The sequence below is a fragment of the Micromonospora sp. C51 genome (assembly GCF_018070435.1).
Taxonomy (GTDB): Bacteria; Actinomycetota; Actinomycetes; order Mycobacteriales; family Micromonosporaceae; genus Micromonospora; species Micromonospora sediminimaris.
In genome coordinates this window covers 1-50,500 of sequence record NZ_JAGPXQ010000041.1, presented here as the reverse complement: position 1 = coordinate 50,500, position 50,500 = coordinate 1, and the positions used below count along the sequence as shown (strand labels likewise).

Sequence of the window (50,500 nt, the reverse complement as noted above, 5' to 3'; positions counted from 1 at the left end):
CATCACCGGCCGGGTCTACGGTTGGGCCAAGGCCCTCAACGCCCTGATCCTCGCCTACGGCGACCGGATCATCATCTAACAGCATCGATCACACCACAGGCCCAAACACGGAAATCGACACACTCCCGAGGACCCATCGCGAGGAGGCGCTCGTCGTCGAGTTGCGGCACGGGTGTAGCGACGTCGATGAGCTGGTGCTTGAACACCTCGTACTCGTTGACGATGTTGTGGATGAGCCGCATGTCCGCTAGGTGCCGTGCAGCGAGGTCAACGAGTTCCTTGGAGATCGAGTGCCCACGCTCTCGCAGGAGCTTATGCATGTGGTCGCGGGCATTCTTGTGGGTGATGAACGGCACGACGGGTACTACAAGGTCGAAGAACTTTGTCCGGTTGGCCCGGACAAGTTCCGCCTTGGCTTCGTCGGTGATTCCCGTGCTTTCGTCGCGACCGAGCTTCTCGAAGATGCTGTCGCGTAGGGCGTAGATGAACTTGATCCTACGGCCCTTGAGCTGTTTGGCGGTGTTCAGCAGGTTGTTGAGTGACCGTAGTGTCTCGAAGATGAGCGGGTCGTCGAATCGGTCGAGGTCCTCCAGAATAACGATGTCGCGCTGGTTGGTCTCGAAGAGGTAGACAATTTCGTCGAGGTATTCGTCGAAGTAGCTAGTCGAGCGGGGCGGGAGCGTGATGCTGGCAGGCCCTGCCGTGACCTGCTCAATCCTCAGCCTGTCGTGCAGCAGAAGGCGCATCAAGTAGACGGTCACGGTGAGGGTGACTACGAGTGCGAGGTAGACAAGCGGGGTGCGTAGCCAGTCGGGCCGACTGACAGGGTCGGTCCCCGTGAACGCGATCAAGGGCCGGTCCAACCCTGTCGCCACCATGAGGACAACGAGGAGCAGACCAACACCGAGAGCGAGCAAGAACTCACGCCAGCGGGGAAATCGACTGATGCGCCGGAAGCGTGACTCGGGGGCATCTGCGGGCATCTGCTGATAGAGCAGCTGCTTGACGATTTCCTTTTGGATAAGGTTCGTCTTTGTCATCGCGGCAGGGTTGCCCTCGTCGCCGAGTTCGTCGGGCGCCGGCTGCACGCCCAACGTCGACAAGGACACCTCGATGACCCTTTTGGGGTAGGTCTTCGCGACAGTACGCAGGATGCTGCTCTTCCCGGTGCCGTAGGTGCCGGTCAGCGCGATGTTGCGTACATCGGTCTGTTCGTCGATAGCCCGCTTGAGCACCGAGACGTAGACGTCATGTTCTTCCTTGTCAACCTTGGGTGCCAAACTATCTAGCTTGGGAGCGTGATCCGTAGTTGCTCTCGCTGCGGCCCTTCGACGGCTCATGGCCGTCACCCCCGCCCGGTCAGTAGCGGGAGGCTGGCCATCCCGAACTGGTGGAGGATGTCCTCGGTGATTGACCGAGCGGTCTTCATCAGGTCGTCGGGACCTGCTGGTGCCGGTATTTCGGTAAGGATCGGGGTGACCTTGCGGACGGTTCGGGTACCGCGGATCTGTCCGACGGCCTCCGCGGCGAATGCTCCGTGACGTTCACGGCCGATCAAGACGAAAGGCCTGCTGCTGTCGGGTCTGATGAGCTCGGCACGAAGTGCGGAGGGCAGTTGCGCGCCCAAATGGCGTCCGTAGGTGTTGCTGAGTGTGACGAGGTCGGCTGCGAAGCTCTCGATCAAGGTGTGCGGAACGTGGTGGCGGTTGGGGAACAAGGGGTCGTACCAGCCTTCGAGTGCGACGGCGAAGCCGACTGCCCCGTCGTGGTGAAGCTGGACGTGAACAAAGTGGCAGCGATCGTCAGGGCTGGCCGACGGCAGGGTTTGGGGGATCCACCGACGCAGGCCAACTCGTGGGTTGAGTGCTGCCTGGTCGAGTTCGCGCAGCAGCATGTAGCGGTCGAACGCACTCGGGGGTAGGAGTTCGTTGCTCCTGTTCAGGGCCTGCTCCAGGACCACGGCAATGTCACCGCGGGTCGGTACGGTGCTGATGGCAGGCCGTGGCGCGCGGGGATGTACGGCGGCGACGATCCAGGCGCGGTCGGGCTCAAGCTGTTCGACCATCTCCTCGACCATCTCGGCGAGCCGCGCGTGCTCGTCCGCTCGACGGCTGAACCGGTTGGCGTAGGCGCGCTCGAGGTCCCCCTCTTGCATCCAGTGCGTCTCGGGGCCCGACCGGTAGGGCACTCCAAGGCGGTTGCCGCGGCCGATGAGGTGCGGCGCGTCCGGGCTGCGTGGGATCGAGAGGGCGAGCAGGCTTGTTTGCCCGTCGTCGCTGGTGAGGGGAACGAGGTCCAGTCCCAGGACCGGTGGGTGGATACGGTTGGCGGCCAGCGCACGCAGCCTTCGCCGACTGCCCTCCGAAATGTCGACGTTCTGCATGGACTTGGCGCGGCCAGTTCCGCGGTCCTCAGCGACGCCGTATGCGATGAGGCCGCCGGCGGTGTTGGCCATGGCGGCAACGTCCTTGGCGAACTCATCCAGTTGGGTGTCGTCCTTACCCGGTAGCGTCGCTTTCCAGTCGAGGTCCTCCGCTTCCGGCATCTGCTCCGTCACCGCGGAGGCGAGAAGCTGGTAGGTAAGCTCGCCGGAAACCTCACCAAGCTGGGCATGAATCCGAGACCACCTCATCGACACCACGACACCGTAGTACCTGCCTGCGACAAGGTCCCTGACCATCGCTCAGCATGCGGCGAGGGCGCTGCGCTCGCCCGGCCCACCCCGATGGTCAACCCGACCAGCGCTACGTAGTACGTGTGACTGAGGCTCAACCAGCAACAACCGGGGTCAGTTACTCGTCGGGTCCGGGAGCGCCGAGCTGCCCTGTTGCGCAGGCCCGAAGATACCGACGGTGGAAGAGTTCAATGAAGTCGGATAGCTTCTCGACACGGGAGAGATCCTTGGTTGTTATCACAATCATTTTTATCCCGCGAGGGGCCGCTCCCAACCCGAGAGCGTGAGCGTGATGACCTTTAGTCAGGTCTCCGGTGACCCCGTTCGCGGCGATGAGGACGCCCAGTTCGAGTGATCGACTCGCGAGGATGTTGAAGAAGTACCCAACCGCCTGGCTGTCGACGGGTTCGTCCCAGTTCTTGCACTCCACCAAGAAGACAGGGGGAAGCAGGCGCAATCCACCGACTTCGTGAATGTTGCCGACTGCGAGGTCGATCTGCTCGGTTCCGAACACGTTGGTGATGTCGCGGTCGACGATACAGCCTGGCACGGATTCGAAAAGGTAAGTGACCAGGTCCTCATACGCCTTGCCTTTTCCTTGGCTGTGTGGCGCTTCTGCCGCCGCCTCCAGCAGACTCTTGATCGATCGTGGATCCACCTCTCACGCCCCGTGGACGACGCGGTTGCGCGCCTCGCGGAGCAGTCGCTCCAGCCCGGTTGTTCGCAATGCCTCACTAAAGTCTTTGAGCGAATAGACCAGGATGTTCGCTGGGGCCTGACGCACGAGCGCTCCTGCAGGGGACTTGTCTGTGATCAGGAGGCCGAGGTCAGCCCCAGTTTCCTCGATGTGCCGGGAGAGTTGCTGAATAGCCGACGTCGGTGCCGAGTGGCCCCAGAATGACTTCACCTCCACGACGACCGTCGTGGGGACGCCGCGGACGTCGACAGCGAATGCCAGGTCAACCCCGGGGCGATCACCATCTACGGCGGCATCGAGTAGCGCCCCGGAACTGCTAAGTAGATCTTCGACACTTGACTGGAGTTTGTTTCCGGCATAGCCCCATGAGTCGGATGTTCCGACACGGGACGTCACCTTTGCGGTGTGGCGCGTGGTGCGACTTCCGACCGCTAGGGGCACCTGCCGGACGGCACGTAGGAACATCCCGATGTGGAGGCGCAATGAGTCTAGGTCGTCGAGCCCGGCCCGCACATGCCGCACTGGCGCGAGCGCCGGAGGCAACTTTTCGCCCGGATCTACGATTAGCAGCAGAGGGATCGCCATTCCCAGGCAGATGCCCACCTCAACCATCAGCGCTGACCATCCCGGATGGTCGGCGGAGCGCCTGGGCAGAATAGCGATTGCAGCACGGGTCTCCGGCTCGATGCTTGCCGCCAGGTAGGCACCCGCCCCTAGAGCGCCGGTCGCGACGAGTTCAACGTTCTCGCGGGCCGCGATGTCAACAACGTGCCGTAGCTCATCGCTGTCGACCTCGGTCAAAGTAGTGATAAGCAAGGCTTGCATGGTCGGAGTGTAGTACGTGGAACTACTCGCGGTCATCGATCGCGTCCTCCTAGGTCAACAGTGCCGCAACGTTCAGACAGCGGGTCTCGTTAACAGTCAGCCTGATCAAGCCGCTGCCGATTGGGGGATCCGGTCTTATCGGTCGCGGTGTCGGCGGCGCAGCTCGATCTGTGCAGCTAGTTATTCAAGACCGGCGACTGAGCGCAGCGCTTCGCTATCTCTTACGACGATCTCGCGGTAGCCTGTGGCGACGATACCGTCCGTGCGGAGTCCTCCCAGTGCCTTTTGCAGGCTGATCTCTGCAGCACCGCAGAGCGTAGCTAACTCGTTTTGGGTTAAGCGAATGTCGACAATTATGCCACCAGGGCCTCGTTGTCCGTAGGCGACTGCAAGTTCCCACAACACTCGCGCTAGACGCACTCGCACTGGATAGGAGGTGAAGTCAATTCGGCGCCGGTTTGCCCAACGGAGACGGTCTGCGACGATCCCAGCAACCTCCAGAGCGGCCTCAGGGTTATCGCGGAGGAAGGATCGGAATGCGTTCCGGTGAACGATGCGGATGGTCGACGGACGGCAGGCAGTGACCGTCGCCGTCCTGGGGGTTCCATTTAGTGCGGAGATCTCTCCTACGACGTCGCCGGAGACGCGGATCGCCAGCAGGGCGTCTCGGCCGTCCGACAGGGAAACTGTGACCTTGACGAGTGCGTCATCGAGCAGGATCACGTGGGACTCCAGCGCGCCCTCGCGGAGGAGCACTTGGGCCTCTTTCACCGAGCGCCGGACTCCTATCGACAACAGCCGCTGCCGGGTCGATGGCTGGAGTCGGCCAAGCAGCGTCCCGGGTGGCCAGTGCGCTTCCTCCATATGCACCTCCTTCCCCCGATCTAGAGATCATCCTTCACGTTCGGCTTCAAGATCGCTACACTTCGCAGTGGTGATCAGTTAGCTGCACCCGCTACAGCTTCAAGGACCGCCAGGCCACCGGCGAAGCCCAGCGACATCAGGAACCAGGGCAGGCACCGCCGGATCCGCAGATGCTTCGTCATCGCGATGCGAGCGAGTGTCACTACGAAGTCCCACGCCTCGTCTCTGTGCCGTCGTGCCGTGGCGATCGATGGCCGCTTGCCAAACTCGACGAGATCCGGAAACCCGAATCGGTTCGCACCGCCAGCACCTGTCAAGCGGGGCCGAAGCGACAGCGCGAGCTGCCAGGTAGCCACTGTCATGGCTATCACCATGGCGGCCGTGAGGAGCACCGCGAAGCTGACAACGATCGGGACGCTGTGCAGCGTCGTAGGCAGGACCTGTTCTGCAACGGTTGCGGCCACCGCGCCCTCGGCCGTCAGCAACCCCAGCGCCTTCGCGTCTGCGTGCCTGATCGAGGCTTGCAGTGAGGCCGCCGCGGCAAGGCCGACATGGAGATCACGCAGCGTGTCGTCGTCGCCGATGCTGCTCATCGTCCGGCTTCGTCTCATGGTTTGAGTCAACGCTCGACCGGGATGAGGTGAGGGGTAGAAGTACTGGTTGTCGCTGACTCGACTGTGGAGGCACTTCCTGTATTTGTATGGAGTCTCCGAAACGGCCGGCCGGTAGAGATAAGCCTCGAACGACTCATCGCCCTAGTGAGGAATCGAAAGCATGGCTTACGTAACGGACCCGGACCGGCGTGTCCTGGTCGCCGTGGACATGGAGTCCTACAGCGGTCGGGACAACGTCCTGCAGCACCGAGCGCAGCTGGCCTTCCAGGAGGTCATGACGACGGCATGCGAGGAGTTGGGCTTTGATCGCACCGCCTGGGTGATTCAACAAGGCGGTGACGGTGAACTGGCCATCCTCCCGCCGGGGACCAGCGAACGGGCGGTCGTCACGCGCCTGACTCCGGTCCTCGATCGGCTGTTGCGTGAGCACAACCGTGGACTCAGTAGTGAGGCGCGTATCCGTCTTCGCGTGGGCGTGCACGAAGGTCCGGTTCATCTCGACGGGGCGAACGGCTACCCGAGCGAGGCCGTCGTGACAGTCTGCCGACTGGTTGACTCCCCCCAACTTAAGGCCGCGTTACGGCAGTTTCCGGGCGCCGCAGTCGTGTTGATCGTGTCGGATCGGCTCTACCACGACATCGTCCGCCAGTACCAGGATCTTCGGCCTGAGCACTTCCGCCAAGTGACGGCGCGGCTGCCTGAGAAGAACTTCGAAGCTGTCGCCTGGATCTATGTTCCGGGCGAGAGCATTCCCGCACCCGATGCGCGTCCCGCCCCTCCGGGCCTAGTCCGAGATCATCCGGACGACGGCAGCGATCCGGAAAGTATCGATCGTAAGGGCCCCGGGCCTCGCCCCCAGCCGACTGGGAGTGGGCAGGTGTTCCAGGACATCCGATCGAGGGGAATTGGCGCGTTCGGCAACGGCAATTCGATCTCCGTGTCAGGTCGCCCCGAGGACCTCGACCCGTGGGGGTCGCCTCGATGACCGCCGCGAGTCCGGAAGAAGATTCCTCGCCGCCCAGTACATCCTCCGGGGAGGGTGGACTCGACGACGCGACGCAGTTGAAACCGCGAGCAGAACAGCCGGTCGGTCAAGAGGATGAGGCCGCACCAGAGCCGGACATCGATCCGCAGGAGCACATCACCCCGGGCTCCTTGCGGATGGACCCGCAGGTAGGTGAGGAGCTGTACGGCACGCAGCTCTCAGCCGCCTACTCGCGGATCAATGCCCGCGGAGTCAACGCTCTCGGCAACAACAACACGATTCACGTCGTGAACAACGCCGGTGAACCGATGGCAAAACCCGTCATCAGGAACCTGGTGGGAGTACCCGACCTGCTCGCGGTCTACGCCGAGACGGCCGCAGACGGAGAACTCGGGGACAAGCTCGACCACCGGTCTACGGCTTGTCTGGCAGGCAGGCCGCACACCGGGCGTTTCAGCACCGCCTGCGTAGCGCTGGCTCGCCGCCACGGCCCGGATCGGGTGCACGAGATCCTGCTTCCGGGAGATGTCGCGCCGGAAGTGCTGAGTCGAGCGGGCGACAGCATCGAGGAGGATCACGGGTACGTGCTTCGGCTGCCTGGAAACAGGCACAGCCACGTGATGCGCCTGCTGGCAGATCTCTTTCGACGACGGTCGGCGAGCCTGCTGCTGATCAGGCATGACGACTCGCGTGCGGGTGTTCGGCACAGCGCCGAGGTGCAGCACCAACGCCCCGAGCCCTTGGCTGTGTTCCGCGCTCATCTTGGCCATCACCTGCGCGACAGGCTGACGTTGACTGCCGAGGAAAGCGCCGAACTCATCCGCGGGTATCTCCGCCACAGCGGTCTCGTCCAGGCCCTCACGAGTTCCTACGGACCTCGCGAGGTGGTGCCGATCGCCGAGGCCGTCGGACAAGGTCATCCGGCCGACGAGGACACGCTGGCCGAGATCATCCAGAGCTCGCAGCCGCGGCGCAGGGCTCGCGCTGCGGAGATTTTGGACTCGGACGCCGGCGGTGCCACAGCGAGCCGGCGACCGCGCCGAGCCGATCAGCACGAGCGGACCTTCCGGATCGCATACGCCGTCTTCGCCCGGCAGCCACTACATTACGTTTTCGAAGCGGCCGCCCTCCTGCTCGAGGAAATCGACGGGCAGGCTAAGCGGCTCGACTGGGGTCGGCTGGCACTGCAGTACCCGGTGTCGGAGCTGCTCGGACCGCTCAAGGTGGACTGGCAGGAGGGCCGCGAAGCCACGCGGTTACGGGGCGGGTCGTCACGGTCGGCCTGGCTGCATGACGGCGCTATGCGCGGCGTCATCATCGATGAGGCATGGCATGAGTTCGACAGCACCCGGCCAGCCCTGCTCAAGTGGCTGAACCGCCTCGTACTGGAGGATGAAGAGCCGATGCAGCAAGCCGCCGCCGAGGCGGCCGGTCTGCTAGCGCACCACGATTTCGCGCGCGTCTGCGCCGACCTCATAGACGACTGGGCAGCTTCTCCGAGACCTCGGCTCCGGCAGGCTGCGGCTTGGGCCATGGTCGCGGCGGACATGGGTGGTCAGGTGGGCCATCTTGTCCGTCGGCAGATTCGGGAGTGGGCTGGCGGACATCGGAACTTTCAGAGAGATGCAGCCGCTCGGGTGTACGCCAGTGGGCTGCAACAACCGGACCTCAGTTGGAGCCTGTCCGACCTACGCCGCATCGCCCAAGACCCGATGCAGCAACACATGTACACCGTTGCCGAGGGCGTATACCAGCTCTACGCCCCACACAGGGCGGCCCAAATCATCGTCGAACTCTCACAGTGGTCGGAGGACCCACAGCTACAGCTGCATGCCGGCGGCGCGCTGCTGAGTCTGGCCACGATACCGGTCGACAACTCCCCTACCGGAGTCCCTGAGCTCTTGGTGAGAGCCGCAGCGCATGAGGTCGACAGCGGCGATCTCGTACGCCTCTGGCAGGTGGCCCTGCTGACAGCCAGCCTGTCCCGAAGAGCGTGGATCACATTCGAACATTGGCTGACCAAGGCTGACGCTGACGAGACCGTGCGTAAGGCGACCGCCGCGTTGGTCACCGACCTGGCCGCCCTACCGCCCCTGCGTCGGCGGACGACATTCCACCTCGTCCGGATGCCGCAGTTCGAGAACGGGCTACCGGAGTGGCTCGATGCTGCGATGAGGAAGTGACGACATGACAGATACCGTCAACACGACCGACTCTCCCGGTGCCTGGCGCCGGTTCGGATCGTGGCTGCTGATGCTCTGGCACCGCCTCGCCGCGGCGTTACGCGGGCCGGAGCCCGTCCCCACGCCACCACCGCCACCACCACCGGGCCGACTGAGCGAGCGGCGGGACGCCCAGACACCGATCATCGTGCCCGCGCGCGGCTACGTGTTCACCTTCCACGTCCATGCAACGTTCGTCTGGTCCTCTGAAGGGATACAAAGGGAGGCTCTCAGCGGATCCGCACAATACTTCATGCCGTACGCCATCCGCGCGCTGACACGTCTCGCCACCGCCCGAGCTCGCAACATCGTCGCGCACCGGGCGAGGGAACTTGAGGTAGAGCTGCAGAGAGACCTCGCCAACGGCGGGGCATGGCGGTACGAGCGAAACGGAGTGCGGGTGACCTGCCAGCCCTACGTCTGGGTGGAACTCGACGACGGGGTGAAGAAGGCAGTCAAGCCGTACTGGGAGCAGTTGATCAAACTCGACTGCGAGTACGACGTGGACGCTAAACGCGCGCAGTACGTCGATCGCCTGAGCCGGCAATGGCTGGAGATCCTCGAGAAGATGGTCGACAACCCTGTTGCCGGCGGCGCGGCAAAGATGGTCAATGAAAGTCTGGCCGCCGTCGTACGTGACCTCATCGCCGAGCAGACCGCCACCGCCCAACGATTGGAAGACCTCCTCGGAGAGCAGCTGCGCAACGGCGACGCCTACGAGCGTGCCGCCTCATTCGACATTCTCGCCGAGCGGCTGAACGCACACTCACCAAGATCCGCAGAAACGCCGACTTCACGCATGAATGGCTCATCCTCGGGGTGACATCTACGTGACCGCTGCCGTAGCGAGGGGTGCCGGCTCGGAGCCGATGCGCACGGGAGGTGGTTGGAAGCTCGTCGGCCCGATGCGAGGTCGGGCGAGTTACGTCGACCCGACCGGCCGCCCGCTGATCCGGCGACGGTGGCCCGGGCGGACGATGGCCGGCGCGGATGCCGACGGGCATCATCTTGGTGTGGCGGCGGTGGAAGCCTGGTTCCTCGGCGGACCGGTCGACGGACGATTGATGCTGGTGGAGACGACCGCAGCGGGCCTCCTCCCGGCGGTGGTGAGGATGCCGCAGGCTGGCATGTACGTCGGTGCATCCGAGTCCGCAGCGCCGGTGGTGGGGCATCTGTACGCCCAGAGCGACCGCTGGGATGGCGTCCAGGTGTACTCGTACCAGGGAATCGACGAGGCATAGCCGATGGGATCCGACGAACTCCTCGACGCGGAGCAAGTAACCCTTATGTGGCTGAGGCGGGCTCTCGGCGACTTGTACGTGCACGACTGGGCCCCTGCTTCGTCACCGAGTCGGCGAGCGAGCGCTGACCGCTCGCCTCGCCCATCACCTTGTGTCGCACGTGGATCCGTTGTGGCATGTGGACGCCGAGTACGACCGACAGGGCAGGGATGGGGCCATGAAGGTTCGGGACAGGGCCAGGAGGACGCGTATGCAGCCGGACCTTGTCGTCCACCGACGAGGTCTGCGGGGTAGAGAGAACAACCGGCTGTTCGTTGAGGTGAAGCGCCGGTGGCAGCAGCCGGCTGGGGATGCCGGTGACATCGACAAGGTGCGTAAGGCCGTGATCGAACATCGATATCAGGGAGCGGCAGCTGTCGGTATAAGCACGACGGGTAGAGGGTTTTCGCCGGTCTGGACCGTGTACGTCCCCTCGCGGAGGCCGCGAAGCGGTACCCGCCGGAAGGCTACGTTGGTGACGTGGACGGAGGCGGTATTCGATGAGGCGGAGTTCGTAGCTCTCGAGGTAGCCGCCCGGCGAGCCGGAGCGGATTAGGTATCTGTGGGATCGGCCTGGGGGGGTTACTCATCGCCAGGTTCGCTGCGTGCCTCACTGATGCCGACGCCGGACGCGCGTCAGCAGGTACCAGGCTGGGTCCGGTCCTGACGGAGAGGTCGCTCAGGGCCGGAAGGGCATCATGCTCAACCCTGCGGCGGGACAGTGTCAGCCGGGAGGCTTACTGCATCGCTTGGCGCCAGACTTGTCGGATGTATGGGCCGGCGAGGAAAAACGCCCGCTCCACGTCGTCTGGCCGGCGGTGTAGCCGGGCCGCCCATGCGTGGCAGTGGTGCACGTACTCGGCATAGGTGTGCGGCGACGATCGGATGTCCCACATTCCCGCGAAGGCCCAGAACGCCCACGCTGTCCATCGGTCCGCGATCAACGGACCATCGCCGCGCTCGTTGTTGTAGCTGGCAAAGTAGGCAAGCTTTGTGCCGAAGGCAGGGCCCAGTCCGCGTAGACCCTGCGGGCCCATCAGCAGGTGCCACGTCTGCGCCGGGCGGTCCGCGTTTCCGCGGAGCGCGTCCACGAGCGCGGGTAGGCGTTGTTGTCCGTCCTGGTCGAGGATCCGGCGTGTGCGGTGCCATCCGTACGCCTGCTCGCCGAATCCCCATGCCATCGTTGCCACGAAGAGGTCGAGTGGACGTTCCGCGTGGGAGCGCACGGGGCTTGACCCCTGATCCTGGACACGGGGTTTATGCGGCTGGGGCCAGCGTAGCTGGCGTCGGGCGGGTGTTCTTCTCGTAGGTGATCGGTGATTGCTGTCCGAGGCGGGAGTGGCGTCGGACGGTGTTGTAGCGGTGTAGCCAGCGGAACGTGGTCAGGCGTGCTTCGCGTTCGTCGGTGAAGGCGCGGCGGCCTTGCAGGGTCTCGCGTTTGAAGGTGGCGTTGAACGACTCCGCGGCGGCGTTGTCGGCGGAGCTACCGACAGCGCTCATCGACTGTCGGACCCCTGCCGCCGTGCAGGCCTCGGCGAAGGCCCTCGAGGTGTACTGGGCTCCGTGGTCCGTATGCATGATCGCCCCGTGCAGGCTGCCCCGGGTGCGCTGGGCGGCGTTGAGGGCGTCGATGACCAGGTCGGTGCGCATGTGATCGGCGATCGCCCAGCCCGCGAGGCGCCGGGAGTGCAGGTCCAGGACGGTGGCCAGGTAGAGGAACCCACGGTCACCGACCGGTAGGTAGGTGATGTCGCCGACGTAGCGCTGATTCGGCCGCCCGGCGGTGAAGTCCCGGCCGATTAGGTCCGCAGCCTTCGCCGCGGCCGGGTCCGGCACCGTCGTACGAGTTCGTCGGCGCAGTCGCAGTCCTTGCACGCCGAAGCGGCGCATCACCCGGGCGACCCGTTTACGGTTGATCGCCAGCCCGGCGTCGCGGAGTTCGGCGGTGACCCGTGGTGCCCCGTAGGTGCCGTCGTGCGCGGTGTGCACCGCCCGGATCCGGTCCACGAGAGCGACGTCCGCGGCCTGGCGGGCGGCCCGCGCTTCGGCGGCCGAGCGCCAGTAGTAGAAGCTCGAACGGGACACCCCGATAGCCGTGCACAACCGCTTCACGCCGTAGCGTGCCTGGTGGTCCGCGACGAACTGGAAGCGGTTCACCAGCGCGTCTCCCCGGCGAAATACCGGGCCGCCTTCCGCAGAATGTCCCGTTCCTCCTCCAACTCGCGGACCCTGCGTCGCAACGCCGCGTTCTCGTCCTCCACCGAGCCGACCGCCGGCGCCGCCGGCCCCGCCGTAACGCCCCGACGCTGATCATCGGCACGGACCCAACTGCGCAACGTCTCTCGATTGACCCCGAGATCATCAGCGACCTGCGCGATTGTCGCCCCCGGCCGAGACCGGTACAACGCGACCGCGTCGGCCTTGAACTCGGCGGGGTAGTGCTTCATCACCATCTGTCAGGGACTCCTGATCTCCCCGGACCATCACGATCCAAGGCTCAAGTGTCCAGGACCAGGGGGCAACTCCCCACCTGCTGACGACTGATGGTGGCGCTTGTGTCGGTGTGAATGAGGACGCGCGCGACCCGTTCGACGGCGTCGGCTACGGTCGGGTCCACCGGTTGGCGCCGCCAGGCGGCGAGCTTCCATCGCACGGCGTGCGCAGGTGTGGGTTCGGGGAACGACTCGATGATTCGTTCCGTAATCGCCAAGGCAGTGATCTCGTCAGGCGCCTCACCGGCTGCCCGGCTGCGCACGAACTCGGCGAGAGCCGCTGTCCACTCGACCTCTGTCACGGCGGACATTGTCCTTACCTGCACCGATGGCTGCGGTCATACGACAGGACACGATTGGAGCGCTTGTCGGGTCACATCGCTCTCAGTCGGCGGAGCAGTCGCATCAAGGTCGTGGTCGCCCTCTTCCGCGAAGGGTGGGGCGGGGTTGTACGTGAGAAATGCATTTTGCCTGGATTGGGTTCCCGTCAGCTGCCCTCCGGAGATCTATTTGATGCGGGCCATCTCCTCGTCTTCGCAGATTGGCTACTCCGAGTCGGGCGTCGTCGGCGATGGCCGGACGACATGTATCGCGTGAGAGGTGCTCGCTGGCCGCAAGGCTGCTCGGCGGCGTCGGTGGAAGTTCCACGGTCGGCGTTCCGGTGCTGCTCCGCCGTGTCGTGCCCACATCGCAGGGCCGGCCTTTCGTAGTGTCTAGCGGCAAGAAGTCCTGTTGGTGGGACCATCGCGACCGGGCAACGGTGGGCTCGCGTACGTATTGCTGTTGGTACGTGAAGGAGAGACCGAATGAAGCAGGGCGCCCCAGAGAGACGCCCCGCCAGTGGTGTCAACTAGCCGACAGTCCCAGGGCTGACACAGAACTGGGCTTGGGGACGCCGATCAAGTGAGTCACGTCGGCTCTGAATCTCGCGAAGATCGCGGGTTCGCGAAAGTGAGGAGGAAGGCCCTCCATGTGCTGTCGGGAAATGACAGTGCGGTGCCGGGGTCGGTGGAGTCGAAGATGTCTACACCGCGATCATGGCGCGAGACGGTGACGCAGTGGTCGTTGGCGCACTTGGAGCTGCGTCGTGTCCACAAGGGCGCCGAGTACTCGTTCTTCTCCATTCTTCCTCCTGAATTTTCTGACTCGTGCTGGGGGTCGTAGTTATGGGTGGTTGTGCGAATCGGACGAAATCATCTGTCGTTTTCGTGGCTCGTCGGCGTGGAGGATGCCCGCCAGTCGAGCAACCACCCTCACGTTGCGTCTTGCAGGCGATTGCTCTTTGTAAGCAAAGTAGCAGGGCAGTGCCGGGTTCGGCTACGAATGTCATGGTCCATTGGCCCACGTGGGGCTGGATGGGATGGTCTGCTAGCTTATTGCCACTAGCCATAGCCGGACAGGCGAAAGCAAACTGCTACAGGCAAGTTTCCGCGTTCCTTTTGCCTGTTGCAATTATCGGCGGAAAGGCGTGGACGTGAGGACGGGCGGGCAGGGGCCGACGACTAATCGCAGACGCCTGCGTATGGCGCTGCGCAGCATGAGGCTTCGTCGCAATTACTCGCTTGAGGACGTCCGCAGCCAGATGGAATGGTCGCTGTCCAAGGTCGTACGCATCGAGAGCGGCACGGTGAGCATCTCGGTCAACGATCTCCGGGTGCTGCTGTCCCTTTACGGCGTCAGCGACCCTGACGAGGTCACCCAGATGATCGACTTGGCGCGGTTGGCGCGCCGACGTCACTGGGCGGCGGAGTACCGGGAGTACGTGTCGGCCTCCTACATGGACTTCCTGGGCTATGAGGACGATGCCACACAGATCAGCCAGTACCACCCTTTCCTGATCCCTGGGCTTCTGCAGACCGAGGATTACGCACGGTTGGTGGTCACCGCCGGTCCGCATTACCGCAACGACAGTCAGGCCGCCGAAGCGAGGGTGCGGCTCCGTATGGCTCGGCAGGCTCGGGTGTTTGCGGCCGGTCGGCAGTGCAGAGTGCGTGTCGTGTTGGATGAACGCGCGCTCAAGCCCGTCCACCGCCCAGACGTGATGCGAAATCAGATCAAAAAGATCCTGGATCTGCTACCTCGCCTCGATCTGGTCATCCTCGAGCAAGATACCGCCGCCGAAACCGGCTTCGTCGGTCCGTTTTCCTTTCACGAGTTCGACTCCGACCTTGATCCCGACGTGGTCTACCTCGACAACCAGCCCGACGACGTGGCCCTCGTCGAGGACGCCGACATGGTGGACGGCTACAAGGCCTCGTTCCGCGCGTTGTACGGACAGGCCGTCCCCGGCGACTCCGACACTGCTCGGAAGACCCTCGACCGCTACCGGCATCACTGACCATCTCGGTCACCGCCCCGCGCATGACGGGGCTTGGGCACAGGGATCACATCCGCCTCACGCCTGACCGCCCTCGGTTCCCTCCCGCCTCCGTCGAAGTCGTCGAGGTGCCACCGGCCGCACACCGGCTGCAGGACGACCTTCACCGACTCACGTCCGGTCGGGTAGGCCAACGCGATCAGCAGCACACCTGCCAGGACTGCCATCCCCATGTCACCCACGGCCGCTCCCGCAGACAACGCCACCGCGGCCAGCACAGCCCGGCTCACGACTTCACTCCGGACCGTCAGGGCCGCCCGCAACGGGCCGGCCATCGGGGTCGTCGGCGGCGTCACCGCCACCGATAGCCGCATGGACGACACGTCGACGTCGGACACCGGGTCCGTCGTCACACCGCCACCGGTCACCATCATCGAGAACCTCCATCTACCCTCGCGGTCACCCTCAGACTTGCAGAACGCAAATTCCGATCCGCCTAAGGCAAGTTGCTTATGGCAGGTTATCCGACGAAGGTGGCTCCGGTTGCGCGCCACGCGGGATGGCGTGTCGTGTCGGCCACCCCGCGCTCCTCCGGGCCGGCGGCGCCAGACCGGTCGCATCGGGGTAACGGTTGGTGGCCAGAAGCAATCCACGACGGTCGAGGAGTGCGGTGGAGGCGGCGAGCCGCGAGAGCGGGGTTCGCCTCGGAGAGTCCGCGTTCAGATGCCCGTGCGGGCGTGGATGACTCGCCGCTCGTAGGAGGCCAGGACCACACGGGGGTCGGTCATGAGGGCGGTGAACCGGTCGATGTCGGCGGAGGTGACACCGGTCAGGGTGGGCTGACGGTGTGCGGCGATGTCGGCGAGGAGGCGGCATCCGGGGCCGTTACCGGTCCAGGTCTCGGTGGTGGTGTGCACGCAGTGCTGCACCATCCCGTGGTCCACAAGCAGGGTCTCGATGTCGCTGGTCCACGTTGGCGTCCCGTGGTGGCCGGTGAGTGCGCGGTGGATCTGGTGCAGCATGCGGTCGATCAGGCTCGTGTCCTCATCTGCGGGTGTCCGGTAGATCCGCGGTGGGGTGGCAGTGATGTCGGCCAGGAGGAGCCAGCCGTCGGGCCGTAGCCGGGCGATCATCTGTTCGAGCACGTCGACCGGGTCGCGGAGGGGGCCGTGCGGCCAGCGGGCGACGATGTGGTCATAGCTGTCCGTCGTGCCGGGCAGGAGGTCTCGGTCGAGGTCGCGCTGCTGGACGTCGATGACGCTGGTCGAGGTGAGGCGGCTGGTGTCGTGGTCGACGGCGGTGATCGACCCGAAACAGCCGACGAGCTGCGCCAGCCCGGCGGTGATCTCACCGGGGCTGGCCCCGATCTCCAGCACCGACTGGTGGGATCGGATGTCGATCCGATCCAGGTCCGTGCGGATGACCGGGTCAAGCAACAGATGCAGGGGCCCAGGGTTGGTGGGCAGCGACGTGATCGTCATCGGGTTCCTCTTCAAGGTTGGGTGTGGGTGACGTCGGTGGCATCGGCGTCGGCCGCGCCTGACCCGTGGGTCAGGTGGCGGGTTTGATGCGGTCGATGAGCTGCGCGGCGACTTCGATGGGTGTGCGCTGGTGGGGCAGGAGCGGTTCGGCGGCGTAGCCGGCGACGACGGCGGCGTACAGGTCGGGCAGGTGGGTGGTGGTCCCGGCGAGTTCTTCGAGGAACGCGAGGGCGCAGTGGGGCACGTACCAGGGGTTGTATCCGCCTTCGTGGGCGGCGACGAGGCGGCCGTGGCAGAGCCGCCCCGCGGCGTCGACGAGTAGGCGGGTCATCTGTCGGTAGGTGTCGGCGGTGAGCATCTGTCGGGCGAGGGGATCGAAGACGTTGGCGTCGAAGCCGGCCGCGAGCAGGATCAGGTCGGGGGCGAAGCGGTCGAGGGCGGGCAGGACGACCTGGTGCATGGCGTGGAGGTAGCCGGCGTGGCCGGTGCCGGCCGGTAGCGGCACGTTGAGGGCGTACCCGGCACCCGCGCCGGCGCCGTTCTCGCGCAGGGCGCCGGAGTCGGGTGGGAAGCAATTGGCCTGGTGCAACGAGATGGTGAGGACGGTCGGGTCGGCGTAGAAGATGGCCTGGGTGCCGTTGCCGTGGTGGACGTCGACATCGACGATCGCGATGCGGGGCAGGCCGAGTGTGGTCTGGGCGTGGCGGGCGGCGACGGCGATGGTGTTGAACAGGCAGAAGCCCATAGCGTGGTCGGCGGTGGCGTGGTGGCCCGGCGGCCGCGTCAGGGCGTACCCGTTGGTGACCTCGCCTTCGGCGACGCGGGTGACGAGTTCGGTCAGGCCGCCGGCGGCGAGTCGGGCGATGCGGTAGCTGCCCCGGCCCACCGGGGAGTAGCCGTCGCCGGCGTCTCCACCCCGAGGCTGGTCGCTCTGCTGTTTGATGTGCTGCACGTGGTCGCTGGTGTGTACGCGCAGGAGTTCGGTCATGGTGGCCTCGCGGGGCTCGATGGCGACGAGGTCGCGGAGCAGGCCGCTGGCGTGGATCAGGTCGTGGATACGGCGTGTGGTGTCGGCGTTGCCGACGTGCGTGCCGGGTGGGATGCCCGCGGACGGATCTGGGGGCAGGAGGCCGTCGCTGGTGCCGGTGTCGTGCCACAGGTAGTGCGGGTGGAAGACGTAGCCGGTGGGCATGGGGTGTCGCCTCCGTGAACGGGTGCCAGGGTCAGGGCGCGGTGGTGAACGTGGGGTGTGGTGTGCGGGGGTGGGGGATCGGTGCCTGGATGGCGGCGGCCAGGTCGGCGGCGAGGGCGTCGATCTGGCCGCGGGTGATGCCGGGCATGCAGATGAGGTGGCTCAGGGGCCCGTCGGTGGCCAGCAGCCATTTGGCGCGTACCGGCTCGGGTGGGGTCGGTAGGACGACGGTGAAGGCGTGGGGCCAGCGGCGGGCTGTCCAGCCGGTCGCGCGGATCTGCTCGACGGCGTACGCGGCGACGCTGCGGGCGTGGCTTGCCCGCCAGCGGTGGCCTTCGCGGCCGTGTGCGGCGATGGCGTGCCACAGCAGGGCGGCGGCCAGGCCGCAGCGGGAGCCGGTGATGGTGGTGTCGACGCTGGCCGTGTAGGCGATCGGTTGCCGGGCTGGTGTGCGGGCGCTGTCGCGGATGAGGACCACCCCGCAGGGTGTGGGCACGCCGAGGAACTTGTGGCCGCTGATAGCGATGCTGCTGATGCCGCTGGCGTCGTCGAGGCGGAGCTGGCCGTCGAGGGCGAGGGGGATGCCGGACAGGGCGGCGTCGACGTGCAGGTGCCCGGCCATGCCGTACTCGGTGAGGATCGCGTGAACACGGGTGGTGTCGTCGACGGCTTCGGTCATGGTGGTGCCGGCCGTGGCGACGACGATCGCGGGCCATCGCCGGCGTTTGCGGATCTGCGCGGCGAGGTCGTCGTAGTCCATCTCCCCGTCGGGGTGCGCCCGCACGACGACGGTGGAGGCGCCGAGCATGTTCACGATCTTGGGGATGGAGTAGTGGGCGGCGGTGGAGTAGTAGATGCGGGCGGTCGGCCACCGTCGGTAGGCGGCGTGCAGGGCGGACAGGTTGCCTTCGGTGCCGCCGGTGGTGACGTAGCCCCACCGGTCCTCGGCCGGCATGCCGAGCAGGTCGGCGACCCAGCCGATCACGGCTTGTTCCAGCACCCGGGTATGCGCCACCCCCCCGGTGTCGGCGGGGTCGCCGATGTTGTTCCACAGCCGGCGGCCGAGGCGGGTGATGACCGGGGTGGGGTCAAGGTCGACCGCGCCCGGGTATCCGATGCTCGTCGCTGCGGCGGCATCGGCTGTGTGGACGAGATAATCGAGTACGGCGGTGACGTCGATGTCGTCGCGGGTGAGGTCCGCGGCAGCGGCCAGATCGAGGGTCACGCTGCCGGCTCCCCGCCCAGGTGCACGCGGAGGATGTCGTGCAGGGCGGCGAGACGCCGCCACACCTCGCGGATCGCGGAGTCGCCCTGCTCGGTGAGGGTGGCGTGCGGGTTGTGCCAGAGCGAGTTCCAGGAGGCGTCGAGGGGTTTGCTGGAGCGCACGCCGTCGCCGGTGCGTCGGGCGTGGGGGTCGCGGTCGACCTTGATGGCGGTGTCGTCGGTCAGCAGCACGTAGCACTGGCCCTTGAGGTCGAAGACCGACCTGCTGTAGGCGGTGCCGGACGGGCTGCGCAGGGCGTGGGCGAGCTGGTACCAGGAGCCGTCGGCGGAGTCCAGCGTGCTCACCCCCGCGCCGGCGTAGGTCGCGTCGGGTGGGAGGGTCATGTCGCCGCCGTTGACCATCGACCGTTGCGGACCCAGGGGATGCCACGGCTGACCGGCGGCCGCCCCGTGAGCGATGTTGGTGCGGGCGATGCCGGCCAGGTCGGTCAGCAGCGCCGGGAGATGGTGCGACTCGGGTGCGGACAGGAACAGCCGGACGGCGGTGTGCAGCCGGAACCCCTGCGGCTCCGCCGGGGCGTCGGAGGTGAAGAACAGCATCACCGCGTGCGGGCCGAGGGCCTCGCGGGTGCCGTACCGCTCGTCGGCGGCGTGCAGGTGCCCGGCGTTGAGACGTGTGCACCGGTACACCACCTGCTGACGGAGATCCGCCCACCACCGCTCGTCCCGCCCCGCTACCTCGTTGCCGGGCTGCCCGGCCGGTGCGAACGGCCCACCAGATGGGGGTGGGGGCGGCGGTGGCGTGGGCGCAGGCTCTGCCGTGCGCGGGTAGGCGGAGGCAGATCCGTAGTGGGACGGCGTGGCGTAGCCCGGCGCGGGCGGTGGGCCGTAGCCGGCCCCAGGCCCGTAGCCGATCGGCGGGCGGTACCCGTCTGGGGGTTGTGGGTTGACAGGCGCCTGGTCGTGCTGCGGGTGCCAGCCGGGATGCAGCGGGTCGACGCGGCCACCGGCGTGGCCGACAGGTCGTTGGGCGTGTGTCATCATCGCGGTCCTCGTCAGATCGAGATGGTGATGGCGTCGGGCACCGCGTTCGGTGCCGGCGTGCCACGGCCGATACCGGCGTAGACCTGCGGCCGGAACTGCCGCAGATGCTCGGCCCACAACCCGCCGAGCACCGCGGCGGCGGCGATGATCAGGGGCAGCAGCAGCGGGACCAGGGACCCGGGTGCGGCGCCGAGGAGGCTGCCCGCGTTGAGGACCATCAGGCCCAGCAGCACCGTCCCGGCGATCAGACCGAGCGTGGGTGCGAGGCGCCACTGCCACACGCTGGCCCGCTCACCGCGCACCGGGCGTGTAGCGGTCAGCGTGGCCAGTGACGCGGCCAGCAGCAGGCTCAGCAGGCCCATCGCCCCCAGCGTGGACAGCCAGGTGAACATCTGCGTGAGCGGGTCGACGCCGGCGGCGGCGAACCCGGCGACCACCACCGCGGCGATGCCGGTCTGGGTCAGCGATCCGCCGCGCGGCGCGCTGACCCGCCTGCCGTCCTCGGTGCCGGCGAGCCTGGCCGGCAGCACCCCCTCGCGGGCCATGGCGAACACGTACCGGGCGACCACGTTGTGGAAGCTCAGCGTCGCGGTGGCGACCCCGAGCAGCAGCGTCACCCCGGCCACGACCACCGGCCAGGCGCCGAACCAGCCCAGGATCGTCAACGGCAGATCAGCGTCCGCCGCGGCCCGGTCGGCCACGGTGTGCGGGCCGACCGCCACACCCATCGCCCACGCCGCCGCGGCATACACCCCGCCGAGCACGAGCGCCCCGACCACGGTGGCCCGGCTCACCGCACGCCGGTCGACGGCCTCTTCGACGAACGAGCCGGGGGCGTCGATGCCCATCAGCGAGGCCACGCAGAACGCCACCGCCCCGCCGATGCCCCCGACCGCCAACCCGGAGGCGTCGAAGCCCTCCCAGGACAGGCCGCCGGCCGCGGCGTGACCCACACCGGCCAGCACGAACAGGGCGACGATCAGCAGCGACACCACCAGGACGGCGGTCAGAACCCGGGTCGACCGGTGGATCGGCCACCGCCCGAACACCGCGACCGCCGCCAGGGCGATGCCCGCCCACACCCACCACGCCCCGCCGGCCTGGGCGGCGAGGGTCGCGCCGAGCAGCCCGTAGAGGCTGATCTGGATCGCGTTGTAGGCCACCAACGCGACCATGCCGCCGGCCACCCCCCAGCCGGGCCCGAGACCGCGGGCGAGGATGCCGTAGTAGGCCGCCGGGTGCCCGACCTGACGCGCCATCGCCGTGTACCCGACCGCCAGCACGCCCACCGCCGCGGCGACCAGTACATAGGTCAGGGGCAGCGCGCTCACCCCGGTGGTCGAGTAGATCGCCGGGATACCGCCGACCAGCACCACCAGCGGCGCTGACGCCTGCGATCCGAAGACCCACAACCCGAACGGCGTCACCGTTCTGCGTTCCAGCGCCACCTGCACGCCCGCCGTCACCGCACCTCACCCCGCTGCGGCACGTCGGGGCACGACGAGCTGCGGCAACCGTCGACCGGATGGGCGATCACGGCGCAGGCCGGGGTCGCCACCACGTACACCGCCGCCGGCCGCACCGGGCCGCTACGCCAGAAGCGGTGGTCGCGGGCCAGGGCCCGGTCGGCCTGGTGCCGATCGGCGGTGAACCCGAACAGGTCGTGGCTGCCGTTGCGCCACACCCGCCGGATCGCGTAACCCCACCCGTCCTCGACCGGAGGGCTGACAGGTGTGGGGGCTCGTGTCGCCGCCATCCGGGTGCGGATTGTCGATCGACGTGACGGGCGGTGACGGGTCCGAACGGTTGACACGAGGGATGCTCCTTCGTCGTCGAGACGGTGTGACAGGGGGGCCGGGTGCTGCCCCGGGTCTCACGAGTGGGCCGACGGTTGCCGCCGTCGGGTGAGACCCGGGGCGCTCGGGGTGGCGGCGCGGACACCGAATTGGGCGAGTCCGCGTCCCGCCGCGCCGGGACGCAGCCGCAGATGTGTTCGTCCGGTCGGCGGACGGGTCGGACGGGACTCGCACCTGTGCCTCCCCACGAGCGGGTGACGCGAGCGTCCGCTCGCCTCACCGGGCTGCGACCCGGCGACCGGCTCGGGCGGGTGTCGGGTCACCTGCCGTACCGGGTCGTGCGAATGCCGCAGCGGTCGATGTCGTGGGATCAGTTATGGCCAGACGGTGCACTGTCGACCACTGTCGACGCGAAAAATCGACATCCGCACGGCCCCCGGTGACGGTCGCAACGACGCTCAGCCCGCTCCCGGCTGATCCCTGTCACGCCGGTCGGGCCGCCACTCCGTTCGGCTCGCGGGGTGTGAGGGTGAGCCGGACCGCAGGCGTGTCGGCTGTCGGCGTGTCGGATTTCGGTGTCGAGGGTGGTCGACACACGCAGACGACCCGTCTCCTGAACGAAAAAGTCCGACACGGGCAGGCCAGGCGGCGCAAACGTCTGCGGCCCGCGGACGCTGGGAGGGGTCATGAGGAAACGTCTGGTCGTCGACACCCACGCCAGTTCCTGCTACTTCCGCACCTCCGTCGACGACGGTGAGCGCAAGGCGCTGGTGCAGATCACCGAGCGGTGCAACCTGCACTGCGCGCACTGCTTCGTCTCCTCCACCGACACCGGAGTCGACATCGCGCTCGAGGACATGGTCGAGGTGGTCCTGCCTCGGCTGCGGCGGGCCCGGGTGACCCGGCTGACGATGACCGGCGGGGAACCGTTCGCGCATCCGCACCTGGTGCAGATGTGCGCCGCCGCGGCGCGGATGGACCTGCCCGTGAAGATCTGCACGAACGCGACCCAGACCAGCGACGCGCAGATCGCCGCGCTCGCCGAGTTGGGCACCGTGCGGGTCAATGTCAGCTTCGACGGGTTCCGTCCTGCCTCGCACGGCCGGTTCCGGGGAAACCGGGACTCCTTCGCGGTCACCGTCGACACGACCCGCAGGTTCGCTGACGCCGGGCTGCTGCACGGGATCCTGTCGACGCCCAACGTGCTGACCCGCCCTGAGGAGTTCACGCAGCTGTGCGCGTTCGCCGCCGACCTGGGCGCGCAGTACGTGCTGATGAACCCGCTGTCGAGCTTCGGCCGAGGGGTGAGGTCCCATGGCCGGCTTGCCGCACCGGAGCAGACGATGCGGGCGATCACGGCAGCCACCGCGCCGCTGGCCGATCGGGTCGAGCTGGTGCCGATCCGGTTCCCCAACGACGAGCGGCCGTTGTCCGGCTGCGACGCCGGCACCCTGATCTACGTGTTCGCCAACGGTGACACCGCCGTGTGTCCCTATCTGGTCTTCGCCGCCCGGACACCGCAGTCACGGCACACCGACCGCGAGTTCCTCGTCGGCAACATCTTCGACGGCGAGATCGCCGACGTCCTCGACGCGTACCGGTTCCACGACCGCTACCAGGTCGGCGCCGAGCCGACCTGCGGCGCGTGCGCGTTGACCAGCTCCTGCGGCAAGGGCTGCCCCGCGGCGGTGGTCGCCGCCGGGCAGCGCATCGGCGCGCCGGACGCCGAGCAGTGCCCACCCGAGGCGGTCCGGTTCCCGCTGCTGCCGACCCCTACCGTTCGGCGGTGACCGGTCATGTTCATCGTGATCGAGGGACCCAACGGCGTCGGTAAAACCACCATCGCGGGCCTGCTGGCCGAACGGCTGCGCCACCGCGGCCACCTCGTGCATCTGACATCCGAGCCCACCCGGACCCGGCTCGGGGAGCTGCTGCGCCAGGCCGAGGACGTCATCCACGGCCGGGCCCTGGCCCTCGCGATCGCGGCCGACCGCACGCTGCACGTCGAGGACGAGATCATCCCCGCGCTCGACGCCGGTCACCTCGTCATCAGCGACCGGTATGTGCAGTCTTCGCTGGTGCTGCAGCGCGTCGACGCGGTCGACCTGCGGGAGATCTGGAGCTACAACCGGTACGTGCTGCAACCCGCCGTCTGCTTCTATTTGGTCGACGACCCGCACACCATCGGCGCCCGCCTCACCGCCCGCCGGCAGCTGACCCGCTTGGAGGCCGCCGGCACTCCCGAGCGGGAGCTGCAGCTCTACGACCAGGCGTTCGCGTTCCTGCGCCGCCAGTCGTGGCACCAAACCACCGTCGATTGCCGGGGCCGGAACCCGGACCAGGTCGCCTCCGCGATCCTCGACACGCTGGACCCGCTGCTCGCCCACCGGCGCGCGGCCTGACAGGCTCGCCGGTGTGTTGTCGATCCTGACGCTGAACATCCAGGCCACCTCCCGGCGGCGCGCCGACGCGCTGCTGCGGTGGCTCGCCGACCGGCCCGAGCAGATCCTGCTGCTGACCGAAACCAGCGCCGGTGACGGCAGCGCCTACCTGCTCGACCAGTTCCGTCGCGCCGGCTGCCACGTGCACCACCCACCCCTGCCCGGTGACCGGGGCGCGGCGATGATCAGCCGGATTCCGGTCACCGGCCGCCCGGATCTCACCGCCGGACTCAGCGTCCCCGGACGGGCCGTCGCCGCCACCATCGACACCGATCCGGCGGTCACGGTCCTCGGCGTCTACGTGCCCTCCAGCGACCGCGCCCCGGCCAAGGTCGAACGTAAACGGGCGTTCCTGGCCTCCCTCACCGACACCCTCGACCGGATGACGGCCGACGAGCGGGCCCATCTGGTGCTCGGCGGGGACTACAACGTCATCCCCCGCGACCACCAGCCGCCCTACCCGGGGGTGTGGCGGCCGTTCGAGTACGCCCTGTTCGACGCGCTCACCGCCGCCGGTCTCACCGACGCGCACGCCCACCTGGCTCCCGGCGTCCAGCAGCACAGCTGGTTCGGGCGGGCCGGCAACGGCTACCGCTTCGACTACCTGCACATCGGCGCCGCCCTACGCGACACGATTCGAGGCGGCGGCTACCTGCAGGAGCCGCGCGAGCAGGGTCTCACCGACCACGCCGCGGTCACCGTCGACCTGGACCTGCCCACCGACACCACCAGCATCGTTGCCGTGTCGCCGGTGGCCGCGCCGGCCACACTGTTCTAAACCCTGGCCGTCTGCGCCGCGCGGATCAACGAGTCGTAGGTGTCGCTGGTCCGCTTCAACGGCACCTCCAAGGCGACCGCGAACCGGTGCAGGTCCGCCTGGACCTCCTCGCCTTCCTCACCGGCCGCGATGATGCGCTCGATCTCCAGGAACGAGCCGATGCCGTCCACCTCATCCAGGCACAGCGACATCCGGCCGACCGTGGCGGTGCGGCGGGTCTTGCGGATCCGTACCGTCGGGTAGAAACCCAACTGCTGGATCGCCGCGTGCATCTGATCCCGGTCGGCCACCTCCGTCTCGTGCTCCATACACGACTGCTCGTTGGCCACCGGAGTCTTCACCGTCAACAGGTGCCGCCCCCGCTGCGTACGCAGACGCGCGAACGGCACACCGATCTTGGAATGCCCGTACTCCCACCCGACCCGCGCATAAGCCTGATCGTCCTGAACGATCGGCGTCGACAGCACCACCCCACGCGCGGCCAGAGCCATCTCCAGAGCGGGAAGGTCAACGACCCGGTACTTGACCTCCACCTCGCAGACAGCCATCACGGTCGATTCCGCCGCCACGGGCGCGTCGAAGGTCGTCACGTCGTGGCAGCCTACGGTCCGACCGCGGCAGCAGAACGTAGCCACGCCCTGGCACAACAGGCAGCGACGAGCAGTCAGCGGAGGCGAGTTGCTGTAGTCGGCTCATGTAAAGGCGTGCCCTGGCCACCCCAACAGCAGACGGGCATTCCCGCTTCCGAACCTGCCTCGTCATCGCCGCCGTCATCTGGCTGCCTCGGTCGGCGCTGGCCGTCCTACGCGCTCACCCGGGCGGAGCTGACGAACCAGACACCAGAGGTGACATCGATCGGCTCGCCGATCCAGGGCTGCACGATGACGGCGACCTCCGACGTCACCGGCCACACGTCCACGATCCCACCGTCACGCGTCACGGTGACGTGCGCTCGCAGTGGCTCTACGACACCGGGCGGCAGATCCCACGAACGCTCAAGGAAGCCGTCCGCGCCGAACTTCTCCACCACGATGACCACCACCACGGTCACAACCTAGCGGCGGCCCACCGCTTCATGACCGACAAGACGGAACCGAGCTGGAGCAGGGCCGCAGCGTGGTTCCCGGTCGGTAGCCAGTCGCCGCAGGTGGGCAGGCGGCAGCCGTGAACGTCCCCGGTTTGACGGTCTCCGCCCGGCAGGGGAGGCCACGCCATCGATGCGAGCTTGCCTCGGCGAGGCAGCTCTCACTCGACATGTGTACGGCTGTTCGCCTTTTCGAGTTATAAGCGAGCCTTTGTGCATTTTTGGGGCCACTGTCGTTGCTTGACTTCTTGCGACTGCCTTCGCTCGGGATGCCGAGCAGGCCTCGCCGGACCGTCCCGCGGTCCGGCGACGATGCGTCCCACGCGTAGAGGAGTGACTCGATCATGCGCCGAGCCACGAGGATGTTCATCACCGCCGGGATCGCCCTGGTGACAGCGGCCGGCGTACCTGCACCGGTGTCGGCCGCTGACGGTAAGCCGCGTGGCGGCGGCAAACCCTGTCCTGCCGAGCGCGTGCTGGCCCAACCGCCGTTCCCGCCGACGAACGTGAACCTGTTCACGCCGGAGACCTATGCGCAGGCGCCGCCGATGGTGCCGGCGCCACCGCGACGAATCACGGAGGCGCAGTTGCGGGTGCAGTTGGCCAAGGCGTTGTTGCCGAGGGCGAAGCGGCATCCAGGGGTGGTGGCGCGAGGTCTGGCGGTCTTCGACGACCGGAAGATCAAGAAGGTCATTCCGGACCCGAACCTGCGGGCGGCGTTGGCGTCGCTGGTCGGTGGTCCGTCCGAGGTCAGCGTCGACACGATCCGCTCCGGCCTCTACGCCCGGGTCCACTTCGCGGCGCTGCCCCCGACTACGGTCGCGCAGGTCTCGCCTAACGCGCAGGGCGACCCGGAGATCCTGTTCAACGAGCGGTACCGCTTCGAGAACTTCAGCCTGCTGGGTGTAGCGATGGCGCACGAGACGCTGCACCAGGATCCCGCCGTTGGTGGGATGGAGGAGTACATCGCGACCACGCTCCACGCCGGCTACTACGGGCAGGTGCTGCTCGAGCAACCGAAGCTGGTCACCGGCGGCACGGAGCTGACCCGACGCGCCAACACCCTGCTGTTGGCGTTGGTGAACACCCGGGACGCGAAGGGCCGGCAGAGTCTGACGGCGAATCGGGGCAACGTGTTCCCCGGCGGGAAGCCTCTGGCCAACTTCCGGTCGATCTTCCCCGCCGACCTGGGCCCGGCCACGCCCGGGAACCAGGATCTGGACGCCTTTCTTAGTGCGATGACGAAGACCCGGCAGCGCAACGCCGACTTCGACCAGGCCACCGCCGACCTCCTCGACGTCCGGCTGCTCTGGGCCCCACCCGAGGGCCGGCTGCGCGTGGCCAAACTGCTGCAACTCAAACTGCCCAAGGGCTGCCCGCCCTGGCCGCAGCCGACGGTCCCCACGCAGATCCCCGCCGGCGATCAGCCAGCCGAAGCCATATCCGCCACCTTCGTCGAACGGCCGGTGGCGAGCGGCCCAGCCTCGCCCCTCGCGGCGACCGCGACCGTGCTCTCCCTGCTCGCCCTGCTGCGGCTGCGACGCCGCCACCGGGCGGTGCCGGGTGAGCCGCGTCAACGTCCCTGATGAGCGCGCGGTCCACGACCCGTCGTACCGGATTGCTGACGGCGGCGGTGACCGGCATGGTCACCGCCGCCGCCTGATGGTCCCGTCGCCCGAAACGCCGCCACCGCCCACCGCCGGACTGTCCCAACAGCGGACAGCGACAAGCGCACCGACCCCGAGCCCCGTCGACCCGACAGCGGGATCGACCAGGCCCGTGACACCCACCGCAGCCGCCGGCCCGGGACCGACGGCTGTTGCTACCGCCGGCACGGCCGTCACAGCGCCGTCCCAGCCGGCCCTGCTGGCGGCGGGATCCGTCCGGCTGCCGCAGGGCGGCACGGCCCGCCTCGTCCGCCGGGACATCCGGGCCGACGGCACGCTGCCCGTACCCGACGGGGTCACCGAGGTGACCTGGTGGGGCTCGGAGCTGCCCGCCGCACGCGGAGCGGCGGTCCTCGCCGGGCATGTCAACTGGCAGGGGAAAGTCGGTCCGTTCGCCGAACTGTGGCAGGCCGAGCACGGCGGCCCCATCGAGGTCACCGACCGGCACGGACGTCCGCGCCGCTACCGGATCACCGAGGTGCACACCGTGGCGAAGAACGACCTGCCCCGCCGCGCCCCAGACCTGTTCGCACAGCACGGGCCCCACCGGATCGTGCTGGTCACCTGCGGTGGCCGCTGGATAGGCGGGCCACTCGGCTTCGAGGCCAACCGCATCGTCGTCGGCCAACCAGACTGACCGCACGTGCTCCTCCCACCAGCCGGAGCACTCTCACCACCGGCACGGGAACACCCAGACGTGCTACCCGGACCCCACCTGACCGTCGGACCTGCATGAGGCCCGTGCCGCGTCGAGGTCAGCAACGTGCCATCGGTGGGGCGTTATGCCGCCTTCGGGCGGTTGCGGCGTGGCACGAGCTTGGTCGTCGCCTGGGCGGTGGTCCTCTTCAACTCCGCGAGGACGGAGGTGTAGATGTCGGCGGTCATCGTGTACGAGGAGTGGCCGAGGGTGTCCTGGATTTCCTTGATGCTGGCCCCGGCCGCGAGCATCAGGGTCGCGGCGATGTGCCGCATGTCGTGGAACCGGACCGGGGGCAGGCCGCTTCGGGCGACGAGCCGGTCGAAGCGGCCGGTGACCGTCTCCGGGTGCCAGGGTTGGCCGTCACGGCGTCGGACGAAGAAGATGTCGGTGTCGGCCCAGGCGTCGCCGGCGGCAAGCTTCCACCCCGCACGGCGCTGCAGGTAGGTGCGCAGGGTTGTCACGGTGTCGTCGCTGAGGTCGACGACCCGGTCCCCGGCCGCCGACTTCACCCCCTTCTCGATCACCTGGTAGCCGACGCTGGTGCGCTGGCTGGTGATGGTGATCGCGGCGGCTGCCAGATCGACGTCGTAGTCGTGCAGACCGCACAGCTCACCTCGACGGGGGCCGCGGTGGATAGCCAAATCGAACAGCGGATATAGCTCGGGTTCTTCGGCTTCGGCGATGTCGAGGAACGCGCCCACCTGGGCGGGCGTCCAGACCATCACCGGGCTTGGTCGCTGCCCGGTGTGACGCCACCGGTTGACCGCCGCGTCGGTCCACAACCTGGGCTTCGGTGACTTGCCGGACCGCAGTTCGACTGACTCGGCCGGATTACGGTCGATCAGGCGGTGATGGTAGAGACGGCGCGCGTCGTTGAGCGCCTTGCGCAGGGTCGCCAGGATGCGCTGCTGGCTGGCGGCACCGACCGTCCGTTTCCCCTTGACCGTGTCCCGGACCTCCTTCACAGGGCTGGCCTTAGCGGCGAAGATCTCGGCGTTGCGGGACTCGATCGCGGTGAACACCGATTCGATGTCCGCGGCGGTGAGATCCTGCAGAGCAACCCGACCCAGATGGGGTGCCCAGTACGCGGTGATGTGGTCCTGGTAGCTGCGCCGCGTCGCCGGTTGCAGCTTCGTCCGCCCCTTGATCCACTCGGCGAGGTACTGGCCGACAGTGAGCTGGGTGCCGGTGGATACGTCGGCGCGGATGCGACGGGCGACGTGATCGTGGGCGGGCAGCGGCTGCTGGGGCGTGACCGCTTGCAGCAGGTCCGCGATCTGCCGGCGTCGAATCTCGTCACGGCCGGCGAGGTCGAGCAGCGCGCGGGCGTGGTCGCGTTCGTCGACGGCCTTGTCTCGGGTGTCGAAGCCGCCGCGGCGCAGTTGCCGCCTCCTACCGGCGGCGTCGAGGGGAAGTTCCAGCTGGTAGCGCCACGTGCCGTGGTGGGGGTTCCACCCGTTGCCCCGGCGCAGCTTGGGGCATCGTGCGCCGAGACGTTTGCCGTCTGTGCGGCAGCTACAGAGCTTGGTGATGGATCCGTCTGCCACGAGTTCTCTCCTCGCCGACGCCCGCCGGTGGCGGGCATCGGATTGTGGGGTGTCCGTCGGGTGGTGATCGACGCTCGACACGGCGACGCGATCAAGTCCCGGGTGGGGTCGGGGGTTCGCTGGGTACGCCGAGAGCGGCCAGGATCGCCGCGACGGAGACCCGGTAGCGGGAGCCGACCCGCAACACGGGCACCGGCAGCCGGTCCCCGCGCGCCAACTCGTAGGCGCTGCTGCGGGACATGCCGAAGATCTCACCAGCGGTGGCGACATCGGTGACCGCGCCGAGCGCGCGGATGCGCTCGATCGTCCAGGCGGGCGGGGATGCTGAAGTGTTCTGGAAGGGTGTGCGATTCGTGTCATACATGGCATTTGTCCTTCTTGGTGCGAGAAAGAGGCACGCCACCTGGGGTGGCGTGCCTCTAGGGACAGGGTGGCGGAGTTGGCTCAACGAACCCTTGCCGGAGCCACCCTCCAGTAAAGAATCCTACCAATACCATATCTCCGCTAGGCACGTTGACCCGATGCTGGTGAGAAGGCGCACATATATCGACGACAGTCGGTCTTGTAGTGACGGCTCGGTTAATGACAGAGTCGAACAGTCACCCAAACCGCACGGGAGGATCACAGAGTGTCACACTCGTTAGTGAAGCGGTCCCTTGGAGCCGCCGCTGCCGTCACCGCAGGATTCCTACTATTGGCCGCCCCGGCTCAAGCTGCACCTGAAACCGAAGCGGCCGGCAACAAGCAGGCAAAATCGACGGTTAGCGCCGCCGAGATCGCGGCGAATAATGCCGCCGTGTGGGCGTCGCTGCCGCCGAACGTGACCATGAGGGTTACCGGAAAGGCGCCCAAGATTCAGGGCCCGATCGACCACTACACTCAGAACGGTCCTACGGTCACGACGGGCGTGACTCCTTTCGCCGTGGACGCAATTCCCTTCTCCTACACCTTCAGTGGAGTGTGGAGCATGGACGGCCGAGACTTCCGATCCACGCGGACGAATTTCTGTAAGGACATCGAAGCCACGTGGGATTTTCCCGAGGAGTCGTACCATGAGTTCAAGGTTACCCTTTCAGCGGGCGGAACTATCACCGTTCCCACTGACGGCGTGATGCGTACCTGGTGCTGGTCGAACGTTCCGACGAACACAACTATGCACTTTCGCTATTTCTCTACGAACAACTCCGGCGGTGACATCGCCAAGGCTTCGGGCAGCGGCTCGGTCCACTACTAACCTGCAGACCTGTTAAGGGTGCGCGGAGGCGAGTCGCCTCCGCGCACCCTTAGCGTCGGCGGGTCGCCGTCAGGGGGCGGATGGGGTCATGATCGACAGCCTAGTCAGGTTGGCAAGGTTGGCTGTTGGCGTAAGCTCCACGGTGGTTCCGCCTGCCGGCTTGTCCGCAGACGCTCGCCCGATCGTGACGGCCCCAACCTGGTTGTTCTGCTGGGATGGATCCGGCATTAAGACACGGTTGGTTTGATAAACCTCACCGTCTTCGGGAATGCCTTCCATGACTAGCTTTCCGCCGGTGCCGCGTACGGAACCCGGAACGTTGCTGATATTCGTGTACACCTGGCCAGCGAATCCGGTGCTGGTAACGAGGTCGACAGTGGCTTCGTTGCGGACGGTATCGACTGCCGTTACGCGTCCGACCAAGCCCTCGGCGACGACGGCTAGTTGCCCTCGCCGCACTCCTTGATCCTTCGGGAACGCCACTGTTACCTGTTGGCCGTTCCTACCGACCACCTCAGCTGGTACGGCCCGCGCGTCGCCGTCCGCCCCGTCCTCACCAGGCACCTCGAACACCTTCGTGAGGCTGGCGAACGGTCGCTTCGGCTTGCTGAACCCCGCGATCGTCGTCGTCTGCGCGGTAGCAGCGATCGGGAGTCGTTTTACGACAAGCCGACTGGTGGGGCCGTCCGGTTCTTGTATCATTTCATTATCGACTGCGGTGCTTGACACCTGGACCGCTGTCACGCCCGGCATGGCGAGGGCGATGGCATAGGTGCCCCAGGAGTCATTACTGACCACGCCGGCGGCTCCGGACAACCGTGGACTGACCAGACTTATCACCTGAGTCTTCGTCGGGTCGGGTGCTGGCCGATCAACCCGCATCCGCAACGCGTCCGCCGCACCGGAATCACCGGTGAAGAACGCTAGCCTCGCGTCGCCCTGCTTGTCGTATCCCTGCAGGACGACCACCGTCGAGCGCAGGCGTGGATGGCGCGTCGCGACAAGGGCCCGAACATCAGTGTGCGGACCTGCCGAGTTGGCACGGTCCCAGACGCTGGTGGCCTCACGTACCAGGCCAGCGTCCACGTCTCCCACCGCGGACCAGCCCAGAAACGGGCCGTCCGGTGGCGGAGCAGCGAGTTGCGGTGCGGGCCCGAATCCGACAACCCGAAACATCGTGACCAGCACCGCCAAGCAAACCGCAGCCGCGGCTCCGGCGGCGATACGCCGCCGTCTGCGACGCCGGTCTACCCGCCGCATGATCTTGCCTTCATAGCCCTCGGCCGGTACCACCGACTCGGCCAGATCCGCCAGGCCGTCACGGAACTCTGTCGTGTTATGCATAGCGCACCTCTTGATCAGCAACAGCGTCGGCCTCAATCCACTGCTTACGTAGAGTCTGCAAACCCCTCGATGAAAGACTCTTGACCGTGCCAACCGAACAACCCAGCACGTGCGCCGTGTCCTGCTCGGAAAGGTCCTCGTAGAAGCGCAGTACGACTGCGGCACGCTGCCGTGCTGGCAGCCCGTCCAACGCCCGGCGGAGCAAGTCCCGCTGTTCCACCCCCACGTACTCGTCGCGTGCCTGGCCCTCCACCAGCCGACCCAAGGGCTGCTCCCACCAGGATCGGCGCCGCCTCCAGGTCACGAAGGTGTTGACTAGAATGCGCCGAACGTAGTGATCGACGCCTTCTGCGCGTTGCAGTCGAGGCCATGCCACAACCGTCTTGGCCAACGTCGTCTGGACTAGATCCTCGGCTTTTCCTCGGTCTCCGCACAGCAGGAACGCGGTCCGGAACAGCGATCCGTAACGCGCCCGTACAAATGCTGTCACCTCCTCATCCTCGCGATCGTGCATATGCCACCCGCACCCTCAGTCTCGATCTCACGGCCACTACCTACGCTCTCGACCCCAGCAAACGTTGCCGTGACTCCGGAAATTCTTGGCGATCGATTATCTCGATCCGCGGGTCGGTGGGGGGTGACGACCAGCCCGGTTTGTCGATCAGATCCCGGGCCGCCGCGTCGGCCGCGGTCTCGCCCGGGCTGATGTGGCCACCGGGCAGCGCCCACCTGCCGCCGCGGCGGCACTTGATCATGACGATCCACTGGCCGCCGGTGGTGTCGGCGGCGGTCGCCGCAGCGTCGGCGCACTGCGCTCGCCCCAGTGTCCGAGGCGGTTGCGGCCATAGCGGATGAAGTCCACCGGCTGATCAACGCCCTCATCATCCGACCAATCCGGTGCATGATCGGCGACCGATTGCCACGGTGGGTTCAGCGAAGGCACCGCCATCCGCTAGGCCACCAACGCCCGAGAACTCATCGGCGGCCCTCATGAGGTCCGCCTCCCCGAGTTACCGTGAACCCCGGTATCCGCATGGCATGATGACCCGTCAGGACACCCGGGTCCGCAGCGCGAACACTTGGGTTCAGCCGAACTCGCGGACTTCTCGAGCTTGCCGAGGACGAGGACGTCCTCGTGCGCGATGAGGTGCATCGGCACGCCGGACGAGCGGGCTTTGCGGACCTGCTGGAGTTGGAAGAAGGACGGCCGGGCGATCAGTCGTCCACCGCGGACGGCGGCGAGCAGGGCGACGCACCGTTCGAGGGGTGTGAAGCCGGCGGCGGTGCCGGCTGCCAGGACTGCTGAGGGTAGGTCGACCAGTTCGCCGCGTTTGCGCCACGGGCGGGCGGTCACTACGACGACTCCGCCGGGGCGTAGGAGGGTGTGACAACCACGCAGGATGTCGGTGAACCCGTCGACCAGCGCGGTCAGGGAGTTGCGGTAGGCGAGGTTGCCTTTGTCGTCGCCGTAGCGGTTGTCGGACTTGGTGACGCCATCGATGCCGGGTCGGACGAGACCGTGCACGGTCGGCCCGTACGGTGGTGAGGTCACGACCAGGGATACCTGCCCTTGTAGGGCTGCGGGGAGCAGGGCGGTCAGGCGGGTGGCGTCGCCGCGGATGACGGAGCCGCGTCCGGTGGCGCCGTGTCTGTGGGCGTGGGTGATGTTGAGGTCGGCGATGTCGGACCAGCGGGATTCGTATTCGACGCCGATGGCGTCGCGGTGTGCGTGGATGGCTTCCACGATGGTGGTGCCGATGCCGCACATGGGGTCGAGGACTAGGTCGCCGGGTTGGGTGTAGGAGCGCACGGCGTGGGCGGCGATCGCCGGCAGCATCCGGGCGGGGTGTTTGACCGACTGGGGCACGTATCGGCCGCGCCGTTGGACGGGGCCGGTCGACTGGGCGGTCGCCCACACTGACAGGTCCTGGGGCCAGGCTGGGCGCGTGTCGGTGCCGTCTGGTGTGCCGGTGGGCTGCTGTGGTGTGGGGTCAGGCATGCCGGTCACCACCGTGTGCTGGGGTGGTGAAGACGAGCAGGTCGGCGTGGACCTTGACGTGGAGGACGAGCTGCTCGGCGCCGGTGGCTCGAGCCAGGGACAGCAGTTCCTCAACGGTGGCGTGGTAGGTGAATCGGTCACCGTCGGTGTCGGCGGTGACCGCGACGATGTGTTGCAGGTATCCGAGTCCGGCGCTGGCGGCGGCGTCGACGACGGGGGTGAAGTCCTCGGGTGTCGCGACCGTGCCTGCGGGGACAGCGACGACAAGGACGAGGCATCCGCCGGGGCGCAGCAGCCGGGTGCAGGCGGCGAGCAGCCATGCCAGCCGCACGCGGTTGGCGGCGTCGCTGCTGGCGTCCAGCGGCCAGGTGGCCACCACGAGGCTGGTGCGCCCTTGAAGATCGTCACCGCCACCGGCGAGTGCGTGGAGTGGGTTGTCGGCAGGCGCTGGTTCACCGTCGGTGAGGTCGTCGCCGAACCACGCTGGCGCGTCCTCCGGTCCGTCGGTGTCCGGGTCGTCGGAGGTGTCCGGGTGGTGCGGGGTGGCGGGGCCGATGACCAGCGCCGGGTCGCCGGTGAACCAGGCCGGGTGGTGTCGGCGCCTGCCGCGCAGGCAGGCGGTGGTCAGCAGGTGTGTGTCGGTGAGGTCGACGACCGCGTCGTCGGGTCGGCTGTAGGCGGCCACGAGCCGGTAGGCCAGCCGGCGGGGAATGCCGTGGTGATCGTTGCTGCTGCGGGCGGTGCGCCAGACGGTGATCGGCACCGGCGGGTCGCCGGTGATCAGATCCATGGCAGGGACGTGGGCAGTGCCGCCCGGGTGGGCGGGTTGTGGCGTGGAGTGCTCGCTCATGTGGTGTCGGCTCCGCGCCGCGCCGTGATGCGCTGACGTCTACCAATCGGTGTCCGTCAGCCCGAGCGAACACCTGCCGATCTGACAGGGACGCCAACCGGCCTGACAGCGCAGGACGCCGACGGTGACTCGTGTCCCGGTGGCGGCGGTGTCCGGCTGGCCACTTTCCGGTCTGACCTCGACGAGTGCGACGTGGACATCGGCATCGGACATCAACGGTCACCATTGACAGGGACGTGTCCGGCGCCGATCCCGTCCGCGACGTCCTTCACCGACGCCGCGGACAGTGGCATGTTCCTGTCATCGGCGGCTATCCCTGACATCCCTGCCCGGACACGAGCCCGGGACGGGCGGGCGGATTCTGTCAGCGACGTGGTGTCAGACATTCGGGTTCTGACAGTCCGGCGGGTTCGGCAGACCGGCCGCCGGGCTCGTAGGTAAGCGCGTGCCCGGAGGCGATTCACTGCGGTCGCCGGGCTGACAGCGCAGGTCAGAGGGCGCCCTGGGTCAGGGCTTGTGTTGCCGGCCGGTGGGGAGGGCTGGTGTCAGACCCCGGCTGGCCGTAGTCGGTGCCAGGTGCGGGGCGTGGTTGTCATACCCGGGTCAGACACCGGTGGCGTACTGCTCGCACGGGATCCGCCGATGTCCGTCGGCGGCATCACCGCTGTCGTGTCCCCCTTTTGTCCTCTGGGAGTTTTGCCATGTTCGTGTCCGACACCTTGCACTGGCCGTCCTCTCATCTACTGGCCGCGGACGCGGCGTTCGTGGCGCTGACGCGCGGGCCGGCGCCGTTGGCTCTTGACTGTGACCGGCTGGCGCGTGACATCGGCCAGGACCTGGGTTTGCCGTGCGGTGTGGTGCCGTTGCCGGTGCTGCGAGACTGGCTGCTGACCCATCCCGGCGGGTACGCGGGTCGTGATGCGGTGTGGCGGGAGTTGGTGCTGCGGGCCCGGTTGCGGGGCAAGGAGTGGACGATCGCCGCGGTCGGGATGGCAATGCCCGCGCTCGTGCGCATCGCCGGGCAGTTGTCCGCCGGGTACCGGGGCGACACCGCCGACATCGACAACGAGGTGCTGACAGGTTTCCTGGAGGCGTTGCGTGATCACTGCGACCTGACGGGGCCGGCGGTGTACGCGTCGCTGACCATGGCGGCGTTCCGCGCCGCGCGACAGGTGCGGCTGGCCGACGACCAGGTAGTGCCGGTCGAAGACATCGAGTCCACCCTCGCCGGATCCCGGACCCCGAAGGTGCCCTATGGCCATCCGGACCTGCTGGTCCGGCGCGCCGGCACCCTCGGTGTCATCGACGAGGCGGACGTGCAGCCGTGGATTGAGATCCGGCTGGGCCGGCGGGCACCTGAACCGATCGCCGTCGGGCTCGGCATCACCGTGGACGCGTTGCGGATGCGGCTGGCCCGCGCCGACGAGCGACTCGCGCAGGCCGTCGCCGAGGGCAGCCTCACCGGGATCACTGCGCCCGACGTCATCGAGCGGACGGCAGCGCAGGCCAGGCGCCGCAGTGGCATCCGTGCCGGCAAAGCCGACGCACGCGTCGCGGCCCGGGCCTGCGTGACGGTGGCCGCCTGATCGAAGTGAGTCACCCACGCTGGTGGGCCTGGGCATCTATGCCCAGGCCCACCAGCGTTCTGGTCTTCCACGTGGTTCGGGCGCCAGCGGACCGCCCGGCGGTCGCGAGCTGGTGGCCGTGAGGTTCGGCTTGCGGGGTGAGGTGGGTCGTCAGGTGCTGGCGGCGTTAGTGCTTGGGCCAGACACGGACACGGAACCGTTCGATGCCGGTGGGTAGTTCGTCGGCGAACCACGCGGGTGTCCCGTACAGCGCGCGGATCTGGCGTCTGCCGGTGGCGTGCACGTCGACGGCGTATATCCCCGGTGCTCCGATGGGCATAAACGGGGTCAGCATCTCCTCGTCGAAGATGCTGATACCCAGCGTGCCGCTCGTCGAGTGCAATTCAGCATGTCCGTGGGCTTCCCCTTCGCCGGTGTCCGTCGGTGCGGGACCGTCCCAGGCCTCGACGGTGACGTGTGGGCGGTGGCCGTCGCTGATTTCGCTGAACAGCTGGATCTGTTCGGTGCCGGCCCAGCAGAGCACGGCGGCGTTGGTGTCGGGATGGCCGAAGGAATCGAAGTCACCGCCGATGATGGTCACCATGCAGTGGTCGGGGGTGGGCGTGGCGTCAATGCTGCCCAGCAAGGTCGCCACCACAACCTCCCGAAGGGTGTTTCACAGGATTCGGTGTGGGCCTGCCACGTAGACGACAGGCTGGCCCACACCGAACGCTAGCGGACAGCCGGAGGTCAGTGGTGAATCTGCACCGCTCCGGCGGTCACGGGTAGGGGTTGGAAACGGTCAACGTCGTAGTCGGCGCCGCGCCGGTTGTCGTAGGTGATCGTGTTACCGGGGACTGTTCCGCTGGTGGTGGGCCAGAGGACCGCTCGCATCCGGTCGGGGCCGGGTTGACAGTCCGGACCAGCGGCGGGGCAACCCCGGTAGCCGTACACGACGAATCCGACGTTGTCTCCGGTGCTGGTGGTGCTGGTGCCCTTGGCGGCGACCTTGCCGTCAGGGGTGACCACCAGCCATTCCAGCCGGGAGGTGGGCTCCATGCGGATCACCTCGGGGATCCACAGTTTGGCCTCGCCGGTGGGCGGGCCGGTCTGGGTGTAGTAGCGGGCGGTCAGGTGCGCCCACGTCCACGCGGTCGTGGGGGTGCCGTCCAACGCGCCGGCTGGTGTCTCGGTGGCGGCGTCGACGTTCGTCCAGCCGCCGTCCGGGTCGTAGACCACGATCATGACGGTGGCGGCGTCGCTGCCGCCGTCGTCGTCGGTGACGGTCACGTCGAGGGTGTACATGCCGGCGTGGGCGAAGCTGCGTCGCAGTGTGCAGCTGTCGGCGCTGGCCGCGGCGGTGCCGGTGGTGCCGTCGTCCCAGTTCACCGCGCAGGTGTGGGTGTCGTTGCTGCCCGGGTCGGTGAAGGTGGCGGTGACGTCCACCGGGGTGCGGGCCTTGAACAACTGCCACGGATCGGGGCCGGTCACGGTGACCTGCGGGGCGACGTTGTGCACGGTCACCACGGCGGTGTCGGACACCGGCGGGTTGAATCCGTCGTCGGCGGTCAGGGTGACCGTGAACGTGCCGTCGTCGGTGCACCTGATCGCGGTCTGCGGGTCATGGGCGTCGGTGAACTGGCAGGTCGCGCCGGCATCGACGTTGTCGCCGGCGGTGTAGGTCCACCTCACCGACGGGGTGGACTCCCGGTCACGGGCCGAGCCGTGCAGCGTGATCGCCGAGCCTTCGTCACCGGTGACATTGGGACCGGCGTCGACCACGGGCGCCTGGTCGATCTCGCCGATTCCGCCGCCGGTGCCGTCGGTGGACTCGATGATCTCGACAAAGAACAGGTCGACCCACTCCCCCGGCGGCTTGTTCTCCGAGTACAGGATCCGATCGTCGCGGTAGAAGTCCCGCAGGGCCGATCCGGCTCGGCTGTTGTCGCCGGTGGGCACCGCGCGCACGGAGAAGTCCCAGTTCGGGTTGGCCGCGCCCTGCTGGGTGCTGGCGAAGGGGAACTCGTCGCACTGTTCACCCTCGCCGGGCGGGTTCGGCAGACCAGTGCTGTCGTACGGGGGGCGACGGTCGCACGCTCGGGTCTTCTCCCGTCCGTTGCTCGCGTGTGTCGTACCTCGGGCGGGTACCCGCTCGAGGTACTGGTCCAGTGGTCCGCCATACCGGCCAGGGATGACCTTGTCACCGTCGGGCTTGAGTGGATAGGTGGCGTTCGGGTTGGCGAACGCGTCGCGGATGTGCACGGCCACGGCGTGCACCGGCGTCTGACTACCGTCGGCTTCGTACAGCCGGTACTGCAGGTGCGGAATTACGTCGTGGAAGATGCATGCCCCTACCCGGGTACTCGGAAAGTACGTGGCCGAGTCGCAGCGGACCCAGTACACGTTGTCGTTGTCGGAGGTGTGTCCGTCCTGAGCACGGACTTCGAAGTTGAACGCGTGATACAGAACCTGGTCCTGCAGCGTCGACACCGACTCGTCGGAGGTGAGGTGCCAGGTGACCCACCGGTTGTCGGCGGCCCGTTCCTGCCACAGCGACAGCGGCATCAGATAGGTGCCGCCGCTGATGTCGCAGCCGGGCGTGTCGCGGTAGCACTCCAGTTCAAGGCCGAACATCGACGCGGGGGTGTAGCTGCCGCCGAACGTCACGGACTCCGCCCGCAGGAACATCGTGATGTTCCGCTGGCTGTCGTCGCGGCCGTACCCGACGGCGATGACCGGCATGTACACGAATCCGGTCTGCTTGTTCTGGCTGTCGAAGACGTAGTCGTAGGCGATGTAGCGGGCGCACCACATCAGCCGGTTGCGCATGTGTCCCCGTTCGCCGGTCGCCGCCGATGTTGTCTGGCACTCCCGCACCAGGTCCTCGTCGGGCTGATGCGGTGGGCTGAACCGCTCGCGCAGAATCTGCGGACCCGCCGCGGCCGCGACGTCGAAACCCGCCGCGCCCGGCGGTGCCGGCCGGGCGTTGTCCCGTGCCATCTGCTGTGCCTGCTGCACCGTCAGTGGCTCATCGCCGGCGGCGGACCGGCGCGGCGCAGCAGCCTTGCCGGGCTCCGGCAGCGGCGCGTCAGCGGGCACGATGCCCAGCACACGCTGCCCACCCTCGGTGTCCGACGGCACGGCCGCATCGACCTGTGCTGTCGACGGGCCTGCCACCGCTGGCGCGTCAACGCAGGCCACGCCAGCACCGCGCCGACCGCCAGCATCACGGCAGCACGGCGCCTACCAACCTTTCCCATTGCGATCCCCGTTTCCCCGTGTAGCCGCCGCGCGAAGGCTCCGCCTCACCTCAAGGGGCTGGCGAGAAGGCGACGGCGGTGCCCTGGCGGGCACCGATGCCGACGGTATGTAACCGAACAGCCTCGGCCCAGCCTTCTGTAGAGATAACGACCGATGCGTTGTCGTCGGCCGACACCGCCACTGACGTTCGTTCCGAACGCGGTGTCAGAGAGCTGCCAGTTCGGCACGTGTGCGCCACGTCTGACACACACCGGTTGGTAGGTATCGGACCCGACGAGAACGGCGAGCGCCGTCGCAGGGATCCGTTCGCCGTCGAGCAGCGGGCGACGCCTGTCACGCTTCCCCGGGTGCCGCGCCGTCGCATGCGCTGACACCTCATCGATCACGCCAGCGCCCACAAGGGAGGACGGGCTCCTCCCGGGATGGCCTGACATGCCGACCTCGCGCTCGACGGCACCCCTCTGTCCGTTCAGGCAATCACCCCGCCCCGGTGCCTCTTCCGGTTGCCGGCGGCGGGGTGGGAGGTGACCACCATGCTTCTCATCCCTACCCGACCGGGCGCGCGTCGCCCGGTGATCAGCCGTATAGCCCGCGCCGCCACGGCAGTGGGCGTCGCCGTCCTAGTCCTCGCCGCTCCGGGCGCCGCGCACGCCGACGCGGGCGACCTCACCCATCTGGCGGCGAACAGCCTGCCGGTCGTCATCACCAACCTCCGCAATCTGATCATGGGGTTGCTGGCCGGGATAGCCACCCTGTTCCTGGTGCTCGCGGGGGTCTACTGGGCCACCGCGGGCGGGGATCCCGGCCAGGTCGACAAGGCCAAGAGCGCGCTGCGCAACGCCCTGGTCGGCTACGGCCTGGCGGTCCTCGCTCCGGTCCTGCTGCAGCTGATGCAGGGCGTCGTCGGGGGGTGAGCCGTGAGCTGGATGATGGGCCCGATCCTCGACCAGGTCGTCGAGTGGCTGATCGAGGCGGTCCTGGCCTGCCTCAACGCGGTGTTCGGTCTGATCACCGATGTGCTGCTCACGACCCCGCAGGTCACGGCGCTGCCGCAGGTGCAGGCCCTGACCGGCCGGTCGATCTGGATCGTCGACACCGTGTTCGTGCTGGTGTTCGTCGCCGCCGGCGTCATGGTCATGGTGTCCGGCGGCAACGAGCAGTCCCGCTACACCGTGAAGGATCTCGCGCCGCGGCTGGTCGTCGGGTTCGTCACCGCGCATGTCTCCCAGCTGCTCTGCGGGCAGCTGATCACTGTCGCAAACGCCCTGACCGGGGCTGTCAGTGAGGGCACCTACGACGGGGACAGCGCGTTCGCCGCGGTGCGCCGGCACGTCGACGCCGGGCGTGACGCGACCGCGTCGCTGCTGTTCCTCATCCTCGTGTTGGTCATCACGGTGCTGATCGTGATGACGGCGTTCCAGCTGATCGGCCGGTTCATCGCCCTGCTGGTGATGACCGCGATCGCTCCGTTGGCGTTGGCCTGCCATGCCGTGCCCGCCTTGGAGGGCATCGCCCGGATGTGGTGGCGCGCCTACGGCGGTTGCCTGGCGATCCCGACCGCTCAGGCGTTCACTCTCACCGCCGGTCAGTGGATGCTGCTCGACGAGGCTCATCTGCTGCCCGTCCTGGGACTGTCGGTCGAGCCCGGGGGTGTGCTGAACCTGTTCATCGTGATCGTCCTGCTGTGGACGACGGTGAAGATTCCCGCGCTGGTCGGCCGGTGGGCCAGCCAGGGCGGCCGCGGCCCGACGGCGTTCCTCGGCACTGTCGTGCGGGTCGTGGTCGTGCAGCAGCTCGCCCGCAGCATTCCCGGCCTGTCCGCCATCAGAACACTCAGGAGATGACCGACGACAGCAGTGGTCGCTGTCGCGCGGGTCGTGACCTATGGGGTGCTGGTGCTGAGGGCGCGAAGGGCTCCCTCGGTCAGGATGTGGCTCGCCTTGACCGCAGTGGGAACGTTCGGCGCGTCCAGCCAGGCGGGGTCGTGGTCGGGTTCCCATCCGACGATGTCGGTCGCGATGGCCAGGGCCTGATCGTCCTGACCCCGTACGAGGGCGTGCGCCAGGTTTAGGTAGGCGCCTGGCCGCGTCCCGTCGAACTGGTCGACCATGTCCACGATGGCCTCGCCGATGGGGTGGGCGTGGTGGGGGTACAGCGCTACCAGGCAGACCAATGCGTAGCGGATGGCGGCGGGTTCGCTGTCCCACCGGGCCAGCAGCGCGGGAAGCTGCGCACCCACGGTGTGGTGCACCTGCTGGACCTGGTCGTCGACCGCGGGTGGCCGGCCCTTGATGGCGGCGTAGTCGGCGTCGCCGAGGAGATCCTCCGCGCGGCGGCCGGCCGCGATGAGTAGCCACACGTGCAGGTCGAGCCGCTGCTTGGCCGGCAACGCCCCGGAGACGATCATGCGGGTCAGGAACGGCAGCGCCGGCGCAGTCGCCGTGTAGCAGGTGCCCTGGTGCAGCAGGTCGTCGCCGAACAGTTCGTCGAGGGTGGACTCCCAGTCGCCGTACGGGTCGGCCAGTGCCCGCACCAGGTCGGGAACATCGCCGGCGGCCCCGTGGGCGTGCGTCAGATCCGCCCAGGCGATCTCGTCCAACCCGGACAGGTCGATCGGCACGTCCCGCACCTGGTCGGGGGTCAGTGCCAAGCTCGCGGGCGGCGGCGCGGCACCGATGACAATGTCGGGCACGGGCGGCCGGGCACCGGGGTTGGTGTGCTCGATCGGGGTGCCCGTCGGCCGGATGCGCTCGAGCAGGGACGGGTCGCAGCGGCTGCCGCCGTCGGGATAGCCGGCGTGCCGTCGTGCCACCGCGGCTGCCTGCCTCCCGACCGCGTCGATGGTGCGGTGTCCGGCGGCGTCCGGCGGGTAGGGGCCCTCGTCGAAGGCCGTCACGACCCAGCCTGCCGTATGGCGGGCAGGTCTGGCCGTGACCAGGGCGAAGCCGTACGCGGCCAGGTCCTCTGCCAGCGCCCGCGCCTGCTCTTCGCCCGGCACCACGAACGCGTGGGTGCCGGCCACCGCAGACCAACCAGTCATCGCCTCGGGTCCTTCCACGATCGTCGCCCACCGGCGAGCACCCACTGCTCGGGCAACGGGAGCCCGGTGCCCTCCTTCAACCCCACACACGCAGGTCCGGGCTGTAGTGCCGCCACCAGCACCACCGCGCGGCCACCCACCACACATAGAAGGCGAGTGATCATCAATGAGTACGAAGAGTAGCGCCACGGAGGAGCCCTACCGGGCGCGTGTCCCCGCCGACGTCGACGCGCCGGACAAGGTCGCCTACGGGCTGACCTGGCGGCAGTTGGCCATCCTCACGGTCGCTGGGCTGCTGTTCTACAGCGCCGGTAGCGGCCTGCGGGCCGTGCTGCCGCTTGAGGTCATCGTCGTCGCTGGCGTGGTCGTCGGCGGTGTCGTGGTCGGCCTGGTCCTCGGCCGCCGTGACGGACTGCCGATGGACGTGTGGCTGATCCACGCGGCCCGGCACTCCCGCAGCCCGAACGGCCTCGCGCCGGCAGGGGAAGCCGCGGCCGTAGTGCCGGAGTGGGTGCAGCCGCCGACGGGACGAATGCCGCTGCCGGCGCCGCTGCGGCTGCCCGCGACCGCGATCGACGACGGCGGTGAGATCACCGTGGGCGGTGACCGGGCGGCGATCGTCGCCGCCGGGACCGTCAACCTGACGCTGCGCACCGCCGACGAGCAGGCCGCTCTCATCGACGGGTTCGGTCGGTGGCTCAACAGCCTGTCCGCGCCGACGCAGGTTCTCGTGTCCGCGCAGCCGGTCGACCTGGCCTCCCACGCCCGGGCGGTGGCCGACGCCGCCCGAACGCAGCCGCACCCCGCGCTGGAGGCCGCGTGCGCCGACCACGCCGGCTTCCTCGCCGACCTGGCGCAGCGGCGGGATCCGCTGCGCCGCCAGGTCCTGGTGGTCACCCGCACCGGCGGCGGCGACCAGGGTGCGCGGCGCCGTGGTGACGACACCGTCCGCGCGTTGTCCGGGCTCGGGGTGGCCGCCCGCGTCCTCGACGGGTCGGCGGCCACCGCGGCGCTCGCCGCTGCCGCCGACCCCTACCGGCCGCCGCGCCCGGGTGGTCTGGCTGCCCCGGACACGGTCATCACCGTCACCGCCCACCACACACCCGCTGGAAGGAGCACCCCGTGATCGGCATTCGACGACTCCGTCCCCACACGACTGTGGTCGGTGATGGCTCGGCCGGTCTGGCTGGTGTGGTCGGGCCTGCCTCGGTCGAGGTGACACCGCGGTGGCTGCGCGTCGGGGACGGCTACACCGCCACCCTCGTGGTCACCGGCTACCCGGCCGAGGTCGGACCCGCCTGGCTGGAACCGCTGCTGTCCTACCCCGGACGGGTCGACGTCGCCCTGCACATCGACCCGCTGCCCGCGCCGGTCGCCGCCGCCCGACTACGCAAGCAACGCGCCCGGCTGGAGTCCTCGCGGCGCCTCGACGCCGACCGGGGCGCCCTCGCCGACCCCTACACCGAGGCCGCCGCGGCCGATGCCACCGACCTGGCCGACCGGCTCGCCCGCGGCGCGGCGAAGCTGTTCCGCGTCGGCGTGTACGTCACCGTGCACGCCCGTACTGAGGAGGAACTGGTTCAGGCGTGTGCCCGGGTCAAGGCTGCCGCCGCGTCCACCCTGCTGGAGGTGCAGCCGGCCACCTGGCGGCAGCTCGCCGGCTGGACCACCACCCTGCCGCTGGCCTGCGACGGGCTGCGGATGCCCCGCACCATGGATACCGAGGCGCTCGCCGCCGCGTTCCCCCTGGCCTCCCCCGACCTGCCGGCACCGCTGCCCGGTGACCCGGCGCCCACCGGCGGGGTCCTCTACGGCATCAACCCGACCGGCACCGGGGTCGTCTGGTGGGACCGCTTCGCCCAGGACAACTACAACGCCGTGGTGCTGGCCCGATCCGGCGCCGGGAAAAGCTACTTCGTCAAGCTGGAAACGCTGCGGCACCTGTACTCCGGTGTCCACGTGTCGATCATCGACCCGGAGGACGAGTACCTGCGCCTGGCGGACACCGTCGGCGGCACGATCGTGCGGCTCGGTGCCCCTGGGGTGCGGATCAACCCTCTCGACCTGCCCGCTGGCGACATCCGCCCCGACGTGCTCACCCGCCGCGGACTGTTCCTGCACACCCTCATCTGCGTCCTCGTCGGCGGCCAGCCGCCGCCGGCCGAGCGGGCCGCGCTGGACCGGGCCATCCTCGCCGTCTACCGGCAGGCCGGGATCACCGCCGACCCGCGCACCCACCACCGGCCCGCCCCCCTGCTGCGTGACCTGGCCACCACCCTGACCGCGGACACCGACCCCGCCGCCCGGCAGCTCGCCGCCCGGCTCTCACCCTGGATCGACGGCTCGTTCAAGGACCTGTTCGACGGGCCCAGTACCACCCGACCCGACGGCCACCTGGTCGTCTGGTCGCTGCGGCAGCTGCCCGACGAGCTGCGCGGCGTCGGTACCCTGCTCGCCCTCGACGCGATCTGGCGGCAGGTCGACGCCCCACCCGCCGACACACCCCCACCGCGGCGGATCGTCGTGGTCGACGAGGCGTGGCTGCTCATGCGCGACGGCGAAGGCGCGAAGTTCCTGTTCCGCCTGTCCAAAGCCGGCCGTAAACGCCATACCGGGCTGACCGTGGTCACCCAGGACGCCGCCGACGTGCTCGGCACCGACCTCGGCAACGCCGTCGTCGCCAACGCCGCCACTCAGATCCTGCTGCGCCAGGCCCCGCAGGCCATCGACGCCGTCGGTGACGCCTTCGGCCTGACCGCCGGTGAACGACGCCTGCTCCTCACCGCCGACCGGGGTCACGGGCTGCTGATCAGCGGCACCAACCGCACCGCGTTCGAGGCGATCTCCAGCGACACCGAGCATGCGCTGGCCACCACCCACCCCCTCGACCTGGTCGACACCGACCGCGTCTAACCCGCTCACCGACACGGCAGGCGCACGGCGCCGCACCCCAGCACGGGTGCGGCGCCGTTCGTTTGCCGTTCGCCTCCCCGCCGAAGGACACCCTCATGGCAACCCATTGGCTTTCCCTGTCATCCTCCACTGTCGATCCGGATCCCGATTCGACGATCCCTGCTCCACTGGTCACCGGCTGGGTGCTGCAGGCCGCGCACTGGGCTCTCGAAAAACCCTGGCTGCTCGGCGTCGCCGGCCTCCTGCTCTGCGCCTGGGTCGCCGGGCGGAACCTTGTCGCGCGCTGGCGGCACCGCTACCACGCCGCCGGTGCCCGCCTGGTGACAATCGCCGCCCCACCTGAGGTCGACCAGCACGGCGCTGCCGCCCTGTGGGCGAACCTGGCCGGCATCCTCACCCCGTCCCGCCGTCGGCGGCTGCTCTACGGCATCCCGCACATCGTCTGGCAGTACGCCTGGACCGGCCGGCGGCTGGTGATCTCGGTGTGGGTGCCCGGCACGGTCCCGAACGGGGCGGTCGAAGCCGCCGTCCGCGCGGCGTGGCCCGCCGCGGCCACCACCACCGCACCCGCCCCGGACCCGATCCCCGCCGACACGGCCGCGGCGGTGGGTGGGCATCTGCTGCCCGTGGCCGCGGAGTGGCTACCGCTGGCCGTCGACCACGACGCCGACCCGCTGCGCGCCCTGATGGCCGCCGGCGCCCAACTGCACGCCGGTGAGCACGCCTGTGTGCAGATCCTCGCCCGTCCCGCCGCGGCCCGCCGCGCCGGGCGGGCACGCCGGGCCGCCGGCCGGCTGCGGCAGGGCACCAGCGGCGTGCCGTCGGTGAATCTCGCCGCGCCGCTGACCGAGCTGATCGGCCTCTTCCTGCCCGGCCCCACCCGCTCCCACGCCAGCGTGGCGCCGGTCAGTCGCCGCGATCCGACGGTGGAGCGGGATGTGCGGGCGGTCCTGGACAAGACGTCCCACCAGCTGTGGGAGACCGGCATCCGCTACGCGGTCGCCGCCCGCGGGTTGCGGGACGGCACGCGGCCGTATCACCGGCTGCGAGGGATCGCCGACGGGGTCGCGTCGACGTTCGCCGTTTACGCCGGCCGTAACCGACTCGCGCACCGTACCCGGATGCGCCGCCCCGTCCACGTGATCGCCGCGCGGCGCCTCGGTCCTGGGTTTCTCACCTCGACGCCGGAGCTCGCCGCGATGGCGGGGCTGCCGCGTGACCTCGCCGTGCCCGGACTGGACCGGGCCCGCGCCAAGTCGATGCCGGCCCCGGTCGCCGTGCCCGGGGGTGGGCGGGGCCGCAAGGTGCTCGGTGACGCCGAGGTCGGCGGGCATGCCGTCGCCCTGTCGGTGCCGGACGCCCGCTACCACACCCATTTGGTCGGTCAGACCGGCTCGGGGAAGACCACCCTGCTGGTCAACCTGATCGTCGACGACATCCGGGCCGGCCGCGGCACGATCGTGCTGGACCCGCACGGCGATCTCGTCCTCGACGTCCTCGACCGGATTCCCGCCACCGTGGCCGACCGGGTGGTGCTGTTCGATCCCGCCCAACCCAACCCGCCGGCGATGAACCCCCTCGAAGGCGACGACCATGACCTGGTCGTCGACAACCTCGTGTCCATCTTCGGGTCGATCTTCTCCAAAGCCTGGGGGCCCCGGATGGACGACGTGATGCGGGTGTCGTGCCTGACCCTGCTGCGGCACGCCAACGTCACCCTCCAACACATCCCGCCCCTGCTCACCAGCGCCCAGTTCCGGTCGGCGATGACCGTCGACCTGGACGACCCGGACGGGCTGCACGGCTTCTGGCAGTGGTACGACGAGCTGTCCCCCGCGCTGCGCTCCCAGATCATCGGCCCCGTCCTGGCCCGGCTCCGCGCCTTCCTGCTCAGGGATTTCGTCCGCACCACGATGCGCTTCCCCCGGTCCAGCTTCGACATGTCGGCAATCCTCGACGGTGGGGTGCTGCTGGTCCGCATCCCCAAAGGCGAGCTGGGTGAGGACACCAGCCGCCTGCTCGGCTCGCTGATCCTGGCCCGGGTCTGGCAGGCCGCCACCGCCCGCGCCAGCATCCCCGCCGAGCGGCGTAGGGACTGCGCGATCTACCTCGACGAGGCGCAGAACTTCTTGACCTTGGCCGCGAGTCTGGACACGATGCTGGCCGAGGCCCGCAAGTACCGCCTCGCGATGACCCTCGCCCACCAGGACCTCGCCCAGTTCCCCCGTGAACTGCTCGCCGCGGTGTCCGCGAACGCCCGCAACAAGATCTACTTCAGTGTGGCGCCGGAAGACGCCCGCGTGCTGGCCCGGCACACGCTGCCCGAGCTGGACGAGCACGACCTGGCCCACCTCGACGCGTACACCGCCGTCGGTCGGCTGGTCGTGGACGGCCGGCAGACGCCCGCGTTCACCCTGCGGACCCGCCCGCCGCTGCCGGTCATCGGCGAGGCCACCGCGATCCGCCAACAGGTCGCCACCGCGATGCCCGCCCAGGACCCGTCCGCGATCGACGCCCTGGTCAAACGGCACAGCCAGCGACCCGACGAGCGGCGTCGCAGGCCCGCCAGGAACTCGCCCTGACCAGTCCTGTCACCGCAACAGGTGCCGGCTTCCGTGCCGGGATCCCCTACGGGATCCACCGCCCCTTCCACCCCTCACCGACGACACCGGCTGACAGAGCCAGTGACGACGCTGTTCGTGCCGCACCGCGGCCTGCCGGCTGGCCGGTGCCATCGAATGCCGCTCAGACACCCTCCGGAAGGAGGGCTCACTCTCCCTAGGAGCACCTGCCCGTGTCCGGTCGTCTTCCGCCTCGCGCCGCCTCGTCCGACCCCTACCGGCACACCCGCCGGCTCACCCCCCGGGACCGGCTGCTGCTGTCCTGGCTCGCCGAGCACTACCTGCTGTCCACCCACCAGATCACCAAAGCCCTGTTCCCGTCCGACCGCAGCGCCCGACTGCGGCTGACCCTGCTGCACCGCATCACCGCCGTCGACCGGTTCGTCGACACCAGCGCCGCCGACTCCACCCAATACCTGTACGCGCTCGGACCCCTCGGGCTGCGCCTGCACCGCGACGCCTACCACGACCCCGACAACCCCGCCGCGAAGGCGCCCCGCAGCAGCCGCGGCCGGGCCGACCGCATCATCGGCAGCCGCAAACTGCGCCACCTCCTCGGCGTCAACGACTTCTTCACCGACCTGATCGCCCACACCCGCACCCACCCCCACACGCGCCTGCACCGTTGGTGGTCCGAACAGCACACCACCAATGCCTACGGCGCCGCCGGGATCCAACCCGACGGCCACGGCATCTGGACCGTCGACGACACCACCGTCGGGTTCTTCCTCGAACACGACAACGGCACCGAACCCCTCGGACGAGTCCTGGCCAAACTGCGCGCCTACCAACGAGTCACCGAATTCGGCCCCCGCTACCCCGTCCTGTTCCGGCTGCCCAGCCGGGCCCGCGAACGCCACCTCCTCGACGCGCTCACCGGCACCCCCACGCCGATGCCGATCGCCACCGCCGTGCACGGCACCGACCCCGCCGGACGCGTCTGGACCCTCACCAGCGACCCCGACCACCTTCGGCACCTGCACGAACTTCCCAGCGACCACGGCCCGCACGCGGCCACGAACCCGAACCGGTTCGTTCACCGCGATGCGGGGGCCGTCCAGGACACTGCGGCTACCCGCCGACAGTGACGTGTCCCAGCAGTGGTGAACCTGCGGCAGTCACTACAGCGGCGGCTCGACCTGACTGAGCGAACCCTGCAGGTCTCGCTCCCACCACGTGTTCGCGTTGTCGGCGAAACGCACGACGCTGGTGTCGTCGCCGCGCCTCACGAGAGTGACCGTCTGCACGCCTGTCGCCGCGGGCCGTTTCCTGCCGTCAGGCACTTCGAGTAGTTCGTCGGGGCGCAGCGCGGGATGCACCTTGGCCGCCTGGTTCCTCCCCACCGACGATCTCCAGACGACCACCTGGTAGATCGGCAGCGATGACGCGTTGAAGACGCAATAGGTGTCCCGCGCGGCGTCGTGCCAGAAACCGACGCCTGCGGCCTGCTGTCGCAGCCGGTCCGCCGCCTGCTGCCGTTGCAGCTCCTCGGCCCTGAGGTCGCGTTCGGACTCGACGCTGTACAGCCGGTAGGCGACGAAGCCAGCCGCTCCCGCCAAAACCATGCTGCCGAACGACCCGACGGCGTCGATCACGTCCCAGAACCCCGCCATGGCCGGAACCTAGTGCCGTGACCACGAACGTTCGCGGTGTTGGATGACACGCCGTTCGGCTTGTCGGCCGGGCGGCGTCGCGGCGGTCAGGCTGTGGCGGTGGCAGATCCCGTACGCGTGCGGCGGCTGAGTGATC

General features: G+C 68.4%; 49 protein-coding genes. 19 read left to right on the top strand and 30 right to left on the bottom strand.

From position 1 onward, the window contains the following. Positions 1-71: 71 nt before the first annotated feature. The 6 genes from KBX50_RS27350 to KBX50_RS27325 all read right to left on the bottom strand — a co-directional run bounded on the left by KBX50_RS27350 (position 72) and on the right by KBX50_RS27325 (position 5,653). Positions 72-1,280: a hypothetical protein gene (locus KBX50_RS27350; protein ID WP_210940578.1), complete on the bottom strand. Its 1,209-nt coding sequence runs from the start codon at positions 1,278-1,280 to the stop codon at positions 72-74. 65 nt (positions 1,281-1,345) lie between these two features. Further along, positions 1,346-2,632 (bottom strand): helix-turn-helix domain-containing protein, encoded by a 1,287-nt coding sequence (locus KBX50_RS27345; RefSeq protein ID WP_247674535.1) that lies wholly within the window; start codon positions 2,630-2,632, stop codon positions 1,346-1,348. 160 nt (positions 2,633-2,792) lie between these two features. Next, on the bottom strand, positions 2,793-3,332 hold the full coding sequence (locus tag KBX50_RS27340; protein WP_210940574.1) for a nuclease-related domain-containing protein: 540 nt from the start codon (positions 3,330-3,332) through the stop codon (positions 2,793-2,795). Between the two features lie 3 nt (positions 3,333-3,335). Next, a complete protein-coding gene (locus tag KBX50_RS27335; RefSeq protein WP_210940572.1) occupies positions 3,336-4,196 on the bottom strand; it encodes a hypothetical protein in 861 nt (286 codons plus the stop codon). A gap of 180 nt (positions 4,197-4,376) precedes the next feature. Continuing rightward, positions 4,377-5,060: a Crp/Fnr family transcriptional regulator gene (locus KBX50_RS27330; protein ID WP_210940570.1), complete on the bottom strand. Its 684-nt coding sequence runs from the start codon at positions 5,058-5,060 to the stop codon at positions 4,377-4,379. Positions 5,061-5,134: 74 nt separating this feature from the next. Then, positions 5,135-5,653, bottom strand: a complete 519-nt coding sequence (locus tag KBX50_RS27325) for a hypothetical protein (protein ID WP_210940564.1) — start codon at positions 5,651-5,653, stop codon at positions 5,135-5,137. 181 nt (positions 5,654-5,834) lie between these two features. Here KBX50_RS27325 and KBX50_RS27320 point away from each other — a divergent pair, with 181 nt between their 5' ends. The 5 genes from KBX50_RS27320 (at position 5,835) to KBX50_RS27300 (ending at position 10,717) form a co-directional block, all read left to right on the top strand. Continuing rightward, positions 5,835-6,659 (top strand): hypothetical protein, encoded by an 825-nt coding sequence (locus tag KBX50_RS27320; protein ID WP_210940562.1) that lies wholly within the window; start codon positions 5,835-5,837, stop codon positions 6,657-6,659. Then, complete coding sequence (locus tag KBX50_RS27315) at positions 6,656-8,842, top strand: hypothetical protein (protein WP_210940560.1); 2,187 nt, start codon at positions 6,656-6,658, stop codon at positions 8,840-8,842. Before KBX50_RS27320 ends, KBX50_RS27315 begins: the two co-directional genes overlap by 4 nt. Before the next feature lie 4 nt (positions 8,843-8,846). Beyond that, a complete protein-coding gene (locus tag KBX50_RS27310; protein WP_210940558.1) occupies positions 8,847-9,704 on the top strand; it encodes a hypothetical protein in 858 nt (285 codons plus the stop codon). A 7-nt stretch (positions 9,705-9,711) separates the two neighbouring features. Next, a complete protein-coding gene (locus KBX50_RS27305; RefSeq protein WP_210940556.1) occupies positions 9,712-10,122 on the top strand; it encodes a hypothetical protein in 411 nt (136 codons plus the stop codon). 178 nt (positions 10,123-10,300) lie between these two features. Beyond that, on the top strand, positions 10,301-10,717 hold the full coding sequence (locus tag KBX50_RS27300; RefSeq protein WP_210940554.1) for a hypothetical protein: 417 nt from the start codon (positions 10,301-10,303) through the stop codon (positions 10,715-10,717). A 181-nt stretch (positions 10,718-10,898) separates the two neighbouring features. Here the strand turns inward: KBX50_RS27300 and KBX50_RS27295 are convergent, their stop codons facing one another. From KBX50_RS27295 to KBX50_RS27280, 4 genes are all read right to left on the bottom strand, one after another. Beyond that, complete coding sequence (locus KBX50_RS27295; RefSeq protein WP_374224738.1) at positions 10,899-11,387, bottom strand: hypothetical protein; 489 nt, start codon at positions 11,385-11,387, stop codon at positions 10,899-10,901. 31 nt (positions 11,388-11,418) lie between these two features. Further along, a protein-coding gene (locus KBX50_RS27290) for an IS3 family transposase (RefSeq protein WP_210940550.1) occupies positions 11,419-12,614 on the bottom strand; the annotation gives its coding sequence in 2 pieces (ribosomal slippage) (positions 11,419-12,329 and positions 12,329-12,614; 1,197 coding nt in all). Between the two features lie 44 nt (positions 12,615-12,658). Next, the gene (locus KBX50_RS27285) at positions 12,659-12,955 is read right to left on the bottom strand and encodes a hypothetical protein (protein WP_210940548.1); all 297 of its coding nucleotides are present in this window, start codon (positions 12,953-12,955) and stop codon (positions 12,659-12,661) included. Between the two features lie 606 nt (positions 12,956-13,561). Continuing rightward, a complete protein-coding gene (locus KBX50_RS27280) occupies positions 13,562-13,777 on the bottom strand; it encodes a DUF397 domain-containing protein (RefSeq protein WP_210940546.1) in 216 nt (71 codons plus the stop codon). A gap of 398 nt (positions 13,778-14,175) precedes the next feature. On the opposite strand from KBX50_RS27280, the gene KBX50_RS27275 reads away from it, so the two are divergent. Next, complete coding sequence (locus tag KBX50_RS27275; RefSeq protein ID WP_210940544.1) at positions 14,176-14,991, top strand: helix-turn-helix transcriptional regulator; 816 nt, start codon at positions 14,176-14,178, stop codon at positions 14,989-14,991. On the opposite strand, the gene KBX50_RS27270 is transcribed toward KBX50_RS27275, so the two are convergent. The 7 genes from KBX50_RS27270 to KBX50_RS27240 form a co-directional block, all read right to left on the bottom strand. Continuing rightward, a complete protein-coding gene (locus KBX50_RS27270) occupies positions 14,985-15,524 on the bottom strand; it encodes a hypothetical protein (protein ID WP_210940542.1) in 540 nt (179 codons plus the stop codon). The genes KBX50_RS27275 and KBX50_RS27270 overlap by 7 nt on opposite strands. Before the next feature lie 165 nt (positions 15,525-15,689). Next, positions 15,690-16,451, bottom strand: coding sequence for a class I SAM-dependent methyltransferase (locus KBX50_RS27265; protein WP_210940540.1), 762 nt, complete (start codon positions 16,449-16,451; stop codon positions 15,690-15,692). 70 nt (positions 16,452-16,521) lie between these two features. Beyond that, a complete protein-coding gene (locus KBX50_RS27260) occupies positions 16,522-17,643 on the bottom strand; it encodes a class II histone deacetylase (protein ID WP_210940531.1) in 1,122 nt (373 codons plus the stop codon). Positions 17,644-17,674: 31 nt separating this feature from the next. After that, on the bottom strand, positions 17,675-18,868 hold the full coding sequence (locus tag KBX50_RS27255; protein WP_210940529.1) for a histidine decarboxylase: 1,194 nt from the start codon (positions 18,866-18,868) through the stop codon (positions 17,675-17,677). Then, a complete protein-coding gene (locus KBX50_RS27250; RefSeq protein WP_247674526.1) occupies positions 18,865-19,908 on the bottom strand; it encodes a hypothetical protein in 1,044 nt (347 codons plus the stop codon). Before KBX50_RS27250 ends, KBX50_RS27255 begins: the two co-directional genes overlap by 4 nt. 14 nt (positions 19,909-19,922) lie before the next feature. After that, positions 19,923-21,377: an APC family permease gene (locus tag KBX50_RS27245; RefSeq protein ID WP_307871087.1), complete on the bottom strand. Its 1,455-nt coding sequence runs from the start codon at positions 21,375-21,377 to the stop codon at positions 19,923-19,925. Beyond that, a complete protein-coding gene (locus KBX50_RS27240) occupies positions 21,374-21,667 on the bottom strand; it encodes a hypothetical protein (protein WP_210940527.1) in 294 nt (97 codons plus the stop codon). Before KBX50_RS27240 ends, KBX50_RS27245 begins: the two co-directional genes overlap by 4 nt. A gap of 726 nt (positions 21,668-22,393) precedes the next feature. Between KBX50_RS27240 and KBX50_RS33035 the strand changes: the two genes are divergently transcribed. The 3 genes from KBX50_RS33035 to KBX50_RS27220 are packed head-to-tail and all read left to right on the top strand — an operon-like array spanning position 22,394 to position 24,926. After that, a complete protein-coding gene (locus tag KBX50_RS33035) occupies positions 22,394-23,497 on the top strand; it encodes a radical SAM protein (protein WP_247674525.1) in 1,104 nt (367 codons plus the stop codon). A gap of 6 nt (positions 23,498-23,503) precedes the next feature. After that, a complete protein-coding gene (tmk, locus tag KBX50_RS27225; RefSeq protein ID WP_210940525.1) occupies positions 23,504-24,109 on the top strand; it encodes a dTMP kinase in 606 nt (201 codons plus the stop codon). A 13-nt stretch (positions 24,110-24,122) separates the two neighbouring features. Further along, positions 24,123-24,926: an endonuclease/exonuclease/phosphatase family protein gene (locus tag KBX50_RS27220; RefSeq protein ID WP_210940524.1), complete on the top strand. Its 804-nt coding sequence runs from the start codon at positions 24,123-24,125 to the stop codon at positions 24,924-24,926. On the opposite strand, the gene KBX50_RS27215 is transcribed toward KBX50_RS27220, so the two are convergent. Both KBX50_RS27215 and KBX50_RS27210 read right to left on the bottom strand, forming a co-directional pair. Next, positions 24,923-25,516: a class IV adenylate cyclase gene (locus KBX50_RS27215; RefSeq protein ID WP_307871086.1), complete on the bottom strand. Its 594-nt coding sequence runs from the start codon at positions 25,514-25,516 to the stop codon at positions 24,923-24,925. The two genes, KBX50_RS27220 and KBX50_RS27215, sit on opposite strands and share 4 nt — an antisense overlap. 212 nt (positions 25,517-25,728) lie before the next feature. Further along, positions 25,729-25,971, bottom strand: coding sequence for a hypothetical protein (locus tag KBX50_RS27210; protein WP_210940523.1), 243 nt, complete (start codon positions 25,969-25,971; stop codon positions 25,729-25,731). A gap of 383 nt (positions 25,972-26,354) precedes the next feature. Between KBX50_RS27210 and KBX50_RS27205 the strand changes: the two genes are divergently transcribed. Together KBX50_RS27205 and KBX50_RS27200 are read left to right on the top strand one after the other, a co-directional pair. Continuing rightward, positions 26,355-27,596 carry a hypothetical protein gene (locus KBX50_RS27205; protein ID WP_210940522.1) on the top strand — a complete coding sequence of 414 codons (1,242 nt, stop codon included), beginning with the start codon at positions 26,355-26,357 and terminating at the stop codon, positions 27,594-27,596. 193 nt (positions 27,597-27,789) lie between these two features. Further along, the gene (locus KBX50_RS27200) at positions 27,790-28,314 is read left to right on the top strand and encodes a class F sortase (protein WP_210940521.1); all 525 of its coding nucleotides are present in this window, start codon (positions 27,790-27,792) and stop codon (positions 28,312-28,314) included. Positions 28,315-28,457: 143 nt separating this feature from the next. Here the strand turns inward: KBX50_RS27200 and KBX50_RS27195 are convergent, their stop codons facing one another. Both KBX50_RS27195 and KBX50_RS27190 read right to left on the bottom strand, forming a co-directional pair. After that, complete coding sequence (locus KBX50_RS27195; RefSeq protein ID WP_210940520.1) at positions 28,458-29,924, bottom strand: tyrosine-type recombinase/integrase; 1,467 nt, start codon at positions 29,922-29,924, stop codon at positions 28,458-28,460. A 91-nt stretch (positions 29,925-30,015) separates the two neighbouring features. Beyond that, positions 30,016-30,288: a helix-turn-helix domain-containing protein gene (locus KBX50_RS27190; RefSeq protein WP_210940519.1), complete on the bottom strand. Its 273-nt coding sequence runs from the start codon at positions 30,286-30,288 to the stop codon at positions 30,016-30,018. Positions 30,289-30,567: 279 nt separating this feature from the next. Here KBX50_RS27190 and KBX50_RS27185 point away from each other — a divergent pair, with 279 nt between their 5' ends. Next, positions 30,568-31,158, top strand: coding sequence for a hypothetical protein (locus tag KBX50_RS27185; RefSeq protein WP_210940518.1), 591 nt, complete (start codon positions 30,568-30,570; stop codon positions 31,156-31,158). A 69-nt stretch (positions 31,159-31,227) separates the two neighbouring features. Here the strand turns inward: KBX50_RS27185 and KBX50_RS27180 are convergent, their stop codons facing one another. The 5 genes from KBX50_RS27180 to KBX50_RS27160 all read right to left on the bottom strand — a co-directional run bounded on the left by KBX50_RS27180 (position 31,228) and on the right by KBX50_RS27160 (position 35,351). Next, positions 31,228-32,502: a rod shape-determining protein MreC gene (locus KBX50_RS27180; RefSeq protein ID WP_210940517.1), complete on the bottom strand. Its 1,275-nt coding sequence runs from the start codon at positions 32,500-32,502 to the stop codon at positions 31,228-31,230. Further along, positions 32,495-33,016 (bottom strand): SigE family RNA polymerase sigma factor, encoded by a 522-nt coding sequence (locus KBX50_RS27175; protein WP_210940516.1) that lies wholly within the window; start codon positions 33,014-33,016, stop codon positions 32,495-32,497. Before KBX50_RS27175 ends, KBX50_RS27180 begins: the two co-directional genes overlap by 8 nt. A 40-nt stretch (positions 33,017-33,056) precedes the next feature. Continuing rightward, positions 33,057-33,326, bottom strand: coding sequence for an NUDIX domain-containing protein (locus KBX50_RS33875; protein WP_374224739.1), 270 nt, complete (start codon positions 33,324-33,326; stop codon positions 33,057-33,059). A 164-nt stretch (positions 33,327-33,490) separates the two neighbouring features. After that, entirely contained in the window at positions 33,491-34,510 is a 1,020-nt protein-coding gene (locus KBX50_RS27165; RefSeq protein ID WP_210940514.1) for a TRM11 family methyltransferase, read from the bottom strand. After that, positions 34,494-35,351 (bottom strand): hypothetical protein, encoded by an 858-nt coding sequence (locus KBX50_RS27160; RefSeq protein ID WP_210940513.1) that lies wholly within the window; start codon positions 35,349-35,351, stop codon positions 34,494-34,496. The genes KBX50_RS27165 and KBX50_RS27160 overlap by 17 nt, the downstream gene beginning before the upstream one ends. A 701-nt stretch (positions 35,352-36,052) precedes the next feature. Here KBX50_RS27160 and KBX50_RS27155 point away from each other — a divergent pair. Beyond that, the gene (locus tag KBX50_RS27155; protein ID WP_210940512.1) at positions 36,053-36,937 is read left to right on the top strand and encodes a hypothetical protein; all 885 of its coding nucleotides are present in this window, start codon (positions 36,053-36,055) and stop codon (positions 36,935-36,937) included. Positions 36,938-37,103: 166 nt separating this feature from the next. On the opposite strand, the gene KBX50_RS27150 is transcribed toward KBX50_RS27155, so the two are convergent. Together KBX50_RS27150 and KBX50_RS27145 are read right to left on the bottom strand one after the other, a co-directional pair. After that, positions 37,104-37,571, bottom strand: a complete 468-nt coding sequence (locus KBX50_RS27150; protein WP_210940511.1) for a hypothetical protein — start codon at positions 37,569-37,571, stop codon at positions 37,104-37,106. Positions 37,572-37,666: 95 nt separating this feature from the next. Beyond that, positions 37,667-40,117, bottom strand: a complete 2,451-nt coding sequence (locus KBX50_RS27145) for a PKD domain-containing protein (protein WP_210940510.1) — start codon at positions 40,115-40,117, stop codon at positions 37,667-37,669. A 593-nt stretch (positions 40,118-40,710) separates the two neighbouring features. Here KBX50_RS27145 and KBX50_RS27140 point away from each other — a divergent pair. Continuing rightward, positions 40,711-41,091 carry a pilin gene (locus KBX50_RS27140; protein WP_247674523.1) on the top strand — a complete coding sequence of 127 codons (381 nt, stop codon included), beginning with the start codon at positions 40,711-40,713 and terminating at the stop codon, positions 41,089-41,091. Between the two features lie 15 nt (positions 41,092-41,106). Then, complete coding sequence (locus KBX50_RS27135; protein WP_210940583.1) at positions 41,107-42,021, top strand: conjugal transfer protein TrbL family protein; 915 nt, start codon at positions 41,107-41,109, stop codon at positions 42,019-42,021. 38 nt (positions 42,022-42,059) lie between these two features. Here the strand turns inward: KBX50_RS27135 and KBX50_RS27130 are convergent, their stop codons facing one another. After that, the gene (locus KBX50_RS27130) at positions 42,060-43,217 is read right to left on the bottom strand and encodes a hypothetical protein (protein WP_210940509.1); all 1,158 of its coding nucleotides are present in this window, start codon (positions 43,215-43,217) and stop codon (positions 42,060-42,062) included. 166 nt (positions 43,218-43,383) lie between these two features. On the opposite strand from KBX50_RS27130, the gene KBX50_RS27125 reads away from it, so the two are divergent. The 4 genes from KBX50_RS27125 to KBX50_RS27110 all read left to right on the top strand — a co-directional run bounded on the left by KBX50_RS27125 (position 43,384) and on the right by KBX50_RS27110 (position 49,839). Further along, positions 43,384-44,343 carry a PrgI family protein gene (locus KBX50_RS27125; RefSeq protein ID WP_210940508.1) on the top strand — a complete coding sequence of 320 codons (960 nt, stop codon included), beginning with the start codon at positions 43,384-43,386 and terminating at the stop codon, positions 44,341-44,343. Between the two features lie 5 nt (positions 44,344-44,348). Then, positions 44,349-46,130, top strand: a complete 1,782-nt coding sequence (locus tag KBX50_RS27120; RefSeq protein ID WP_210940580.1) for an SCO6880 family protein — start codon at positions 44,349-44,351, stop codon at positions 46,128-46,130. Between the two features lie 95 nt (positions 46,131-46,225). Continuing rightward, positions 46,226-48,712 (top strand): type IV secretion system DNA-binding domain-containing protein, encoded by a 2,487-nt coding sequence (locus KBX50_RS27115; RefSeq protein WP_210940507.1) that lies wholly within the window; start codon positions 46,226-46,228, stop codon positions 48,710-48,712. Between the two features lie 212 nt (positions 48,713-48,924). Next, the gene (locus KBX50_RS27110; protein WP_210940506.1) at positions 48,925-49,839 is read left to right on the top strand and encodes a replication-relaxation family protein; all 915 of its coding nucleotides are present in this window, start codon (positions 48,925-48,927) and stop codon (positions 49,837-49,839) included. Positions 49,840-49,872: 33 nt separating this feature from the next. Here KBX50_RS27110 and KBX50_RS27105 read toward each other — a convergent pair whose 3' ends face one another. Further along, on the bottom strand, positions 49,873-50,364 hold the full coding sequence (locus KBX50_RS27105; protein WP_210940505.1) for a hypothetical protein: 492 nt from the start codon (positions 50,362-50,364) through the stop codon (positions 49,873-49,875). Between the last annotated feature and the right edge of the window lie 136 nt (positions 50,365-50,500).

Coding starts and splice junctions, on each gene's coding strand:
- KBX50_RS27345 (WP_247674535.1), bottom strand. CDS start 2,632: ATGAGGTGGTCTCGGATTCATGCCCAGCTTGGTGAGGTTTCCGGCGAG.
- KBX50_RS27335 (WP_210940572.1), bottom strand. CDS start 4,196: ATGCAAGCCTTGCTTATCACTACTTTGACCGAGGTCGACAGCGATGAG.
- KBX50_RS27330 (WP_210940570.1), bottom strand. CDS start 5,060: ATGGAGGAAGCGCACTGGCCACCCGGGACGCTGCTTGGCCGACTCCAG.
- KBX50_RS27325 (WP_210940564.1), bottom strand. CDS start 5,653: ATGAGCAGCATCGGCGACGACGACACGCTGCGTGATCTCCATGTCGGC.
- KBX50_RS27320 (WP_210940562.1), top strand. CDS start 5,835: ATGGCTTACGTAACGGACCCGGACCGGCGTGTCCTGGTCGCCGTGGAC.
- KBX50_RS27315 (WP_210940560.1), top strand. CDS start 6,656: ATGACCGCCGCGAGTCCGGAAGAAGATTCCTCGCCGCCCAGTACATCC.
- KBX50_RS27310 (WP_210940558.1), top strand. CDS start 8,847: ATGACAGATACCGTCAACACGACCGACTCTCCCGGTGCCTGGCGCCGG.
- KBX50_RS27280 (WP_210940546.1), bottom strand. CDS start 13,777: ATGGAGAAGAACGAGTACTCGGCGCCCTTGTGGACACGACGCAGCTCC.
- KBX50_RS27275 (WP_210940544.1), top strand. CDS start 14,176: ATGGCGCTGCGCAGCATGAGGCTTCGTCGCAATTACTCGCTTGAGGAC.
- KBX50_RS27265 (WP_210940540.1), bottom strand. CDS start 16,451: ATGACGATCACGTCGCTGCCCACCAACCCTGGGCCCCTGCATCTGTTG.
- KBX50_RS27260 (WP_210940531.1), bottom strand. CDS start 17,643: ATGCCCACCGGCTACGTCTTCCACCCGCACTACCTGTGGCACGACACC.
- KBX50_RS27250 (WP_247674526.1), bottom strand. CDS start 19,908: ATGACACACGCCCAACGACCTGTCGGCCACGCCGGTGGCCGCGTCGAC.
- KBX50_RS27240 (WP_210940527.1), bottom strand. CDS start 21,667: ATGGCGGCGACACGAGCCCCCACACCTGTCAGCCCTCCGGTCGAGGAC.
- KBX50_RS33035 (WP_247674525.1), top strand. CDS start 22,394: ATGAGGAAACGTCTGGTCGTCGACACCCACGCCAGTTCCTGCTACTTC.
- tmk (WP_210940525.1), top strand. CDS start 23,504: ATGTTCATCGTGATCGAGGGACCCAACGGCGTCGGTAAAACCACCATC.
- KBX50_RS27205 (WP_210940522.1), top strand. CDS start 26,355: ATGCGCCGAGCCACGAGGATGTTCATCACCGCCGGGATCGCCCTGGTG.
- KBX50_RS27190 (WP_210940519.1), bottom strand. CDS start 30,288: ATGTATGACACGAATCGCACACCCTTCCAGAACACTTCAGCATCCCCG.
- KBX50_RS27180 (WP_210940517.1), bottom strand. CDS start 32,502: ATGCATAACACGACAGAGTTCCGTGACGGCCTGGCGGATCTGGCCGAG.
- KBX50_RS27175 (WP_210940516.1), bottom strand. CDS start 33,016: ATGCACGATCGCGAGGATGAGGAGGTGACAGCATTTGTACGGGCGCGT.
- KBX50_RS27160 (WP_210940513.1), bottom strand. CDS start 35,351: ATGAGCGAGCACTCCACGCCACAACCCGCCCACCCGGGCGGCACTGCC.
- KBX50_RS27155 (WP_210940512.1), top strand. CDS start 36,053: ATGTTCGTGTCCGACACCTTGCACTGGCCGTCCTCTCATCTACTGGCC.
- KBX50_RS27140 (WP_247674523.1), top strand. CDS start 40,711: ATGCTTCTCATCCCTACCCGACCGGGCGCGCGTCGCCCGGTGATCAGC.
- KBX50_RS27135 (WP_210940583.1), top strand. CDS start 41,107: ATGGGCCCGATCCTCGACCAGGTCGTCGAGTGGCTGATCGAGGCGGTC.
- KBX50_RS27130 (WP_210940509.1), bottom strand. CDS start 43,217: ATGACTGGTTGGTCTGCGGTGGCCGGCACCCACGCGTTCGTGGTGCCG.
- KBX50_RS27125 (WP_210940508.1), top strand. CDS start 43,384: ATGAGTACGAAGAGTAGCGCCACGGAGGAGCCCTACCGGGCGCGTGTC.
- KBX50_RS27115 (WP_210940507.1), top strand. CDS start 46,226: ATGGCAACCCATTGGCTTTCCCTGTCATCCTCCACTGTCGATCCGGAT.
- KBX50_RS27105 (WP_210940505.1), bottom strand. CDS start 50,364: ATGGCGGGGTTCTGGGACGTGATCGACGCCGTCGGGTCGTTCGGCAGC.